The sequence below is a fragment of the Natrialba sp. INN-245 genome, assembly GCF_009807105.1.
Lineage (GTDB): Archaea > Halobacteriota > Halobacteria > Halobacteriales > Natrialbaceae > Natrarchaeobius > Natrarchaeobius swarupiae.
Window position 1 is genome coordinate 407869 of sequence record NZ_WUBV01000017.1, and the last position, 55221, is coordinate 463089.

The 55221-nt window shown below is 63.7% G+C and carries 58 protein-coding genes, 2 tRNA genes and 1 pseudogene (2 of these 61 cut by a window edge); 36 read left to right on the forward strand and 25 right to left on the reverse strand.

The window, feature by feature from the left end:
* On the forward strand, positions 1 to 266 hold the 3' portion of the coding sequence (locus tag GRS80_RS06850) for an MOSC domain-containing protein (RefSeq protein ID WP_160046895.1). Its footprint begins 205 nt before the window's first position; only the last 266 of its 471 coding nucleotides appear in the window; its start codon lies beyond the left edge, outside the window; its stop codon occupies positions 264 to 266.
* A gap of 489 nt (positions 267 to 755) precedes the next feature.
* Here GRS80_RS06850 and GRS80_RS06855 read toward each other — a convergent pair whose 3' ends face one another.
* The 3 genes from GRS80_RS06855 to GRS80_RS20335 form a co-directional block, all read right to left on the reverse strand.
* Positions 756 to 2072, reverse strand: coding sequence for an HNH endonuclease (locus GRS80_RS06855; protein ID WP_160046896.1), 1317 nt, complete (start codon positions 2070 to 2072; stop codon positions 756 to 758).
* Positions 2073 to 2671: 599 nt separating this feature from the next.
* Positions 2672 to 2974, reverse strand: a complete 303-nt coding sequence (locus GRS80_RS06860; RefSeq protein WP_160046897.1) for a winged helix DNA-binding protein — start codon at positions 2972 to 2974, stop codon at positions 2672 to 2674.
* A 407-nt stretch (positions 2975 to 3381) separates the two neighbouring features.
* A complete protein-coding gene (locus GRS80_RS20335; RefSeq protein WP_200840339.1) occupies positions 3382 to 3714 on the reverse strand; it encodes a hypothetical protein in 333 nt (110 codons plus the stop codon).
* Between the two features lie 90 nt (positions 3715 to 3804).
* Here GRS80_RS20335 and GRS80_RS06870 point away from each other — a divergent pair, with 90 nt between their 5' ends.
* The 3 genes and pseudogenes from GRS80_RS06870 to GRS80_RS06880 form a co-directional block, all read left to right on the forward strand.
* Positions 3805 to 4035, forward strand: coding sequence for a hypothetical protein (locus tag GRS80_RS06870; RefSeq protein WP_160046899.1), 231 nt, complete (start codon positions 3805 to 3807; stop codon positions 4033 to 4035).
* A gap of 226 nt (positions 4036 to 4261) precedes the next feature.
* The gene (locus GRS80_RS06875; RefSeq protein ID WP_160046900.1) at positions 4262 to 5233 is read left to right on the forward strand and encodes a hypothetical protein; all 972 of its coding nucleotides are present in this window, start codon (positions 4262 to 4264) and stop codon (positions 5231 to 5233) included.
* Between the two features lie 272 nt (positions 5234 to 5505).
* Positions 5506 to 5826, forward strand: a pseudogene (locus GRS80_RS06880) (hypothetical protein); the annotation flags it as partial.
* 210 nt (positions 5827 to 6036) lie between these two features.
* Here the strand turns inward: GRS80_RS06880 and GRS80_RS06885 are convergent.
* Positions 6037 to 6108: transfer RNA gene (locus GRS80_RS06885), tRNA-Ala, on the reverse strand.
* A 255-nt stretch (positions 6109 to 6363) separates the two neighbouring features.
* Between GRS80_RS06885 and GRS80_RS06890 the strand changes: the two genes are divergently transcribed.
* The 5 genes from GRS80_RS06890 (at position 6364) to GRS80_RS06910 (ending at position 11707) form a co-directional block, all read left to right on the forward strand.
* Positions 6364 to 6834, forward strand: a complete 471-nt coding sequence (locus GRS80_RS06890) for a 30S ribosomal protein S15 (RefSeq protein ID WP_149080427.1) — start codon at positions 6364 to 6366, stop codon at positions 6832 to 6834.
* Complete coding sequence (locus GRS80_RS06895) at positions 6835 to 8058, forward strand: exonuclease (RefSeq protein WP_160046901.1); 1224 nt, start codon at positions 6835 to 6837, stop codon at positions 8056 to 8058.
* Entirely contained in the window at positions 8055 to 8390 is a 336-nt protein-coding gene (locus GRS80_RS06900) for a KEOPS complex subunit Pcc1 (RefSeq protein ID WP_160046902.1), read from the forward strand. Before GRS80_RS06895 ends, GRS80_RS06900 begins: the two co-directional genes overlap by 4 nt.
* On the forward strand, positions 8387 to 9028 hold the full coding sequence (locus tag GRS80_RS06905; protein WP_160046903.1) for a 30S ribosomal protein S3ae: 642 nt from the start codon (positions 8387 to 8389) through the stop codon (positions 9026 to 9028). Before GRS80_RS06900 ends, GRS80_RS06905 begins: the two co-directional genes overlap by 4 nt.
* Before the next feature lie 309 nt (positions 9029 to 9337).
* Complete coding sequence (locus tag GRS80_RS06910; protein ID WP_160046904.1) at positions 9338 to 11707, forward strand: PAS domain-containing sensor histidine kinase; 2370 nt, start codon at positions 9338 to 9340, stop codon at positions 11705 to 11707.
* A gap of 146 nt (positions 11708 to 11853) precedes the next feature.
* Here GRS80_RS06910 and GRS80_RS06915 read toward each other — a convergent pair whose 3' ends face one another.
* Both GRS80_RS06915 and truD read right to left on the reverse strand, forming a co-directional pair.
* Positions 11854 to 13722, reverse strand: coding sequence for a PAS domain S-box protein (locus tag GRS80_RS06915; protein ID WP_160046905.1), 1869 nt, complete (start codon positions 13720 to 13722; stop codon positions 11854 to 11856).
* 383 nt (positions 13723 to 14105) lie between these two features.
* The gene (gene truD, locus GRS80_RS06920) at positions 14106 to 15467 is read right to left on the reverse strand and encodes a tRNA pseudouridine(13) synthase TruD (RefSeq protein ID WP_160046906.1); all 1362 of its coding nucleotides are present in this window, start codon (positions 15465 to 15467) and stop codon (positions 14106 to 14108) included.
* Between the two features lie 227 nt (positions 15468 to 15694).
* Between truD and GRS80_RS06925 the strand changes: the two genes are divergently transcribed.
* Together GRS80_RS06925 and GRS80_RS06930 are read left to right on the forward strand one after the other, a co-directional pair.
* A complete protein-coding gene (locus tag GRS80_RS06925; RefSeq protein ID WP_160046907.1) occupies positions 15695 to 15916 on the forward strand; it encodes a hypothetical protein in 222 nt (73 codons plus the stop codon).
* A gap of 162 nt (positions 15917 to 16078) precedes the next feature.
* Complete coding sequence (locus GRS80_RS06930; protein ID WP_160046908.1) at positions 16079 to 16435, forward strand: hypothetical protein; 357 nt, start codon at positions 16079 to 16081, stop codon at positions 16433 to 16435.
* A gap of 42 nt (positions 16436 to 16477) precedes the next feature.
* Here GRS80_RS06930 and pth2 read toward each other — a convergent pair whose 3' ends face one another.
* Positions 16478 to 16816, reverse strand: a complete 339-nt coding sequence (gene pth2 / locus GRS80_RS06935) for a peptidyl-tRNA hydrolase Pth2 (protein WP_160046909.1) — start codon at positions 16814 to 16816, stop codon at positions 16478 to 16480.
* Between the two features lie 142 nt (positions 16817 to 16958).
* On the opposite strand from pth2, the gene dcd reads away from it, so the two are divergent.
* Complete coding sequence (gene dcd, locus GRS80_RS06940) at positions 16959 to 17561, forward strand: dCTP deaminase (protein ID WP_160046910.1); 603 nt, start codon at positions 16959 to 16961, stop codon at positions 17559 to 17561.
* A gap of 135 nt (positions 17562 to 17696) precedes the next feature.
* Here dcd and GRS80_RS06945 read toward each other — a convergent pair whose 3' ends face one another.
* Positions 17697 to 18260 (reverse strand): OsmC family protein, encoded by a 564-nt coding sequence (locus GRS80_RS06945; RefSeq protein ID WP_160046911.1) that lies wholly within the window; start codon positions 18258 to 18260, stop codon positions 17697 to 17699.
* Between the two features lie 219 nt (positions 18261 to 18479).
* Between GRS80_RS06945 and GRS80_RS06950 the strand changes: the two genes are divergently transcribed.
* Both GRS80_RS06950 and GRS80_RS06955 read left to right on the forward strand, forming a co-directional pair.
* Positions 18480 to 19379: a thiamine-phosphate synthase family protein gene (locus GRS80_RS06950; RefSeq protein ID WP_160046912.1), complete on the forward strand. Its 900-nt coding sequence runs from the start codon at positions 18480 to 18482 to the stop codon at positions 19377 to 19379.
* 17 nt (positions 19380 to 19396) lie between these two features.
* Entirely contained in the window at positions 19397 to 20173 is a 777-nt protein-coding gene (locus GRS80_RS06955) for a methyltransferase domain-containing protein (protein WP_235019659.1), read from the forward strand.
* Positions 20174 to 20230: 57 nt separating this feature from the next.
* On the opposite strand, the gene GRS80_RS06960 is transcribed toward GRS80_RS06955, so the two are convergent.
* Positions 20231 to 20641, reverse strand: coding sequence for a thioesterase family protein (locus GRS80_RS06960; RefSeq protein WP_235019660.1), 411 nt, complete (start codon positions 20639 to 20641; stop codon positions 20231 to 20233).
* A gap of 270 nt (positions 20642 to 20911) precedes the next feature.
* Between GRS80_RS06960 and GRS80_RS06965 the strand changes: the two genes are divergently transcribed.
* A complete protein-coding gene (locus GRS80_RS06965; protein ID WP_160046913.1) occupies positions 20912 to 22393 on the forward strand; it encodes an NCS2 family permease in 1482 nt (493 codons plus the stop codon).
* Positions 22394 to 22462: 69 nt separating this feature from the next.
* Positions 22463 to 22708, forward strand: a complete 246-nt coding sequence (locus GRS80_RS06970; protein WP_160046914.1) for a glutathione S-transferase N-terminal domain-containing protein — start codon at positions 22463 to 22465, stop codon at positions 22706 to 22708.
* A gap of 20 nt (positions 22709 to 22728) precedes the next feature.
* Here the strand turns inward: GRS80_RS06970 and GRS80_RS06975 are convergent, their stop codons facing one another.
* Positions 22729 to 23700 carry a transcriptional regulator gene (locus GRS80_RS06975; protein WP_149080412.1) on the reverse strand — a complete coding sequence of 324 codons (972 nt, stop codon included), beginning with the start codon at positions 23698 to 23700 and terminating at the stop codon, positions 22729 to 22731.
* A 181-nt stretch (positions 23701 to 23881) separates the two neighbouring features.
* Between GRS80_RS06975 and GRS80_RS06980 the strand changes: the two genes are divergently transcribed.
* On the forward strand, positions 23882 to 25222 hold the full coding sequence (locus GRS80_RS06980) for a tRNA(Ile)(2)-agmatinylcytidine synthase (RefSeq protein WP_160046915.1): 1341 nt from the start codon (positions 23882 to 23884) through the stop codon (positions 25220 to 25222).
* A gap of 37 nt (positions 25223 to 25259) precedes the next feature.
* Here GRS80_RS06980 and GRS80_RS06985 read toward each other — a convergent pair whose 3' ends face one another.
* On the reverse strand, positions 25260 to 26579 hold the full coding sequence (locus tag GRS80_RS06985) for a cytochrome P450 (protein ID WP_160046916.1): 1320 nt from the start codon (positions 26577 to 26579) through the stop codon (positions 25260 to 25262).
* An 87-nt stretch (positions 26580 to 26666) separates the two neighbouring features.
* Between GRS80_RS06985 and GRS80_RS06990 the strand changes: the two genes are divergently transcribed.
* Positions 26667 to 27584, forward strand: a complete 918-nt coding sequence (locus GRS80_RS06990; protein ID WP_160046917.1) for a helix-turn-helix domain-containing protein — start codon at positions 26667 to 26669, stop codon at positions 27582 to 27584.
* A 21-nt stretch (positions 27585 to 27605) separates the two neighbouring features.
* Here the strand turns inward: GRS80_RS06990 and GRS80_RS06995 are convergent, their stop codons facing one another.
* From GRS80_RS06995 to lrpA1, 3 genes are all read right to left on the reverse strand, one after another.
* Positions 27606 to 28514 (reverse strand): DMT family transporter, encoded by a 909-nt coding sequence (locus GRS80_RS06995; protein ID WP_343161481.1) that lies wholly within the window; start codon positions 28512 to 28514, stop codon positions 27606 to 27608.
* Positions 28515 to 28690: 176 nt separating this feature from the next.
* Complete coding sequence (locus GRS80_RS07000; RefSeq protein WP_160046918.1) at positions 28691 to 29173, reverse strand: SRPBCC family protein; 483 nt, start codon at positions 29171 to 29173, stop codon at positions 28691 to 28693.
* A 138-nt stretch (positions 29174 to 29311) separates the two neighbouring features.
* Entirely contained in the window at positions 29312 to 29740 is a 429-nt protein-coding gene (gene lrpA1 / locus GRS80_RS07005; protein ID WP_149080407.1) for an HTH-type transcriptional regulator LrpA1, read from the reverse strand.
* A gap of 120 nt (positions 29741 to 29860) precedes the next feature.
* Between lrpA1 and GRS80_RS07010 the strand changes: the two genes are divergently transcribed.
* Positions 29861 to 30175 carry a hypothetical protein gene (locus GRS80_RS07010; RefSeq protein WP_149080406.1) on the forward strand — a complete coding sequence of 105 codons (315 nt, stop codon included), beginning with the start codon at positions 29861 to 29863 and terminating at the stop codon, positions 30173 to 30175.
* 109 nt (positions 30176 to 30284) lie between these two features.
* Entirely contained in the window at positions 30285 to 31478 is a 1194-nt protein-coding gene (locus tag GRS80_RS07015) for an outer membrane lipoprotein carrier protein LolA (protein ID WP_160046919.1), read from the forward strand.
* 61 nt (positions 31479 to 31539) lie between these two features.
* Here GRS80_RS07015 and GRS80_RS07020 read toward each other — a convergent pair whose 3' ends face one another.
* The 3 genes from GRS80_RS07020 to GRS80_RS07030 all read right to left on the reverse strand — a co-directional run bounded on the left by GRS80_RS07020 (position 31540) and on the right by GRS80_RS07030 (position 33380).
* On the reverse strand, positions 31540 to 32322 hold the full coding sequence (locus GRS80_RS07020; RefSeq protein ID WP_160046920.1) for a hypothetical protein: 783 nt from the start codon (positions 32320 to 32322) through the stop codon (positions 31540 to 31542).
* 204 nt (positions 32323 to 32526) lie between these two features.
* Positions 32527 to 33090, reverse strand: coding sequence for a DUF420 domain-containing protein (locus GRS80_RS07025; RefSeq protein ID WP_160046921.1), 564 nt, complete (start codon positions 33088 to 33090; stop codon positions 32527 to 32529).
* A gap of 205 nt (positions 33091 to 33295) precedes the next feature.
* A tRNA-Leu gene (locus tag GRS80_RS07030) sits at positions 33296 to 33380 on the reverse strand.
* Between the two features lie 134 nt (positions 33381 to 33514).
* Between GRS80_RS07030 and GRS80_RS07035 the strand changes: the two genes are divergently transcribed.
* The 5 genes from GRS80_RS07035 to GRS80_RS07055 all read left to right on the forward strand — a co-directional run bounded on the left by GRS80_RS07035 (position 33515) and on the right by GRS80_RS07055 (position 37498).
* Complete coding sequence (locus GRS80_RS07035) at positions 33515 to 34042, forward strand: multiprotein-bridging factor 1 family protein (RefSeq protein ID WP_160046922.1); 528 nt, start codon at positions 33515 to 33517, stop codon at positions 34040 to 34042.
* Between the two features lie 70 nt (positions 34043 to 34112).
* Positions 34113 to 35384, forward strand: coding sequence for an alanyl-tRNA editing protein (locus GRS80_RS07040; RefSeq protein ID WP_160046923.1), 1272 nt, complete (start codon positions 34113 to 34115; stop codon positions 35382 to 35384).
* A 289-nt stretch (positions 35385 to 35673) separates the two neighbouring features.
* A complete protein-coding gene (locus GRS80_RS07045; protein ID WP_160046924.1) occupies positions 35674 to 36753 on the forward strand; it encodes a trypsin-like peptidase domain-containing protein in 1080 nt (359 codons plus the stop codon).
* A gap of 134 nt (positions 36754 to 36887) precedes the next feature.
* Complete coding sequence (locus tag GRS80_RS07050) at positions 36888 to 37061, forward strand: protein translocase SEC61 complex subunit gamma (protein WP_149080399.1); 174 nt, start codon at positions 36888 to 36890, stop codon at positions 37059 to 37061.
* Positions 37061 to 37498, forward strand: a complete 438-nt coding sequence (locus GRS80_RS07055; RefSeq protein ID WP_149080398.1) for a transcription elongation factor Spt5 — start codon at positions 37061 to 37063, stop codon at positions 37496 to 37498. Before GRS80_RS07050 ends, GRS80_RS07055 begins: the two co-directional genes overlap by 1 nt.
* 74 nt (positions 37499 to 37572) lie before the next feature.
* Here GRS80_RS07055 and GRS80_RS07060 read toward each other — a convergent pair whose 3' ends face one another.
* Positions 37573 to 37860: a hypothetical protein gene (locus GRS80_RS07060; RefSeq protein WP_149080397.1), complete on the reverse strand. Its 288-nt coding sequence runs from the start codon at positions 37858 to 37860 to the stop codon at positions 37573 to 37575.
* Between the two features lie 123 nt (positions 37861 to 37983).
* Between GRS80_RS07060 and GRS80_RS07065 the strand changes: the two genes are divergently transcribed.
* Positions 37984 to 38748: a PHP-associated domain-containing protein gene (locus GRS80_RS07065; protein WP_343161482.1), complete on the forward strand. Its 765-nt coding sequence runs from the start codon at positions 37984 to 37986 to the stop codon at positions 38746 to 38748.
* Here GRS80_RS07065 and GRS80_RS20340 read toward each other — a convergent pair.
* The 4 genes from GRS80_RS20340 to GRS80_RS07080 all read right to left on the reverse strand — a co-directional run bounded on the left by GRS80_RS20340 (position 38742) and on the right by GRS80_RS07080 (position 41658).
* A complete protein-coding gene (locus GRS80_RS20340; protein ID WP_200840340.1) occupies positions 38742 to 38894 on the reverse strand; it encodes a hypothetical protein in 153 nt (50 codons plus the stop codon). The two genes, GRS80_RS07065 and GRS80_RS20340, sit on opposite strands and share 7 nt — an antisense overlap.
* 69 nt (positions 38895 to 38963) lie before the next feature.
* Entirely contained in the window at positions 38964 to 39416 is a 453-nt protein-coding gene (locus GRS80_RS07070; RefSeq protein WP_160046926.1) for a Mut7-C RNAse domain-containing protein, read from the reverse strand.
* Positions 39417 to 39448: 32 nt separating this feature from the next.
* Complete coding sequence (gene polX / locus GRS80_RS07075) at positions 39449 to 41218, reverse strand: DNA polymerase/3'-5' exonuclease PolX (protein ID WP_160046927.1); 1770 nt, start codon at positions 41216 to 41218, stop codon at positions 39449 to 39451.
* Positions 41218 to 41658 carry a DUF5788 family protein gene (locus tag GRS80_RS07080; RefSeq protein ID WP_343161483.1) on the reverse strand — a complete coding sequence of 147 codons (441 nt, stop codon included), beginning with the start codon at positions 41656 to 41658 and terminating at the stop codon, positions 41218 to 41220. Before GRS80_RS07080 ends, polX begins: the two co-directional genes overlap by 1 nt.
* A 329-nt stretch (positions 41659 to 41987) precedes the next feature.
* Between GRS80_RS07080 and GRS80_RS20345 the strand changes: the two genes are divergently transcribed.
* The 3 genes from GRS80_RS20345 to GRS80_RS07095 all read left to right on the forward strand — a co-directional run bounded on the left by GRS80_RS20345 (position 41988) and on the right by GRS80_RS07095 (position 44777).
* The gene (locus GRS80_RS20345) at positions 41988 to 42260 is read left to right on the forward strand and encodes an SIS domain-containing protein (protein WP_200840343.1); all 273 of its coding nucleotides are present in this window, start codon (positions 41988 to 41990) and stop codon (positions 42258 to 42260) included.
* Positions 42261 to 42367: 107 nt separating this feature from the next.
* Positions 42368 to 43582: a UbiA family prenyltransferase gene (locus GRS80_RS07090; protein ID WP_160046929.1), complete on the forward strand. Its 1215-nt coding sequence runs from the start codon at positions 42368 to 42370 to the stop codon at positions 43580 to 43582.
* A 124-nt stretch (positions 43583 to 43706) separates the two neighbouring features.
* The gene (locus GRS80_RS07095; RefSeq protein WP_160046930.1) at positions 43707 to 44777 is read left to right on the forward strand and encodes a quinone-dependent dihydroorotate dehydrogenase; all 1071 of its coding nucleotides are present in this window, start codon (positions 43707 to 43709) and stop codon (positions 44775 to 44777) included.
* Positions 44778 to 44807: 30 nt separating this feature from the next.
* On the opposite strand, the gene GRS80_RS07100 is transcribed toward GRS80_RS07095, so the two are convergent.
* Both GRS80_RS07100 and GRS80_RS07105 read right to left on the reverse strand, forming a co-directional pair.
* Complete coding sequence (locus tag GRS80_RS07100; RefSeq protein ID WP_160046931.1) at positions 44808 to 46421, reverse strand: hypothetical protein; 1614 nt, start codon at positions 46419 to 46421, stop codon at positions 44808 to 44810.
* A gap of 2 nt (positions 46422 to 46423) precedes the next feature.
* Complete coding sequence (locus GRS80_RS07105; RefSeq protein WP_160046932.1) at positions 46424 to 47194, reverse strand: ABC transporter ATP-binding protein; 771 nt, start codon at positions 47192 to 47194, stop codon at positions 46424 to 46426.
* A 485-nt stretch (positions 47195 to 47679) separates the two neighbouring features.
* Between GRS80_RS07105 and GRS80_RS07110 the strand changes: the two genes are divergently transcribed.
* From GRS80_RS07110 to GRS80_RS07120, 3 genes are read left to right on the forward strand one after another with little or no spacing between them, the layout of a single operon-like run.
* Positions 47680 to 48279 carry a hypothetical protein gene (locus GRS80_RS07110; RefSeq protein WP_160046933.1) on the forward strand — a complete coding sequence of 200 codons (600 nt, stop codon included), beginning with the start codon at positions 47680 to 47682 and terminating at the stop codon, positions 48277 to 48279.
* Positions 48276 to 48839 (forward strand): signal peptidase I, encoded by a 564-nt coding sequence (locus GRS80_RS07115; RefSeq protein WP_160047000.1) that lies wholly within the window; start codon positions 48276 to 48278, stop codon positions 48837 to 48839. Before GRS80_RS07110 ends, GRS80_RS07115 begins: the two co-directional genes overlap by 4 nt.
* A gap of 37 nt (positions 48840 to 48876) precedes the next feature.
* The gene (locus tag GRS80_RS07120; RefSeq protein WP_160046934.1) at positions 48877 to 49665 is read left to right on the forward strand and encodes a hypothetical protein; all 789 of its coding nucleotides are present in this window, start codon (positions 48877 to 48879) and stop codon (positions 49663 to 49665) included.
* Between the two features lie 122 nt (positions 49666 to 49787).
* Here the strand turns inward: GRS80_RS07120 and GRS80_RS07125 are convergent, their stop codons facing one another.
* Entirely contained in the window at positions 49788 to 51056 is a 1269-nt protein-coding gene (locus GRS80_RS07125; RefSeq protein WP_160046935.1) for a SipW-dependent-type signal peptide-containing protein, read from the reverse strand.
* A 628-nt stretch (positions 51057 to 51684) separates the two neighbouring features.
* On the opposite strand from GRS80_RS07125, the gene GRS80_RS07130 reads away from it, so the two are divergent.
* The 4 genes from GRS80_RS07130 to GRS80_RS07145 all read left to right on the forward strand — a co-directional run.
* A complete protein-coding gene (locus tag GRS80_RS07130; RefSeq protein WP_160046936.1) occupies positions 51685 to 52665 on the forward strand; it encodes an NAD-dependent epimerase/dehydratase family protein in 981 nt (326 codons plus the stop codon).
* 194 nt (positions 52666 to 52859) lie between these two features.
* A complete protein-coding gene (locus GRS80_RS07135; RefSeq protein WP_149080384.1) occupies positions 52860 to 53213 on the forward strand; it encodes a hypothetical protein in 354 nt (117 codons plus the stop codon).
* A gap of 360 nt (positions 53214 to 53573) precedes the next feature.
* Positions 53574 to 54068: a hypothetical protein gene (locus tag GRS80_RS07140; protein ID WP_160046937.1), complete on the forward strand. Its 495-nt coding sequence runs from the start codon at positions 53574 to 53576 to the stop codon at positions 54066 to 54068.
* A 144-nt stretch (positions 54069 to 54212) separates the two neighbouring features.
* On the forward strand, positions 54213 to 55221 hold the 5' end (the start) of the coding sequence (locus tag GRS80_RS07145; RefSeq protein WP_160046938.1) for a hypothetical protein. It continues 1370 nt past the right edge of the window; the window shows 1009 of its 2379 coding nt (coding positions 1-1009); it begins with the start codon at positions 54213 to 54215; its stop codon lies off the right edge, out of view.

Below are 55221 nucleotides of genomic sequence, written 5' to 3' on the forward strand. Positions count from 1 at the left end.
TTCGCGACGAGAACACGGCGATGCAGCCGCGACAAACGCGGCGTAACATCCTGACACGAGGCGTTCCGTTGAACCACCTTGTTGACCGCGAGTTTCGAGTCGGGGAGACGACACTCGTCGGCGTTCGCCTCTGTGAACCGTGCAGTTACATGGAGTCGCTGGCCGAGACCGACGGTGCCGTCAGTGCGCTGGTCCACCGCGGCGGACTCAACGCCAACGTCGTCGACTCGGGGACGATCACAGTCGGCGATTCGATCGAGTACTGACAGTAAACCGTCTCAGGTGTCACTGCGATTCGATGGGAGTGGAAAGAACGGGCGACTGCATCGATCGAACGTGGCCCGATTCACTGAACCGCTTGGAACTGATTCGACCCGCAGGAACATTGCTCGGTTCCGATCGGGCGAATACGTCCGTCCAAGAGTTTCTTTGCTGCATACACTGTGCCACAGCGATCGCACACGCCCACAACACGGTTGTGGTCGCGCAAGGCAATCACCCGGTCGATATTGGGATGACCGTCCCTTCAATCCTCGTGAGCGCATTCGTGTACTTCGTCGAGAACAGATAGTCGTTCGACCAAGAGCGTCACCGTCGTCCACCAGGGGCTCGTTCCCCACCGAGGTATCGGTCCGCTCGACCTGCGTCTCTTCGGTCTGTACACGAGTTCCGGCTCGAGACCGTCCGATAGTAGCCACTGCACGTCATTGCACATCTGATCGCCAGACGGATCGGCGATGGGTATGTGAATCGTTTCAGTTGTTACGATAGCGGTATTTCTCGGTTCGCGCTGCGACTTTTGCTTTCAGTCGACGGTTGAATTCGTCGCCATCACGACCCTCGTGAACCCGTCGGTGACAGTTCGGACACAGCGCGATTACGTTCGCCGGATCGTCCGGGCCGCCATCGCTTCGCCGCGTGAGGTGGTGCACCTCGAGGAAGGGCTCGCCGTTTTTCTTCAGGAAGGGGGCCTCTTCCTCACAGCCCTGGCAGACGCCGTCCGCGACGCGGAGTGCGAATTTGCGGACGATATCGGATCGGGGGTAGGAGCGGCCGGTGGAGGACGTCGACGTGGGTGCGCTTTCTGCTGTCGTCGTGGGTACGCTTTCCTTTGCCTTCTCGAAGAGTTCCTGCTCCGAGAGTGCAGACAGTGTGGTCTCGAGTTCGATATCCGTGCCGCCGACGGGAGCTAATTGGAATCGAAACGCCTCTCGCAGGTCGCCGTTCTCGTCAGGTAGCTCCGTCGTGCGGTGGCCGACGTACTCGTACTCGCCGAGGTAGGTGACGATCCAGGGCAGGGCCGTGTTCTCGAAGAGCTGGAGGTTGTCGCCGTTTGCTTTGTGGGTGCGGATCGCCTCGTTCCCTCCGTCCATCGTCATGTCGCCTTCGGTTCCCTCACCCGTGTAGAGGAAGGTATCGTCCTCGAGGAACTCGTCCTCGTAGCCGTAGTTGTGTCCGGCGTCGCCCGTGAAGATGAGAATCAGCGGCTGGTCGCTCGGCGTCGCGATTCCCTTGTATCTCTCGCCCTTGAGGACGTCGTGGATGAACCACCGGCTGTACGTCTCGCCGACCTCGAACGTGCCGTCCTCGATCGGGATGACATAGGTTCCGTCTCGGTTGGTGACTACGTCGAGGGCCTCGAGCCACTCGAGATGGCGCGAGACGACGCCTTTCGGGAGTTCGTGATCGGGATAGGCTTGCTGGAGTTGGTCCTGGATGGCTTCGATCGTTCGATGGCCGTTCGGGATCGCTCGAGCGATTTCCCGGAAGCCGTCGACAGCCGTTGCGAGCCCCTCGTACATGACCAGGGGCTCGTCGTGTCGCCAGAAAGCCTCGCCCTTGTTCGTGGGCTGGTAGCCGTCGGCGGTGTGCTCGAGGAGGTCGATCGACTCGAGGAAGGAGATGTTTCTCTCGATGGTCAGTTTGGAGTTCGCGGCCGTGTTCTCGAGTATCCAGTCGGTTAGGTCGTGCTCTGTTGGGTTCTGCCTCGAGACGAATCGGAGAGTAGCATGGAGATTGTCAATCCGCTGGTCCGTCCCGCCGAAAAATCGTTCAGCGGTCATTCGAGTCATGACTTACAGCATATTACGTATTGTAGATAAATTTGTTTGAGAAGAACGTATATTATTGGCTATATATCTAATTATCTCTTTAATAATTTATTTATATAAAACATTAATGTGAAAGAGAATACGCTTTCTGATTTACCGTGCAATATAGGCCTGCCAGTAGGAGACTACCCCAGTAGAACCACCTCCGAAGCCCTCGGTGCTCTCGTGACCCCGGGACTCGCTGCGCGCGCTCCCTTCGGTCGCGTGCTTGCGTCGTCCGGGAGCCACCGAGAGCGCCTCGCCCTTCGAGTCCACCAGGAGCATGGATTGGTCAGCCGACACCTGGCGGACTCGAAGGGCGAGCGTCGCTTCGGGAAGCACGACGACGTAAGCACCGCAGCGCAAGCGAGGAGCGCAGCGAGGCGCGCGACTGAAGCGACGCGAGGGCTTCGGAGGTGGTAGTGATTCCAGACCGAACAGGAGAATTGCCCGTTACGTATACACTCATATCCAATAGTTGGTCAGGTCAAGACAGCGGGAACACAATCCCACGAGATCGATTCCATGACATACTCTCATGTACTGTTTTCCTATGAGATCAGATCTCCAGCGTGATTCAGTTATCTCTCCCCATTATTATCCCCGTTCGGTACATCAAGGGACGACTCGGATGCATCTTCACTCGTATCTATTTCTCCATCAAGATATGCTTCACCGCGATCGGTAATCACATATACTCCATTTCCAAGATGCCGTAGCAGATCATGTTCTGCAAGCTTGCGGAGACGACGAGAGATATGAGACTTAGAGACCCGTAGATATCCACTCTCTTCAAGCTCCTTCGGCGATCCAGACTCTTCCTCTCGTATATATTCGAGTATACGATCGTCCCAGATCGTCATCCATGACCCAGATTTTCGCATTCACGTACCCTTTACGCCGTATCGGCCCCTATTTAGCCCGGATAGTGCCTTTTAGACATAGCAGTACATTTATGCAACGTTAGGACATTAGTGATTCGTGAGGAGTTATCAACTCGGCTGAAGATGACTCTTGTCGGTATGTGAGACCGGGCGGCGTTGTAGCGCCGCCCAGAAGGTAGCTCCGTCAATCACCAATGAATTCCGAAGCTTCCGTGGGGTCTACGCCCCACACACGGCAAGAGGCATCACCAGCCAAAAGATCTGACGCTCGCTGCGCCTGCGGCGCGACCCCGGACGGGTACGACGCCCGACGCAACGAGCCCGCCTGCCGCTCGTGTGCGACGACTCGAGCCGATAACCCACCCCAACACACGATACCAGGCACTCGAGAGACCCACGACCACCCACTAGACCACGAGTCCCAGTGCGGGGATCGACACCCGCGACGACACGAGCGCTCGTCTCGCCACGCCGATCACCACCACGATCGAGATTGACGCACACGCTCGAGACGACCGGCAGAGCCCGCGAACGGACACGCACCCTATTCCTGCGACACGCCGGGCTGTCCGAACTGGAAAGCGGTCGTCACGCCCGACGGCTACCACTGCCGAGCGTGTGCCGCCCGCCTCGAGTGCGGTGTCGCTCTCGAGGGCGACGAGGATGACACAGCCGACGGCAACACCGACCACGGGATCGAGACAGCCGACGGGAGCAACACTCACGACGGCAGACTCCACCTGGACGCCCTCGAGCCGCGGCTGACGACCGATGGCGGCCGAGACGCAACCCCCACTCGCGCGTTCGAACTCACCCTCGAGTACACGACGATGGACGGCCGTCGCCAGCGCGTGACCTACGGCGTGACTGGGGCAGACGGTGCCGATGGCGATGGCGGTGGCGCTGCCAACGAGATCAACGACACCGAGCACGCACGCCGGATCACCCACGAACGTCGCGACGGCGACTGGCGAGAAACCGGCCGACAACCCATCTCGAATCTCGCCGTCCGCCTGCACGGCCCCGCCGGACGATCCGGCGGCTACTTCGCAGGGCCGTAGTGGCAACCCTGGGGACCCCTGACGACTGTCGGGGCAGCCGCCTCGAGGACGTCGACGCTCGAAACCAGTCACGCTGCGCTCCTCGTGCTGACGGGCTGCGTTCCTGTCGCTGCCCACGACTGTCTGTCCATGCCCACTGCCACGCTGGCCAGTCTGCCAGCAGGCGGTCCCCGACGGCCACGCGGCCAGTATCGCTCGCCAGCCACGCCTCCCCACCTCCCAATCGATGCCAGCAGACCACCCCACCGAGACGGACGCCTTGCCAGCCAACCAACACCAACAGCAGTCGCCAGCCAACCAGCACGACCAGTCCCAACCCACCCTCGAGCAGCTCCACGACCGCCTCGACCAACTCGAGGCCGAACTCGAGCGCAAAGACGACCGAATCGCACAGCTCGAAGCCAACCGCGACCAGCTTACCGACACCGTTGACGACCTCCAAGGGCGCGTCGCGGAACTCGAGGCCGAAACGTCGCGTCTGGAAGACAACTGCGACCGCCTCGAGAGCCTCGCCGACGCAGCACGCAAGAAATCGAACGCCAACAAGGAACGCATCGCCGAACTCCAATCCAGAGAACTCGAGAAGGGAGCCCACCTCCGTGCCGACACCGTCGACGAACACGCGATCGACGTCGCCGATGGACGCCTCGAGCGGATCACGAAAGACGACGGCAACGCCTACTACCGCCTGCCCGAGAGTGCCGACCCGCTCGAGCGCGGCGGTGACGTCACACTGGCCTACGGCGACCTCCTGCCGATCCAGCAACTCGCGCGCATGGACGAGGATATGCGTCGCTCCGCCGCAAACTCGCTCCCGACACGACTCGCCGCGAAACTCTGGCAAGCCCGCGCCGATCCGAGCGTCGGCGACAATCCCTGGAAACACGGCTGCAAGAACACCAGGGAGTACGTCACCGCGAGCGATCTCAAACACTGGATCCGACGCCAAGAACAGGGCATCAGCGACAGCTACGCCAAAAAGCTCGTCTCCCGCATTATCGACGCGATCCTCGAGCTCTCCAAAAACCGACTCGCGGTCCGCCGAACGACCGAACGCAAGAACGGCCTCGAGTACATCGAGCGACGACTGATCCTGCCTGACGACGCAGCGATTCCGGGCGACTCGAGTCGATCACAGGATCCCTCGACCGACCGGGATTCCGACCGGAACCCGGAGACAACTGACGTCCACAGCTAGGGCTGTCCACACGCTCGAGAACCCCCCCGAGAGAGGTCCCTGATCTCGTTCGGCACGCACTCCCCCCAGCAGACCGCGGCTGTTCGATGGGTTCGGTAGCGATGGGGACGTCTCTCGAGCGGTCGTCGGCGGTCGAACTCGAGGACACTCGAGACGGTCCTATCTGCGGACAACAACTGTCACCGGCGGCAGTGTCAGAACGTCCGTGAAGGGGAATGCGACCGTGCTCAGTACGCGAGCAGTACGGAAACCTGAGTGGCTCACACTGTACTGACATCCACGGTCGCGCCGCCGCTGCCGTCCTCGGGCGAACCGATGCGTCCACCACGCAGTCAGTCACTCTCGATGGAACATTCCCACTCGGCGATGGCGAGAACGCTGCCGTGACGCTGGCCAACGAACGCGAGGCTGCGCTCTTTCTCTGTGACGAATGCAATCAACTGGGCTTGATTCACGCATCACTGGCCGACACCCGGTTCGTCATCGCTGTGATTTTCGTCCCAGAGAGCACACTCGACTGCGTCAAGTCCGTGCCCTTCTGCTATCAATCCCTGACCACGGCGGAGAAATTGGAGTGGACTCGTCGGGATTGAGCGAACCCGACAGGTTTGCGATGTTCGGCGAGTCCGCGACTGAACGAGCGTATCGACGTGAAGAAGTGGACTCGCCGGGATTTGAACCCGAAATTAGACGTTCCTGCTCGTTCGCTTCGCTCACTCCGCGGGCTGCGACTAATAGGGCTTCAAATCCGGGCGTCGCCGACGATTCGCACCGCTCGCGATATTGCTCGCGGTGCAGAATAGTGGACTCGCCGGGATTTGAACCCGGGGCCTCTCCCATGCCAAGGGAGTGATCTACCTCTGATCTACGAGCCCTCGTTCGCACTCACGTCTTTCCCGGGCGAATAAATAAACCCCTCGAAACGCTCGAGCCGCGACACGGAGCCACAGGGCGGCCCACATGACAACGCTTTAGTCCGCGCCGACGGTATCCCACGTTGGGAAGCGCACGGCCGCAAATCTGACTCGCTGTCCACTCTTTCGGGCGGCTTGGGATTGCGGAAGTGCACCGGCAGCCGTGAGTCGGCTGTCGCACAGTCGAGCGGTCAGTGCGATTCCTATCCTCGATATATGGCACGAATGCACACGCGCCGTCGCGGCTCGTCCGGTTCGGACAAGCCGACGGCAGACGAACCACCGGAGTGGAGCGACGTCGACCCAGAGAACGTAGAACAGCGGGTCGTCGAACTGGCGGAGCAAGGTCACGATCCGAGTCAGATCGGGATCAAGCTTCGCGACGAGGGCGTGACGGGAACGCCCGTCCCGGACGTCAAGCTGGCAACTGGGAAGAAGATCACCGAGATTCTCGAGGAAAACGACGCGCGACCGGACGTTCCCGAGGATATTCGGAACCTGATGGAGCGCGCAGTGCGTCTGCGCGAGCACGTCCGAGCGAACCCGCAGGACTATCAGAACAAACGCGCCCTGCAAAACGCCGAGTCGAAGGTTCGACGCCTCGTCGACTACTATCGTGGCGACGAACTCGATCCGGACTTCACGTACTCCTACGAGGTCGCGACGGAGATTCTAGACGAGAACTAGATGTCTACAGACGGTCGTTCCACGGACGCGTCCGACGGTTTCGACGTGAGGAGTGCGAACTTCGTTCGACTCGTCACCCGAGCGGACGGTGACGCGCTGGCGGCGAGTGGCCTCGTCGCGAGAGCGCTCGCTGAGCGTGGAACGCCGTTTCAGCTGACCGTTGGGAGGACCGTCGCGGAACGAACCCATCGATCGCAGGCAGTGGCGGACGAATCCGCCGCCGGTCGCGACCTGACGCTGGTCGTCGGCGCGGTCGATGCGGACGTTCCCCGACTCGACACAACGGATCGTCCCGCGACGCTCGCGGCCGTCGATCTGGTCCGTGGTCTCGACGTCGATCCTGATCCGATCCTGGCGCTCGCCGGACTGGTGGCCGCCGGGGTCGATCCTGGGGCTGGCGAAAGCGAGTGGATCCTCGAGACTGCCCAGGAGCGGGGACTCGTCGAGCGACGGCCGGGGGTCGCAGTTCCAACTCGGGATCCGGTCGACGGAATCACACACTCGACGCGTCTCTGCGCGCCGTGGTCTGGCGATCCGGACGCGGTTCGAGAGACGCTCGAGTCCGCCGACGTACCGGTCGACTCGGTCACGGATCTCGACGGCGACGATCAGCGGGCAATCGGCTCGCTCGTCGCACTCGACGCGGTTGGCACCGACGAGGCGACGGCGACTGCCGCCGAGGCGGTCGAACGAGTCTTACGGCCGTACGCGACGCCCGACGGGCCGTTCGAGACGGTCGGCGGCTACGCCGACGTCCTGGAGGCGAGCGCACGAACGGAACCTGGAACGGGTGCCGCGTTCGCGATGGGACACGGGGCTCGCGAACCGACGCTCGACGCTTGGCGTGAACACGGACGAAACGCCCACGACGCGCTCTCGGCGGCGTCGACTGGCCGGTACGATGGTCTGTTCGTCGTCGGCGTCGACGACGGCCCGGTCGAGACGGTGGCACGGATCGCCGCCGCCTACCGCTCACCGGAGCCGGCCGCTCTCGCGGTCGGCAACGGCGAGGTAGGGCTCGTTACCCGCGCTCGCGATCCGATCGCGGCGACCGTCGAACGCATTGCCCGCGATCTCGCGGACGCGACGCTCGACTCGAGCGAAGCGGGCGACGGGAGCGAGCCGACCGTCGAGTACGACGTCGGACGTCGCCGGGGCTATCTGAGATACGACAGGTCGCTGGACGATTCGACGGTCATCGAGACGGTACGGGGTGTTCTATGAGTCGGCGAGCGACGATCCGGACGAGACACGACGAGCCCGAACTCCTCGCCCGGACACTGCGTCCGGACAACACCGACGAGATGGAGACGAGCGTCGATCGAACGGGCGACGCTGCTGCGGTCGTCACCCGGATCGAGCGCGAGACGATCGGCGGATTGCACTCGACGGTCGACGACTACGTGGTCAACCTCGAGGTGGCGATGGACGTCGTCCAGCACGGACGAGAGACGCGGAACGACCGATCGGAGGACGATCGATTCGAGGGACAGAGCGACCGACCGACGGACACGGGATCTGTGTCCGACAACGAATACGAACACGATACACAATGAGTGAACGATCAGTTTCACGTACGAAACAGGAAAAGCGGTGGTACACCATCCTGGCACCCGAGCAGTTCGACCGCCAGGAACTCGGTGAGACACCCGCTGACGAACCGGAGAAAGTATACGACCGAACGATCGAAACGACGCTCGGCGAGTTGACCAACAACGCCAGCGAGAACAACACGAAGCTCACCTTCAAGGTGACCGATGTCGGCAGCGACTCGGCGTACACCGAGTTCAAATCGCACTCGCTGACTCGCGATTACCTGCGTTCGCTGGTCCGACGCGGCGCTTCGAAGGTCGAGGCCTACGTCACCGTCCTCACGACGGACGACTACCGCGTCCAGATCCAGCCGGTCGCGTTCACGACCAAGAAGGCAGACGCGAGCCAGGAACGAGCCATCCGCGAGCAGATGGTCGAGATGGTCGAAGAGGCCGCCGCGGAGCGAACGTTCGAGGAGCTCATCTCGAGCGTCGTCGAGGGCCGACTCTCCTCGGCGATCTACGGCGAATCGAAGACGATCTACCCGCTTCGACGCGTCGAGATCCAGAAAGCGACGCTCGAGGCTCACCCCGAAGAAGTCGCCGAAGAGGAGGCGACCTCCGTCGACGTCGACGAAGAGGAAGTCGCGACAGACGACTGAACTCGACCAGTGGACCCACACCGATCCTCCGGTACCGATCGAGTGTGGGACCACTCGTCGTGTACTCCGATTTTTCGTGTACCCTTGACCACACGGCGTGTTGAACTGAATGGCCGTGAGTTGGGCGGTCGTCACCCAGTTGGGACGGCGAGACCCGTCGCAGTCGTGGCTCCGGCCAGAACATTCATCGGTGCCGCTCCCTAACCTGTAAGATACAGTAACTAAAGTGAGTTTTGCCGCATTATATGGACATGAGAGCCGATTTACGACCGGAACTGGATGCCGTAATGATGGAGGGAGACTCTACTGATGATTGATAATACTGCCGACATACTCTCGTCGCTTTCGGCGCGTTCCCTTCTCGAGGCGACGGATCAGCCGTGTCTGGTCGCGACGGCGACCGATCGGCGGATCGTCTGGGCGAACGAAGCTGCAGGGGCCTTGTTCGACCGGCCGGCGGCGGAGCTGACCGACCGATCGTTGCTCTCGGTTCACCCGGCCGAGGAGCGTAAAGCGTACCGGCGCGCACTCGCAACTGAGGGGAAAGTCGAGCGACTGCCAGACGGATCATCCCCTTCGGTCGAGTGTGGTGACGGACGCAAGCGGGTGAGTGTCCGAACGACTCGCGTAGATCACGACGAGGGGCTGGTCGTCCGATGGTTCGACGTTCACAGCGACGGCGACGAGCGATACGCGGACAGTGACGAGAGTACCGGCGGAGACGGTCCGAGCCACGCGGATAACGGGCCGCCTGCGGGAGTCGCGTCGGTCGACCGACCGTTGTCGATCGGAGAAACAGGACACACATCCGAGGCTAGCTGGTCGCAACTCGATGCAGTCGAACGGCGATCACACCTGTTCGAGACGCTCCAGGAACTCGTCGACGTCGGCGTTTGGCTGTACGACGTCGAGTCGGAGTCGCTGTGGTGGAGCGACCACGTGTTCGAACTGTTCGGCCGATCGGCCGACGACGAGTCGGTGTCTCACCCCGACCTCGAGGAAGCACTCGAGGGGTTTCACCCGGAGGATCGGTCGACGGTCAGGGAAGCGATCGAAGGGGCGATCGAGGACGGCGAGCCGTACGACGTCGTCGTGCGGATCGTAACCGACGACGGCGAGACTCGCTGGGTTCGTGCCAAAGCCGAGTCTCGGTTGGTGGGCGATATCGACGCCGGCTCCACTTCACTGATCTGTGGGACGATCCACGACGTCACCGACAGGAAGGCTCGCGAGCGCAAGCGAGAGCGAGACCGGGAACGGCTCGAGGTGCTGTTCGACGAATCGCCGAACGTGATCATCGTCCACGACCTCGATGGCAACGTCATCGACGTCAACCAGAAACATCTCGAGAACCTGGGCTACGACCGAGAGGAAGTACTCTCGATGCACGTCACCGAGTTCGAGACGGGGACCTCGAGGGAGGAACTCGAACAGCTGTGGCGGGAGATGGACGTCGGCTCGCATCGGAAGCTGAGAGGTCATCACAGACGAAAGGGCGGATCGACGTTCCCGGTCGAGGTCTGGTTGAACAAGATCGAGATCGACGGCGAGGAACGGATCCTGGCCGTCAGTCGCGACATTTCGGAGCGAAAGCGCAGGGAGCGAAAACTCGAACAGTTCCGCAAGGCGATCGAATCGGCTGGCCACGCGATCTTCCTGACCGATCGAGAGGGAACGATCGAGTACGTCAACCCTGCCTTCGAGGAGATCACGGGCTACGCGGCAAGCGAGGCCGTCGGCGAGACGCCGTCGATTTTGAACTCCGGACGGATGGACGAACGATACTACCGGGAACAGTGGGAGACGATCCTCGCGGGCGAACAGTGGGACGAACAGATAATCAACCGGCGCAGATCGGGGGGGACGTACCACGCCCACCAGACGATCGCCCCGATTACGGACGGGGACGCCGAGGACGAGGATGAGGGGGGTAGTGACGGCACCGACGGTGGCCCCACCGTGACCGGATTCGTTTCGATCCAGACGGACATCACCGAACGGATCGAACAAGAACAGCAGCTGAACACGCTGGATCGCGTCCTCCGACACAACCTCCGGAACGGACTCAACGTGGTCAACGGGCACGCGGAGGTTATTCAGGCAGATGGCTCCGACGACGCCAAATCTCACGCAACGGCCATCCTCGAGAGCACGACCGAACTCCTCGAGACTGCGACCAAGGGGCGGAAGGTGACGACGGTGCTTCTCGAACCGGATCGGAAGAAACCGATCGACGTCGCCGCGGCCGTCGAGAACACGGCCGCGGCCGTCGCCGACGCGGAGCCAGAGGCGGACGTGATCGTCGACGCGCCCAGTCAGGCGGTTGCGACCGCCACGGAACGGATCGCCGACGCCGTCACGGAACTGCTCGAGAACGCGATCCGTCACACCGATCGGGAGCGCCCGAGCGTTACGGTTTCAGTCGACGTCGACGAGACGGTTCGAATTCGCGTCGCGGACGACGGTCCCGGAATCCCCGAGATGGAACGCGAAATTCTCGACGAGGTCAGGTCCGAAGACGACCTCTACCACGGGAGCGGGCTCGGCCTCTGGTTCGTCTACTGGGTCGTCCGCAAATCCGGCGGTCAGCTCGAGTTCGAGGAGAACGACCCGCGCGGGAGCATCGTGACGATCAAACTCGATCGGGCACGCTCGAGCAAGGGGCTCACGTCGGGATAGGGCACGGGACGACTACAGCATTCGTTGTGCCTTCGACGAAGGAAAGAGCACTCGAGCGTATCCCCGAGCGGGCTGTGGTGTCTCCGTAGGACAGACCGGGACGTGGAAACGTGTGTCCCGACGAAACGCCCCCTCGCGGGTCGAACTCAGTGTCGTTGGTGAGCGTCTGCAGGCCGGAACTCGAACCGCGCGCCGCCTGTCGATCCCTCGGTGACCGAGACAGTGAGGCCGTGGGCGTTGGCGATCTGGTCGACGATCGCGAGTCCGAACCCGGTGCCGCTCTCGTCGGTCGTATAGCCGCGTTCGAGGACGGTTTCGCGATCGTCGGGCGCGATTCCCGGCCCGTCGTCTTCGACGTAGAAGCCCGCGACTCGCTCGAGGGGGCCGACCCGGACGTCGACGTCTGCTCCGGCGTGTTCGACGGCGTTGCGAAACAGGTTCGAGAGGAGTTCTCGCAGCCGGGCGGGATCGGCCTCGACGGTCGTCTCTTCGACCGACAGCGAGGCGTCCGCTGCGTCGACCTGTCGCCAGGCGTCCTCGGCCGTGGCCTCGAGTGAGACTGGTTCCGGATCGAGGACGAGTTGTCCCTGTTCGGCCATCGTGAGGAGGTCGTCGATCAGTTCTCGCATCCGATCGACCGTCTCCGAGAGGTTCGAACAGGCCTCGAGGACGGCTGCAGACTCGACGTCGTCGTCAGCCGTCTTCGCGACGTGTGCCAGATTCTCGAGGTCGCCCTCGAGCAGCGTGAGCGGATTTCGCAGGTCGTGTGCGACCGTCTCGCCGTACTGTTCGAGTCGCTCGTTCTGGGCCTCGAGTTCCGCCCGGTAGGCTTTGAGCTGGCTCACGTCACGGTTGATCGCGACGAAGCCGTCGATATCGCCGTCTCTGTCGGTGATTGGCGCGATCGTCTGGTCGACCGCGAAGTGACTCCCGTCTTTGCGCTGGTTTATTACCTCTCCGTGCCAGACGCCACCCTCGAGGATCGTTTCCCACAGTTCCTCGTAGAACGCGTCGTCGTGTTCGCCGGAGTTCAAAATTGCCGGCGTCTCGCCGACGACCTCGCTCGCCGCGTAGCCCGTGATCTCCTCGAAGGCCTCGTTGGCGTACTCGATCGTCGCGTCGACGTCGGTGATGAGGACGCCGTGGCCGGCGTGTTTGACGGCGCTGCGGAATCGCTCGAGTTCCTGTTCGCGTTCCTTGCGTTCGGTGACGTCGCGGTTGATCGCGACGTAGCCGTCGGTCGATCGGCCGTCGGTGATCGGGGAGATCGTCTGGTCGATCACGTACTGAGTGCCGTCTTTGCGCTCGTTGATCACCTCGCCGTGCCAGACGTCGCCGTTGCGGATGGTCTCCCACAGCTCTTCGTAGAACGCGTCGTCGTGTTCGCCGGAGTTCAAAATCGCCGGCGTCTCCCCGAGCAATTCTGACTTCTCGTATCCCGATAGGTCGCTCATCGTCGGGTTAGCGTAGGTGATCTCTCCCGTGTCGTCGGTCACGAAAATCGCGTGCCCGGCGTCCTCGATCGCGTCGTAGAGTTCGTCGAGCTGGCGTCGCTGTCTGGCGATCGTCACGCAGTGACGGATCCGGTTGGCGAGTAGATCGTATCTGGCGTCACCGGTGTCTTTCTGCAGATAGTCGTCCGCCCCCTGCCGGATCGCCCGACTCGCGACCGCTTCCGATCCTTGCCCGGCAAACATGACGAACGGCAGGCTCGGGTACGCGTCCGTGATCATCTCGAGGAACGCGAGCCCGTCGGCCTCGGGCATCTGGTAGTCGCTGACGACACAGTCGACGCTCTCGTCGTCTTCGAGGTGGTCGAGTGCCGCTGTCGGGCGCGTAACGGTTACCGTCTCGAAGCCGTGTTCGTCCTCGAGATAGTCCGCGACGAGCTGGATGAACGCCTCGTCGTCGTCGACGAGCAACACCGTCGGCGTCTCCGCGAACCCCGACGAATCGTGGGGAAGCGAATCGATCGGCGTCGTGGTCCGTCTGACCGAGGAGTGAAACGGTGTCATCGGTTACTCGCCGGCGTGTGAGCGGGTTTGCGATGACTGATACGGTCTGCGATGACTGATTTCCGGTCGATCGCACGCCGGTCTGCGATCGACCGGTAACGACTCATCGCGGTCCGTATGACTCCCAGTCGACCGCCCGCCGGTCTGCGACCGACCGGGACTGAGACATAGCGGTCCGAACGGCAGGGTGGTCGGCGACTCGGGCGATGGCTGGTGTCACAGGTCGGCTGGCAGAGTCCTCCCATCTATTTATACCGGCCTTTGTACCGGCCTCGTATGAAGACACCGGCTACGAACCCAACCAGCCGCGACGGCGCGTCTCGCTCGAGCCGATCGCCGAGCCGAACTCTTCGATTCGAGAGGTCGAGGACGCGAGCGCGAGATCAGCCGAGCGAAACGGGGTCGACCTTCAGATACTCCCGGGCAACCACGGTCGCGTACGACCCCTTCGGGAGCGCAAAGGACAGCGACAGCGGCTCGACCTCGAGATCGAGGTCGGTCCGAACCAGGATCGCCCGACGGGTCCCACTGGAGTAGAACTCGCCAGGGAGATCGAAATCGGCGGGCCCGAGGTCGAGGTCCGCGAGCACATTCCGTTCGATTTTGCCTTGCTCGCCGTCGGCGAGTTCAGTCTCGGTCCCCACGAGCGGCGCGGTGACGAACGCCCGGCCGCGCTCGCAGTGGCGCGTGACTGAACGCAGGCGACGCTCGTCGACTCGCTGGAGACGGTCCGTATCGGGCAACTCGAGCTCGTCGGGGGCGTTGGTGTCGGCGAAGCAAACGACGTCCCCCGCGACGGGTTCGTCGAACGAGAGCCCGCGCTCGAGGCGTTCGGAGAGCATCAGGTTGAACGCGTAGGACTGGGCGGCGTGGACGAACAGCCGCTGGAGGTTCGAGGGGACGCGCTCGAGTGCGGCTCGAAAGTCGTCGGGACCGGGTTCACCGTCGCACTCGGCGAGTTCGTGCAGCATCGAGCGTTCGTACCGCAGACGGTTGGGAAACCGCTCGAGGGCCTCTTGCCAGTCACGCGTTTCCTCGACGAACGTTCTGGCCTCCTGTGTTCCCTCGGGTTCGGCCTCTGTCGGACGGCCCAGATACGCCATCACTGCGCCCTCCCAGTCGCCGCGGACGATCTCGAGGCCGACCTCGTGGGTGATGGGGCGGCGGCTGCCGAAGCGCTGCTGGCCGAAGAAGTTGGGGACGCCGACGGACGTTCCCGCTGTGTCCTCGGAACCTGGAGCGTCCTCGAGGCCGCCGAACGCTGCTAGTTCCTCAGTAATTTGTGCGGCGTTATCGGGACGGTCGGGATCGGTGACGACGAGCGTGAAGGCGTTGCCCGCGAGGTCGCCGAACTCGAGGTTCCGGCCGGCGCGTCCGAGCACCTCGAGGTCGGCGCCATCGACGTCGGGCAGGTCCTCGGGGTCTGCGCCGTAGACCGAGAACAGCTGTGTCGTCACGGCGTACTTGTCCTTCGTGCCGGCCCAGTTGACCCGCTCACGGGAGATGCCCAGCGCGTCGGAGAGGCGGGCGGCGAAGTCGTTCGTATCCCAGCCGCGAAGGGTCGCCCGGAAGACGAGGTGGGGGTAGGCGTCGGTCGGGGCGTCGATCGGTTCCGTTTCGAATCGCTCGAGTTCACGCACACAAAACTGTTCGTCGTCCTCGCGCAAGCGGCCGCCGACGCCGTCGGCGTCACTGACGTAGTAGTGCATGCCGACGGCCTGCTCTGTGGGATGTGCCGGGCGCATTCGTGGGACACTCCGGGCCGCCGGCGCAAAGAGTCGGCGGTTCGGGCCGACCGGCGCGCTCTGGCGCGTCGTGGCTTATCCACAGGTCGATCGGGGTCAGATCGGAGATGGAGTCGACGGGCCGTATCAGCCGCCGACAGTCGAGTTCGGCGCGCCGACACGGTTATTATCGCTGCTGACTTCCGGACGTCACGAGATCGAACCGGTCTCGATCGACTCGTGCTATCATGGATTCGAACCCCACTCGGACGAACCGAACTGAAGCGACGACCATCTTCGAAACGGAACTGGAACAGCTCGTCACCACGGCGTTCGCTCGAGGCGCCAGCATCGAGGCGACCTGGGAGATCGCGACTCCCGTCTCGGACGCTCCCGACTGGCTCGTCACGGTCGAAAAGCGACCGACGAAAACGAACGGGGAGTTCGAACCACAGTTTCTCGAAGAATAACACGAACGGATGTCACTCAGAACAACTGATGTGTATATTCCGGCCAGTAAAGCGGGGAAAAGATTATGAGCGTTGCGGACTAGCCAGAACTGTACTCTGCTGAAGTCGGAACGCGAGAGTTGTCGGTATCCGGGTGCCGTGTAGGTGAAGTACGGAGAGACCATGAAGCCACAGACACGCAATCCCAACGGCGGAGAGACAGACACACCGCAGATTGATGCCACGGATATGTTCGACATCTTCTCTGCAAAGCGCCGTCAGTACGCCCTCGCGTATCTCACCCAGAAGCCAGCGGCGATTCCGATCGGTGACCTCGCCGAGTATATCGCACTCACGGAGGGAGAACCCTCCTACGATCGATACGAGCGGATTCTGACCGATCTCTACCACAATCACCTGCCACGGCTGACCGGACTCGGAGTCGTACGCTACGACGAGGCCGAGGAACTCGTCGAGCTCGCGGTCGATCGGTGTGTGATCACACCGTATCTCCGGCTTACAGATCACGCAGACGCGTAATCGAGTGTTTTCGGACCGGGAATCGGCTTCGGTTTCCAGAACTCAGAACAGGGAGAGATCGCCTGTAACCCGATCGATCCGGTCGTCCGCCGCCGGGCCGACGGCCAGCGCGGTCACGGTGCCGGGCTCGAGTTGGGTGTGTCCGGCGTCGCGGACGACGGCGTGTGGAATGCCCTCGCTGTCGGCGATCGCCGCGAGTTCGTGGAGCTGGCGCTCGCTTTCGCCTTTGAGGACGACTTTCTTCTGTCCGCCGCGTTTCCACTGATCTCGAAGCTGGCTGTCGGCGTTCTCGTATGCGGACAGCGACGCGTGAGCGACCTGTGCGGCGAGTTTCCCCTGACCCATGCCGATATCGGTTCGGGCGACGATGGCCTGTTTCATGACCGAACGGACGCGGCCGTCGAGTATAATCCCGGTGATCCGACTCGCGGGCTACCCCGCCGGGGACTGTCGATTGGGACGCCGGTCGCGGGCCACAACGTTTGGTGGGGTTTTACGACGGCCCGATTCCACTGACCGCCTAATGATCCTCTCCGACGCGGACATCCTGAAGCGCCTCGAGGACGGCGATCTCGTCGTCGATCCCATAGACGACCTCGAGTTACAGATCCAGCCGGCGAGCGTCGACCTCCGACTGGGACGGGAGTTCCTCGAGTTCCAGCGGACGAACATCCCCTGTATCCATCCGAACTCGGAACGGGAAGTCGACGAGTACGTGACCGAGACGGTCGTCGAGGAGGGCGACGATTTCATCCTGCATCCGGGCGATTTCGTCCTCGGGACGACGTACGAACGGGTCGAGATTCCACCGGACCTGATCGCCCACGTCGAGGGACGGTCGTCGCTGGGACGACTCGCCGTCGTCGTGCACGCAACTGCGGGGCTCTGCGATCCGGGGTATCGGGGTCAGATCACCCTCGAGCTGTCGAATCTCGGAACTGCACCAGTCGCCCTGACGCCGGGCATGCGCATCTCACAGCTCACCTTTACCGAGCTCAAAACCGAAGCCGAACGCCCCTACGGGAGCGAGCGCGGATCGAAGTACCAGGACCAGGACGGTCCACAGGCCTCGCGCATCCAGAGCGACGACGAGTTCGGCGGCGACCAACTCGAGCGCGAGGAGTGAGACGGTTTACTGTCGATCAGTTCCGGTGAGACCACGACCCCGACAGCGGTCTCACCGGTACATCGCGACCGTAATCCGTATGAGACGGACCCGTCGAATCGAGCCATCGGTAAATAGTCGAGGTGATCCGTCGTCTCACTCCGCGACGAGCCGCGTTTCGAGCGGGACTTCGTTGGTGATGATGTCCATCAGCGGCGAGGTGGCTTCGACGCGGTCACGTAGCTCTGCCAGCTCCTCGTCCGTCGCATCCGCGTCGAGGTACACCGTGCAGTCGATCGATTCGTATCCGGGACGAACGTCCTCGGAGATTCCGAGGAAGCCGCGCAGATCGACGTCACCTTCCATTTCGAAGCGAAGACTCTCGAGTTGGATATCCATCGCTGCGGCGTTCGCTGCGTACCCGACGCTAAGACAGGATCCGAGTGCGCCCAGCAGCAGTTCGACGGCGTTCGGGCCCGTCCGTTCACCGAGAATCTCCTCGGGTTCGTCGCCGTCGAGTGTGAACTCCCGGGTAGAGATCGTTTCTCCCGCCTGATCGAACTCGTCGATCGTCGTTGTGGCCTTGAGAGCATCTTTCCACTCGCTCTCGGCCCGGAAGCTGAACGCCCCGGCAGACGAATCGTCGCTGATCGCTTCGATTGCCCCTTCGAGAGCCGGAACGTCGACGCCGTTGACTTCGGTCTTTTCGGTGGTTGCCATGTGGATCACCACACTGCTGTTCGTCGTGCGAGGAGATAACCTAGCTAGTTACTGACTAGCAATGCTGGTAGTCCGGTGGTCCGATAGATCGTCCACCGAAACCGATCCGAGATACCAAATCGGAGTCTCCGTGCCGGCTGATCCCGTCCGGTGCCAGCGGAAGCGGTCACCGGCGGACCCACAAGTTATTCCCGGTGAGGCCGTAGGAACCGGTAAGAGATGCAATTCGTCGAAGAGATCGTCGTCGACGAGTTCCTGCCGACGGTGCGCTCGATGCTGGCCGCAGCGCTCCGCGAGCGGGGACTCACCCAGAGCGAAGTCGCGGAGATGCTCGGGATCAGCCAGAGCGCCGTCTCGAAATACGCCCACGGCGACGTGACGACCAACGACCGCGTGGTCTCGGACGAACGAGTCGAAGCCCTCGTCGAGGAACTCGCAGACGGGCTGGCGGCCGGTGACGTGACACCCGTTCGAGCGTTGATCGAGATCGAAATTCTCATTCGAGAACTCGAGGGGGGTGGAGACCTCCTCGCACAGCTCCACGAAGAGGCCGTCCCCCAGCTCGCGGAACACGACTCGAGCTTTCGCGTCCACGACCCGGAAAACGAGCTCCGAACGAGCGAGCGCGTGCTCTCGTCGCTCCGGCGGGGGCTGCGCATTCTGGAGAACGCGAGCGGCTTTACGACGTTGATCCCCGCGGTCGGCTCGAACCTGGTCGCCTGCACGCCGGGCGCGGAGGACGTCGACGACGTCGCCGGCGTGCCGGGCCGAATCTTCGACGTCAAAGGGCAGACGACGGTACCGGCGAGCCCGGAGTTCGGCGTCTCCGAGCACGTCGCGACCGTGTTGCTCGCAGCGAGATCCCGCGGCGCGGAGGTCTCGGCGGCGATCAACGTCACCTACGACCGCGAACTGCTCGGGGCACTCGAGGAACGCGGCCACGTCGCCGCCGAGTTCGACGAGTCTGAGGACATCGCCTCGAGCGTCGCCGTCGCGATCGGCGACGAGCCAGACGCGACGGTGCTCTACCAGACCGGCGGGATGGGGATCGAGCCGCTGATCTACGTGCTCGGTTCCGACGCCGAGTCGGTCGCAGACGACGTCCGGTCGCTCTCCTGAGACGGATCGAGTAACACATGACCCTCGAATCGATGACTACGGAAGGCACACAGGAGTTCTACGGTCGCTGGGCAACCCCCTACGACGTGATCGCCCGCCGGACGCCGGGGATCCCCCGTCTCCGTCGGCGGGTGGCTGCTGCCTGTCAACTCGAGCCCGGCGACACCGTCGTCGAGATGGGGTGTGGGACGGGCGCGAACCTGCCGTACCTGCGCGAGCGGGTCGGTCCCGAGGGGACGGTGGTTGGGATCGACTTCACCGGCCCCGTCCTCGAGCGGGCGCGGGAGGCGACCGCTGCGTACGACAACGTACACGTCCTTCGCGCCGACGCGACGACGCCGCCGCTTCCCTCGAGCGACCGTTCGGCGGCAAGCGACGACGAGGCTTCGGTGGACGATACCGGGCGGAGCGACGTGGAGGCCGCTGGGGTCGATCCAGGCCCGATCGACGCGGTTCTGGCGACGTTCGTCGTCGGCATGCTCGAGGACCCCGCCGGCGCGGTCGACAACTGGTGTGAGTTCGTCCGACCGGGCGGGCACGTCGTCCTCGCGAACGCCGCCCGAAGCGACGAGTGGTACGCGCCGCCGGTCAACGCCGTCTTCAGGGCGATCGTCGTCCTCTCGACGCCGCCGACGGCGAAGCTCCGGTACGAAGACGATCCCCACCTCCGTCTCGACGAGCGGATCGACGCCGCACACGCTCGCCTCCGTGAACGATCGGTCGCCGTCGCCGACGAAACGCACGTCTTCGGAGTCGTTCGGCTTACCGGCGGACGACTACCGGACTCGGAGTAGCGGATCCGGTGGGATCGGTGTGGAAGCGACGCGAATCGTCTCGTACAGCAGACCGTCTCAGACGTCTGACTCGAGACCCTCGTACTCGGCGATCCGCGTTCGAACGTCGTCGGGGTATGGCACCGACCGGTTCGTCTCGGGATCGACGTAAACCATCACCGTCTGGGCGGTCGAGACGACGTCCCCGTCGACGCGGATCTCGTAGTCCATCGTACAGCTCGTCTTCCCCAGTTCGGAAACTCGGAGGGCGACGACCGGCTCGTCCCCGAGCGTGATCGGCTGCTCGTAGGAGATCTCGAGGTTCGCGACGACGAACGGGAGGTCGTCCTCGGCGAGGTCGAACAACTCGCCCATGTATGCGACGCGGGCTGCCTCAAGGTAACTCACGTAGACGGCGTGATTGACGTGATCGAACGGGTCGAGGTCGCGGTATCTGAGCGGAACCTCGACGGTGAACTTCTCGGTCATCGTCTCGTCGAACGGAACTGCGGGAAAAGTACGCTCCGGTTCCGAGGGAAGTTTCTCACGATCGAACTCCTGTGGCAGTTCGGTCCGAAGAGCGAACTACCCTGTCAGTATCATCCATCCTCGGACCGGTCGTGACGACCGACACGGTCGGGTCACGGCCACCGGCCAAGGTGTTCACACACCCGCATATATTCACGTGCTTGTATACCGAAACCGGAGCCAGGACAAAAACTTTTAAACCGTCGCTCTATCTATGCTCGAGCATCCAACATGGGGGCATCCGATCCGATCGCGAACTACTTCGGGTTCGACGAGTACAGCACAGATTACGGGCGGGAGACGCTCGCGGGCGTGACGACGTTTCTGGCGATGGCGTACATCATCGTCGTCAATCCGGCGATTCTGAGCGATGCGATCCTCTTCAACCACGAGACCGGTGAGTTCGAGTCAGAGACGGTGATAAACGGGACGGCTTACACCGGTGCCGAGGTCGTCCAGATGCTCACCGTCGTCACCATCCTCGCGTCGATCGTCGCGATACTGGTGATGGCGCTGTACGCCAACCGGCCGTTCGGACTAGCCCCGGGAATGGGGTTGAACGCCTTCTTTACGTTCACCGTGGTCGTCATCCTCGGCGTTCCGTGGCAACTCGCACTCGCCGCCGTCTTCGTCGAGGGGATCATCTTCATCGCGCTGACCGCGGTCGGTGCCCGAAAGTACATCATCGAACTGTTTCCCGAACCCGTGAAGTTCGCCGTCGGGGCCGGTATCGGTGTCTTCCTGCTGTTTCTCGGGCTACAGGAGATGCAGGTCGTCGTCCCCTACGACGCGACCCTCGTTACGCTCGGTAACGTCCTCGAGAGCCCCGTCGCGGCGCTCTCGCTGGCCGGTCTGTTTCTGACACTGCTGTTGTACGCACGCGGCGTTCGCGGATCGATCGTGATCGGTATCGTGACGACCGCGATTGCGGGCTGGGGGCTCACGCTCGCCGGAATCGTCACGCCGGGCGTTCTCACGCCCCCCGGATCCTACGAACAGGCGACGAACGACGGGATCCTCTCGATGCTCCTCTCCGTCCAGTACGACTTCACGCCGCTGTTCTGGGGCTTCGTCGAGGGGCTCGGCATGATCACCGACGATCCGATCATCTTCGTTCTGGTCGTCTTCACGTTCTTCTTCGTCGACTTCTTCGACACCGCGGGGACGCTCATCGGCGTCTCCCAGATCGCCGGCTTCTTAGACGAGGAGGGTGACCTCCCCGACATCGAGAAGCCACTGATGGCCGACGCAGTCGGCACCACCGTCGGTGCGATGATCGGAACCTCGACCGTCACGACGTACATCGAATCCTCGACCGGGATCGAAGAGGGCGGTCGGACCGGGTTTACCGCACTCGTCGTGGGCGTGCTGTTCTTCCTCGCGTTGCTGATCGTTCCGATCGTCCAGGCGATCCCGCAGTACGCGACCTACCTCGCGCTGGTCGTCGTCGGCATCATCATGTTACAGGGTGTCGCCGACATCGACTGGCAGGACCCCGCGTGGGCGATCAGCGCCGGGCTGACGATCACGGTGATGCCGCTGACCACGTCGATCGCAAACGGCCTCGCGGCGGGGATCATCAGCTATCCGCTGGTCAAAGCCGCGATCGGCGACGCCCGTGACGTCTCGCTCGGCCAGTGGGTACTCGCGGTCGCGTTCGTCGTCTACTTCGTCGTCTACTTCGCCGTCGAGGCCGGAATGGTCGTCTTCTGATCGAGACACGACCACCGGCGTTCGACACCGACCGATGCGCTCTTAGGTTTCAACCGGCTACCACGTCGTATGTCAGATATCACGATGTACGATCTCCCCGGCTGTCCGTTCTGTGCGAAAGTCCGCTCGAAACTCGAGGAACTCGACCTCGAGTACGACGTGATCGAAGTTCCACGCTCACACGGCGATCGGACGGAAGTCGAGCAGGTCAGCGGACAGACCGGCGTCCCGGTCATCACTGACGAAGCGAACGGCGTCGAAGGAATGGCCGAGAGCGACGATATCGTCGAGTACCTCGAGGAGACGTACGCCTAAAAACCGTACACTGTGGGGCGTCAGACCGCTTCTTCGCGCTCGGCGCGCTCCCGGATGACGTCCCGGAGGTCGTCGGCGTCGCGGAACTGCTCGAGTTCCTCGCGCTCGATGAGTGCGGTGCCGTCGACGGCGTCGCGTTTCGCGCGGTCGACGACGTACACCGACCGCGTTCGGGTGACCCGACTGATCGAACTCATGATGCGGGCGCGTTTTTCGGCGGTCTTGGTAAACTCCGAGTGGCCGGTGAGGACGACCGACTCGTCGACGTCTTCCTCGTCCCGGCTGATTGCCTTGAACGGCGACCTGACGGTCGGGTGAACGCTGTAGCCGGCCCGGGTAAGCACGGTGACGACCTGTTCGTCGTCCGGGTCCGCTTCCGGATCGTCGGGAGTCGCCTCGGTCTCGTGGACGTCGTCGGCTCCCTCGAGGACGTCGACGGGATTGGTCAGCGGCGCGTTGAACAGTTCCTGCAGCGCCATCGCGATCTCGACGGAGGCGTTCATTCCGTCTTCGTACTTCGAGACGGTCCGTCGAGAGACGCCGAGTTCGTTCGCGAGTCGACCGAGACTCCAATCGCGACCCTCGCGCTCGTCGGCGAGTAGGTCGCCGTCGATGTTGACGTAGAGCCCGCCCGGGGCGGCGTAGATCAGCGGCGGGACGTCCTCGATGAACAGGTTGTACGCCGTATCGGGGCTGAAAACGGGAACGCCGTGGCGGAAGTACACCACGTCCGGTTTGAGATCCTCGTCGCGACTGCGCAGGCCGATGACCAGTGGCGTCGCCTGGAGGTACGTGCCGAGCCGGCGCATCTCGTGGCCGGTCGCCTCGTTGAACGCGTCGATGTTCCCCAGGATTTTCACGAGGATGAGATCCTCGCCGCGGCGTGCGGCGACGTCGAAACTCTTCGGACGGATCGCACACCGGTCGCTCACCACGAAGCCCGCATCCTCTAACATCGCGGTTACGTTTCCGACCAGTGCGGAACGAGACATAGAGAAACGTAAGCGATTCCTCCTATATCAGTGTTTCCCCAGGAGAATCGGATGCTGTATCGCAATTTCGGCCTCGAGGCACGGATACAGTTATATACTTCTTTCGGCTGGACCGTTCGGGTCGCGGGCACCGTCGTCTCGGTGCGAAAGGCGTTACGTCTTCGCGACCGAACCACCGACGATGACCGTCGTCGCGCTGGACGATACGGACTCGCGGGAGCGCGGGATGTGTACGACGTACGTCGCTTCGCGGATCGCCGAGCGGTTGTGCCGTCCGGCGACCGGTGAAGGGGCCGAAGGCGGGGCCGCATGCGTTCGCCGGATCCTCCTCGTGAGGCTGAACCCGGCAGTCGAGTACAAAACCCGCGGAAACGCCGCACTCGCGATCCATGTCGACTGCGACCCCGGCCGGGCGTTCGAGATAGCGCGTGCCGAACTCGAGTCGCTGGCCGAAACTGCCGACGAACGAACGAATCCGGGGCTCGTCGTCGCCGACCACCCTGCCGATGCGATCCCCGAGAGCGTCGCCCGGTTCGCTCGCCGTGCGATCCGCGAACACCTCGATATCGACGACGCCGCCGCGCTCGTCGACCGTCACGGCTACCGCTCGTGGCACGCCGGCGACGGCCGCGGTCGGATCGGCGCGCTGGCCGCGCTCGGAAGCTGGCGCGAACTCGAGGGATGGACCTACGAACAGATCGCCTACCGGGAGCCCCAACGGTGGGGAACGACGCGGGACGTCGACGCCGAGAGCGTCTTCGCCGCCGCCGACCGCGGCTATCCGGAGGCCTGGGACACCGTCGACCGCGGCGAAAGCGAGACCGTCTGCGTGCCCCACACGCCGGGTCCGATCCTCTACGGCATCCGTGGCGACGACCCCGAGACCGTCCGGCGGGTCGCCGCGGGGATCGAGAGCGAACCCGTCGCCTCGAGTCGCCTGTTCGTCACGAACCAGGGGACCGACGTCCACCTCCGGGAGGGATCGATCGCCGACGTTCGCGACGGTCGCGCGTACCGACTCGACGGCCGAGTTGCAAGCGAGCCCGAAACCCGTCGCGGCGGACACGTCTTCTTCACGCTCGAGGGCGAGTCCTCGAGCGACGGAGAGGGTAATCAAGAGCGCGGTGATGTCGACGGCCTCTCCATCGAGTGTGCCGCCTTCGAGCCGACCAAGCGCTTTCGGGACCGCGTTCGCGCCCTTCGAGTCGGCGATCGAATCACCGCCTGCGGCGAGGTGTCGGACGGGACGCTCAAACTCGAGAAGTTCGCCGTCCGCGACCTCGTCCGGATCGAGCGGGTGACGCCCACGTGCTCCGATTGCGGGCGGACGATGGAGAGCGCCGGCCGAAATCAGGGCTACCGGTGTCGCGAATGTGACACCGACGCACCGGGGAAAGCGGAGATTCCACTCGAGCGCGACCTCGAAGAAGGGTGGTACGAGGTGCCGCCGTGTGCCCGCCGACATATCGCGAAACCGCTCGTTCGCGGCGGATTCGACGCACAGACACACGTCGAACGGTGAGTCCGGGTTCGATTACACCCCACTCGGGAGCGGCCGCTCACCGCCGAACCCGCACCCAGACGGGGCCCTCGGGACGCGACGTCAACGCCGGCGTCGGCGACAGTTCCGTCTCGGGCGTCGCCTCGAGTCGAACCGAGCGAAGGATTCGCGCGAGGACGAGCCGAAGCTCGAGCAGGGCGAATCGCCGGCCAATACACTGGCGCGCGCCGCCGCCGAACGGGAAGTACGCGTACTCGGGGAGCGACTCGCGCATTTCGGAGGTCCACCGACCGGGCCGAAACGCGAGCGGATCGTCGTAGTATCGGTCGCTGCGGTGGATCGCCCACTGGGAGAGGACGACTCGCGTCCCCGCTGGCACCTCGTATCCGGAAACGGTATCGGGTTTCGTGGTCTGGCGAAAGAGCATGTACGTCGGCGGGTAGAGCCGGAGACTCTCACGAACGACGCGATCCGTGCGGGGAAGGTTCGTCTGGGGCGTGAGTTCGTCGACCGCGCGGACCTCTTCGAGGACGCGCTCACGCTCGTCCGGATGCGTCGCCAGCAACCCGAGCGCGTACGTCAACGCGATGGCCGTCGTCTCGTGGCCCGCGAGCAACATGGTGACGAGATGATCCCGGATCTCGTCGTCGGAGAGCGTCCCCGACTCGCCGGCCGACAGCAGTGCCGAACAGAGGTCGGAGCTGTCGCCACCGTTCAGTTCGTCACCCGAGGTCCGTCGTCGCCGCAGTATCGACCCGATGACGTCGTCGAGTTCGTCGGTCGCGTTTCGATACCGTCGATTCGCCGGCGTCGGCACCCACAATGGGATCTCCATCGGCACGCGCGAAGGCTCGAACCGGCTCGTGATCGCGTCGGCGGCGGCCGCGATCGCGTCGGTCTCCGCGACGTCGTCGACGCCGAACATCGTCGTCGCGACGATCGACAACGTCAGTCGCGTCGCCGCCCCGTGGGCGTCGATCACCTCGCCGTCATCCCATCGCTCGAGTTCTTCGGCGGTTCGATCGAGCATGTCCTCGCCGTACTCGCGGAGCCGACCCGGATAGAACGCGGGCTGGACGTGCTCGCGGCCGCGCTCCCAGTCGTCGCCGCGGGCGGTGAGCAGGCCGTCACCGAGCAAGTCGCCGAGGAGATCGATCTCCCGCGGATCCTTGCGGTACCGGTCCGACTTTCCGGCCAGCACCCGCTCTACGAGCTCGGCGTCCGTATAGCAGACGAACGAAAGTCCGGGGATCGAGACGCGAAACACCGGACCGTACTCCTCGGGAGCCCCCTCCAGAAATCGAAAGGGGTCCCGACCGATCTCGAGGGCGCTTCCAAGCACGGGAACGCGGCCGACAGTCGGAATCGTCTCGCTCATACCCGTTCGTTTCCCGCGAACTCGAGTGGCGTTACTGCCGGTCCGGACCGGTGATTTATAAGTAATGGGAGATACTGCCGAGCGTGTATGAAGTACGTTCGTACCCGACTGCGGCCATCCACGCCCGAGCCGGCCGAGCGTACTGCGGAAGACGAGTCCGGCGAGAGGAGAAACGGACCGGACGATTGGGGTGACGAGTCCGGCGGCGGGGACGAGTCCGGTCGTAGGGGAAACGAACACGACGGCAGCGACGGGTCCGATGGTGGAGGAGACGAGCCCGGAGATACCGACGATCGCTCCGGTGGCGGCCGCTTCGCTTCCGGAGTCGAGGACGAACGGCAAGCCCCCACAATCGGTACCGAACAGTACGACACGCCGATCGCGGATCTCGCGGGGAGCGAGGGAGTCGACACGGTACACCTCCTGGCTGGCGGGGTTGCGGATACCGACACGCCGACGTACACGCTCTCGATCGAAGCCGACGAGGCGACGGTTCACCGGGTTCTCGAGTCGGATCCGGACGTCCTCGAGTGGGAGATCGCAAGCGCCGAGACGGGCGTCGTCTACGCGTACGTCCGGTTTCGAGCGCCGCCGGGGGTCGGCGAGATCCGCGAACGATTCACCAGCGATAGCCTCGTCGTCTTGCTCCCGGTAACGTTTCACCCCGATAGCGTCGAACTCACCGTCGTCGGAACGCAGTCGGACCTCTCGAATGCCTTCGAGACACTCCCGTCGGCGCTCGAGGCGACGGTGCTCGAGGTCGGCACCTACCGGGAGAGCCTTCATCGGGGACGATCGCTAACCGAACGCCAGCGCGAGGTGCTCGCGGTGGCCTACGAACTTGGCTACTACGACCAGCCGAGCGAGACGAGCCACGAGCAGATCGCCGATCGACTCGAGTGCGCACCGAGTACGGTCGGCGAACATCTCCGCAAGGCGGAGAGGCGGCTCGTGAGCGAACTCTTCGAGGATTCGGCCGAGGGTATGAAGACCGGGTCACGTTGACGTCGGGCAACGACGCGACGTTCACCCATCGACACGACGCCGTTCGCGTTCGATCGTCGTCACGTAGATTCCCCCGAGGACGACGAGGCCGCCGACCACGGTGACGGCGTCGGGAATCTCGGTGAGCAACGCGAGCGCGAGCAGCGTCGCGCCGACGGGTTCGCCGAGCCAGGCGACGCTGACCACGACCGACTCGAGGTGTTTCAGGACCCAGTTGACGACGGTGTGACCGAAGACGCCGGGACCGACGGCCATGCCGAGAAAGAGCAGCCACTCGCGGGCCGGGTACGCGACGTAGTCGTGGCCCTGTGCCCCGACGAGGACGAACAGCGTCGCCGCGCAGGCGGTGTAGACGACGGTGACGTAGGGGAACAATGAGACCCGCTGGCGGATCGACCGGCCCGCCAGCACGTAGCCAGCGACGGTGACCGCGCCGAGGAGGGCGAGCGCGTTGCCGAACGTCGTCGCGTCGGAAATCGGTGCCTCGCCGGCGTCGCCAAGGGACATGATCGCTGCGCCGACGATCGCGATCACGATGCCGAGGACGGTCTCCCGGGAGACTCGCTCCCCGAGAACGAGCGCGGCCCCGAGGGCGACGAAGATCGGTTGGGTCTGGACGAGCGTGACGCTCGCGGCGACGCTCGTGTGATTCAGGCTCTCGAACCAGGCCGCGAAGTGGACGGCGAGCGCGACGCCGGCGACGGCCGCGAAGCCACCGTCGCGCCAGGAGAGGCGACGAAACTCCTCGCGGTACCACACCAGCGCGATCGGAGCGAGCAGCGCCGTGGTGAACAGGATCCGGTAGAAGGCCGCGACCGACGACGGTGCGTGGCTCCAGCGAACCAAAATGGCGCTCGTACTCGCCGCGAACACCGCAGCGGCGAGTGCGACGTACGGCGTCGTCGATCCCTCGAGGTCCCAGCCGTTCACGTCCGAGCGCACTCGCTCATGTGAGGAACCGTTTTCGAAACGGAACTTGCCGTCAGCACAGCCCGGTTAGCGCAGGTCCGCGAACCCGGTCGCGGCGAGCCGCCGGTGTCGTCGAATCCAACCACGTCCGCCTTGTGTTCTTCACACAGATCGCCGATCGACTCCTGTGTACGACGTTATCGTTCGAGTTCGGCGTTCGTCGCCCGATGGCGTTCCCGGAACATCGCCTCGAAGCCGACGTGCGAGACCGGCGATACCGCTCCGGAGAGAGGTCCGAGCGGAAGGTCGTAGGCGACGTGATCTCGAAGGACGGTCCGATCGCCGTCGGCGAAAAACGAGTGCGTGTGCACCCACCGATCGAAGGGGCCACGGACCATCTCGTCGCGAAAGTACGCGACACCGTCGCGACGATCGACCTCGGTAATGAGGGACGTCCAGTACTGGCGTGGGCCGACACCGAACGGGCGCATCGACAGCGAAATCTCCGTTCCGACCTCGAGTCCGTTCCGACCGAGCGTTCCGTCGGGACCGATCACCGACTCGACGCGAAGACCCAGCCAGTCGGGAGTCACCGCCTCGAGTCCGGAGACGTCGGCGGAAAAGGCCCAGACGTCCTCGATCGGGGCGTCGATCGTCGTCCGTCGTTCGTAGGTGGGCATACTCAACCGTACGGTGGGGACGGTCAAAACACCGGCGCTGACGCGGGTGAGAACACGGCGACGGCCGGGCGAATGGACCTGAAACCGTCGGTCCGAACGTCCGGAATGAGAATCGACGCGTTCGAAGACGAGAGGCGGTTACTTCAGTCGCTCCTGGAGAAACGAGGGATGTGCCGCGGTCACACCGTCGATCTCGAGGAGTTCGTCGGAAATAAACTCGCCCAGGGCGTCGCCGTCCTCGGCACGGACCTCCGCCATCAGCATGTGGTCGCCACTCGAACTGTACAGTGCCTCGATCTCGTCGAACCCTTTCAGCGCCTTCGTCGCTTCGACGTAGCGTTCGCTCGCGACGTCGAAACCGACGAGGGCGATGGTCTGACTCGCGAGTTTCTTCGGGTCGACGTCTGCCGAATAGCCGACGATGACTCCGTCCTCTTCGAGTTGTTTGATGTACTTTCGAACCGTGGGTTTCGAGACGTCCGCCCGATCAGCGATCTCGGTGTAGGATGCCTGGGCGTCCTCCTCGAGAACCTGGAGGATCCGATCTTCCGTCGCCTGCGTACTCATACTACTCCGTTTTGCTCCGACGGGAAAATATCTTTTGTATACGAAAACGTTGGGTTCACCGACGGGAGCGGCGTCGATCGCCGGACTTATTCGAACGCTTTCCCCACGTCCGCCAGGAGGATGGTCGATTTCAACGTCGTCAGCGGTCTGGTCTGGCTCGGCTGTGGACTCCTCATTCTGTATCTCGGCTATCTGATCGCGTTTCGTGGGCGGGCAGAGCTCCACGGTAACTACGACGAGTCGGTCGATCCAGCGTACGTCTCGCGATGGGCAGGTGGCACCGCGTTGCTGATGGGCGTCCTCGTCGTGCTCTACGGTATCCAGGAGATCTACTACGGGTTTCGGCCGTACGCCTTGGTCGGACTCGTCGTCGCGTTGCTCGTACTGAGCTACGTCTCCAAGCTCTTCGCCGGCGGCTTCGGCTACCAGGAGTAGTCCTCGAGGTGACAGACGACTGTTCCCCCGTGTACTGTTCCAGACCATCGAGTCGACACGTGCGAACGATTCGTCGATTATTTGGTCGTTCACGTCAGTCACCCGAGTGATGCCCTCGAGTCCCCGCTACCGACGGTCGCTTCCGATCGTCGTCCTCGTCGTCGCCCTCCTGACAGCCGGCTGTCTCGCAGTCCCCGGCGATAGCGTCACCGGCGAGGAGATCGCAGACCGCCTCGAGAACGACGAAGTCCCGAGCGAGGTTAGCGCTACGCTCGAGGTCCGGACGGTCGTCGACGGCGAGACGACGCAGTACGAGGAGGACGTCTGGCTCCGCGAGGAGGGAACGACACGGATCGAGACCGGCGATGGCGACCTGATCGTTTCCGACGGCGACCGACGCTGGCACCACGACCCCGAAACCGATTCGGTACAGTACATCGAGGTCGACCCCGACTCGCAGTCGATGCTCGAGGGGCTGTACGGACAGCAAGAACGGTATCTCACAGACGACTCGTACGCCCTCTCCGACGTTGAGGAAACCACGCTCGACGGCCGCGAGACGTATCGGCTCGCGTTCGATCCGCCGGAAGACGAGACGATAGAGCGGTCGATCGACGTTCTCGTCGGGGACACCGAGTACACCGTTCCACTCGAGACGAGCGAGCACGACGTCGAGAATCGACACGCCGAACGGGTGGAGGTCTGGCTCGATCGGGAAACGCTGTTCCCGGTCAGTCACCGCGTCGTCGGCGACAGCGCGGAACTCGAGACGACGTACACCGACCTCGAGGTCGAACCCGGTCTCGAGGACGACCTGTTCGAGTTCGATCCGTCGTCGGAATCGGACGAGGCGAACGGCGAAATCGACGATGGTGGCGACGGTGACGAGTTCGAAGCGATCGTTCTCCCCACTATCGAGCAGTTCGAGACGGTCGACGAGGCGAACGAGAGCGTCCCCTTCACCGTCGGGGAGCCCATGCCCGACACACTTCCTGACGGGGTCGAACTCGACGGCGTGAGCCGCTACGAATTCCTCGACGAGAACCGGACGCAGGTGTCGGTGTTCTACCGCGGTGTGGATGGGACAGTGTCGGTGACCACGAGCGACGGCCCACGGACGTTCGCGACCGGGGGCGAGTCGGTCGAGATCGGAACCGCGGCGGGGACGATCGCAACGACTGACGAGGGAACGGAACTCCAGTGGTCGTGTGAGGATCGATACTACTCCGTCTTCGCCGACGACGTGTTCGGGGACGACGTGGCGGTCGACCTGTCAGAATCGATCGCGGACGGCTGCCCGTAGAGCAATCGCGTCGACCGGTTTCTGCTCGCACTCGAGTGAGCGGGGCCGAACGGTTCGCGGCTTACGAACCGGTTTCGCTCGATTCGCTCCCATCCTCACCGGTCTCATCGTCCTCGGGCGCTTTCTCGTCGGTCTCGCTACCGCGGTCGCTCGAGTCGTCGTCCTCATGGGATTCGACCGCCGGCTCTGGGGCGTCCTCCGTCGGAGTCGTCTCGGGTTCGGTCGCTTCGGTCTGTGCCGGCTGAGCCTGCTCCGGATCCGGCCCCGTCGCTTCACCCACCTCGTCGGCCATCGCCGACTCCGAGACGTCGATCTCGACCGGATCGTCGTCCACGGTCCGCCGCGGATCGCGGGACTCCTCACCGTCGGTTGCCGGCCTCGAGCGTGGCTCCGAGACGCCCTCCTCGTCGACGAACTCGACCCGAGACTCCTCGGAGCCGTCGGCGTCGCCGTCGCTCGGCTCGAGTCGACCCTCGCGTCCCGAGTCGGGTCGATCCGAAGCGGCCGCCGCCTCGGCCGACGGCTCGGATTCCCCACGTCGGTCAGGTCCAGCGTCCGAGGCCGCCGATTCCTCGGTCCGCTCGCTCGAGCGACGCTTCCGAACGCCGTACCGGACCAGTGTGGCACCGACGATTCCTTTCGGGATCGCACGAAGCTGTCCGCGGATCGCCGATCGGAGTGCCGACAGGAGCAACACACCGCCGCTGGCCAGCGGAATCACCCCTGTTTCTACACCCTCCGTCACCGTCGACCGGACGGTCCCCGTGGCTCGATCGGCCGTGACCGGTGGTTCGTCGTCGGACGAAACATCTACTGCTACGTCGTGATCGTGTTCTTCAGTCATCGTATACACCGAGCGATCGTGCCCGCGGAGAACGTCCACGTCCAGACGGTTCAAGCTTCGACCGGCAGACGAACGCCGAGGGGAGTCCTCACCGAACCGAACTCATAGGGATTATCGTAGGAGTTCATCGTTTCCCAGTGAAGAACCGAGAGACAGTGCCGAAAGAGAGGATTCGAAACCGGTGGTTGGCTACGATAATCCCTATCAGTACGCGACGTGCAACAGGCCGTAAACGCCGATCCCGAGCGAAAACGAGATCAGCCACAGACCGGCGGCGAGACGTCCCACTCGAGCGTGATTCGTTCGGCGGAGTTCATCGATCGGGTACGCAAACGCGAGCAACAGCGCGTAATAGAGGAGGGGGATACAGACGACCGCGAGGAGAATGTGGACCGCGAGCACGGGGAGATAGACGAACTGGTAGATCGACTCGGGACCGGGAAACGGCTGTGGACCGCCGGTCGCGACGAGTCGGTAGAGATAGAGCGTGAGAAACGTCACAAACAGTGCGAACGAGGCCAGCATTGTGGCCCGGTGTCTCGCGACGTCGCCCCGGCGGATCGCTCGCCACCCGACCGTGATCGTGACGATCGCCGTCGCACTGATGGCCACGTTCGCGTGCGGAATCGCCGTCAGCACCCACTCCGGTGCCGCCGGAACCGCCGACTGAGGGAGCCGACCGCCGGCTGCCGCGAAGACGACAGCCAACGAGACGACGCTCAACACCGCCGCGATCGGACGGACTCGCTCTCGAGAGACGTACTCCATACGTGGTCGTTCGCTCGAGGCGGGAAAGTGGTTTCTGTCGGTCCGCGGCTAGGGTCGGCGGTTTCACCGTTTCCGAGGAGAGCCGTCGGTATCGAAGTAGTTTCCGGAAGGATTATGCGTGGGTGATGTCCACGAAGGGAGATCACCTGCATCGTGATTTCGCGGCAAAGCCGCGATTTTCGGTGGACATTGTCCACCCATGCGATGCGTGGGACCGGATTCGAACCGGCGGACCCCTACGGGACAGCGCCCTCAACGCTGCGCCGTTGGCCTGGCTTGGCTACCCACGCTCGCGTTCTCTGTCTGCACTCGAAGGTATCCAGCGTGATTATAAAAGCCCTTTCCTTTGGGTCCGTGCCTGCGGCGAGGTCACATGGAATCGCCCGAGCGGTGATTTGAAATGCGACAGTTGCCAAAAGGTACCATGGCTAAGTACTCGACCGGTTCGTCCTCCGGCGGCGGCGGGACGAACTGCGAACTCTGCGGAGCGGAGAGCGACTCGCTTCGGCTCGCGTCGGTCGCCGGCGCTGAACTCGAGGTCTGTCCGGACTGTGCGCCCCACGACGATACGCCGACCAAAGGACAGGGTCGGGACTCGAGCGGGTCGTCAGGCTCGAGTGGCTCCTCGAGTGACGGTCCGAGTCGAAAGCAAAAGGCCGCACAGAACGTCGCGAAGGCCAACCCGGTCTGGGATGGCGACTCCGAACACTGGGAGAAAGAGGGGACGAACTACGACGACGACCCGCTCCCGTATCTCGTCTCCGAGTACGGCGAGACCGTCGTCGACGCCCGCCAGGACGCGGGTCTCCAGCGCGAGGAACTCGCGGACGAACTGGGTATCCGCGAGCAGGATCTGCTCGCGGTCGAGCAAGGCCGGGCGACCCAGGCCGGAATCGGTGGCGGCGTCATCGCCGCACTCGAGGAACGTCTCGACGTGACGCTCTCGGAGTGAGGGAATTGTCGACGGTTAGTTCGAACCAGCGGCGAGCAGACTTTTAGTTCCGGACCGTGGAGTGAAACCGATGAGTGGGCAACTGGCGGCGGCGGAACCGTACGCCACGCGATTCGAAACAGAGGTGACGGCGGTCGACGGCCGACAGGTCTGGCTCGAGCGAAGCTACTTCTATGCCGAGAGCGGGGGCCAACCAGCCGACCGTGGGGTGATCGGCGACGTCGACGTCGTCGACGTCCAACTCGTCGACGGCGAGCAAGTACACGTCCTCGAGACCGAGCCGACGTTCAAGGCGGGACACCGCGTCCTGTGTTCGGTCGACTGGTCGTTTCGAATGTACTGTATGCGTGCCCACACGGCAAGCCACGTTCTCTATGGGGCCGGCCGACGGCTACTCGACGAGCTCGGCTACGGCGGGTTCGACATCGGCGAGCGAGCGGTTCGAGTCGACCTCGAGACGAGTACGACGATCGACGACGACGTTCTGATCGAACTCGACGAACTGGTCAACCGAGCGGTCTGGAAATCGCGCCCGGTCTCCTGGGAGGACGTCCCGGTCGCCGACGCCCGCGAACGCGAGAACGTCGCGTTCAACGAAGCGACCGAAGACGGGGCGCTCCGGAGGGGGCGCGTCCGACTCGTCACGATCGGCGAAGACGACGGGGGCGGTGGAAACGGCACCGCGATCAGAACCACGAGAACCGGCTCCCGAGCGGAGCCGTGGGACGTCGCGGCCTGTGGCGGAACGCACGTCAGAAACACCCGCGAGATCGGACCCGTCACCGTCCTCGGTCGGTCGAATCCCGGCGAAGGGCTGACCCGGATCGAACTCGCGGTCGGCCCGCGAGCGATCGACCGCCGAACTGTGGAGAAACGAGCCGTCTTCGACGCCAAACGGAGGCTCGGTACGGGAGCCAAAGAGGTCTCGACCGAACTCGAGCGGCTGATCGAAGACCGTGACGACCTCGAGGATCGACTCCGGCGTACGGAGTCCGAACTCGTCTCCGCTCGACTCGATCGCGGCGAGTCGTTCGAACGCGACGGCGAACGATGGCACGTCGCGACGGTCGGCGACGTGGAGACCGAACTCGTCAGTGACGTCGTCCGGAGCCGAATCGACGTTCGAGCGGAGACCGCCGTGGGAGACGACGTGATCGTCGCCATCGGCGAAGCCGGCAGGCCATTTGCCGTCGTCGGACGGGCCGACTCGAGGTCGGCGACCGGGATCCTCGACGACCTGACGGATGCGTTCGGCGGCGGCGGCGGGGGCTCGGAGACGATCGCACAGGGTGGCGGATTCGACGCGACGATCGACGACCTCCGGGATTCACTGATGGAGTAACTCTGAGAGGACGGTTCGACGGGTTCGGCGGCTCGTCGACCGGCGGGACGGCGACTCGGGTATCTCGAGTCGAGAGACGAATGCGGGGACGAAGAGGCATGACCCGCACGCACGACCATCGCCGACGGAAATGACTAAGTGTTTTAGTTTCGGAGGCGTTCCCGGCGACCGACCGAGAACCACCACGATGCGGTGCCGTCCGCCCCAGAACGTCGTGGGGACACGCGGCCTGGTCGTCGCGTCTCGCCGGAGTGGATGTTTTATGGTTCTCGTCGGGGTGGATCTCGGCATGTCGCCAGACCGATCCCCGTGCGGTCGTCGTCGATTTCTCGAAGTGGGGTCCGGAATCGCCGCGCTGGTCGCCACGGGCCACTCCGCAGTCGCGAGCAACGCGACACAGGACGAAGACCAGCCCGACGAAGCGGACTACGCGAGCATCTACGAGGAGAGCATCGGCGACGTCGTACTCGTCACCGTCCCCGGAGACGAGGGGACCCCCGGCGGCCTCGGTTCGGGGTTCGTCCTCGAGGAGGGGGACGTCGTCACGAACCACCACGTCGTCGCCGGGACCGACGAGGTCGAGTTACAGTTCACCGACGAGGCGTGGCGAACTGGGGAAGTCGTCGGCTCAGACGTCCACAGCGACCTCGCCGTCGTGTCCGTCGACGACGTTCCCGACGTCGCCACGGGACTCACGCTCTCCGACGACGACCCGGTAGTCGGCCAGGAGGTGCTCGCGCTCGGAAATCCCCTCGGACTCGACGCCTCGATCTCACAGGGGATCGTCAGCGGCATCGACCGGTCGCTGCCGAGCCCGACCGGATTCGCGATCCCCGCGGCGATCCAGACCGATGCGCCGGTCAATCCAGGTAACAGCGGCGGCCCGCTGATCTCCCTCGAGGGCGACGTGCTGGGGGTCGTCTTCGCGGGTGCCGGCCAGACGATCGGCTTCGCCATCGCCGCCCGTCTCGCGAACCGTGTGGTCCCCGCCCTGGCGAGCGAGGGAGAGTACGAACACCCGTACATAGGTGTCGGCGTCGATCCCGTCGGCCCGCAGGTCGCCGAGGCGAACGACCTCGAGGAGGCAGGCGGCGTGCAGGTAACCGAGGTCGTTCCGAACGCGCCCGCCGACGGCGTCCTCGAGCCGGCGGCCGAGACGACGACCATAGACGGCGAACTCGTTCGTACCGGTGGCGACGTGATCTTGGCCATCGGCGATCGGGAGATTCCGAACCAGGATCTGCTCTCGTCGACGCTCGCACTCGAGACGTCGCCCGGTGAAACGATCGAGATAGAGATCGTCCGCGACGGCGAACCGGGAACGGTCGAGTTGACACTCGCTTCGCGACCGGACGTCGACGCCCCCTGAAATTCCAGATGGGAGAGTCCGTTGTGGGCGTTCGGTGGCCTCGATCTGCGTTTCCCCTTCAGCCGACTGTGACCAACGGCGCTCGGCAGGACACGAAAGACAGATAAAAGGTGCCGGGCTGTGAATAGACATATATGGACGTTCCGTACGACCTCACCTCGTACGTTCGGGTGTTGAAAATGGCGACGACACCCACGACTGAGGAGTTCCTTCAGGTATCGAAAATAGCCGGTGCAGGCATCCTACTCGTCGGATTTATTGGTTTCGTCATCGGCGGAATCATGCTCCTGTTGACCGGTGGTCTCTGATGGGGATCTACGCGGTCAAGACGACAGCGAGTCAGGAACAAACCGTCGCGGACATGATCATCAACCGTGAGGAGGCCGAGATCCACGCCGCGCTCGCGCCCGACTCGCTGACGTCGTACGTGATGGTCGAAGCCGACGACAACGCCGTCTTGGAGCGCGTACTCGAGGAGATTCCCCACGCACGAAGCATCGTTCCCGGCGAGTCCGACATCTCGGAGGTCGAACACTTCCTCTCGCCGAAGCCGGACGTCGAGGGGATCGCCGAGGGTGACATCGTCGAGCTCATCGCCGGACCGTTCAAAGGTGAGAAGGCCCAGGTCCAGCGCATCGACGAGGGCAAAGATCAGGTGACGGTCGAACTGTACGAGGCGACGGTGCCGATTCCGGTGACGGTGCGAGGCGATCAGATTCGAGTCCTCGACAGCGACGAACGGTAGTTCCTCGACTCGAGTGGGCGACACACCGTGGTCGCAACCGATTCCGACGAGCGGTAGCGAGTTCCAACCCGCCGTTATCGGGTTAGTTCGTTCGCGATTAGCTCCATATCTGCGACCTCCTCGATCTCCTCGAGGAGTTCCTCGCGTTTGCGGACGTCCTCGGAATCAGCGCCGTAAGCGCGGACGTACTCCGCGCGGCTGTGTTCGTTGAACGTGTGGCGAAGCGCGAGGTAGCCGTCCGGAACGATCGTTCCACACACTTTACACTCCGGACGCTCGTGCTCGGTCGCCTGATGGATCACTGCCGATTCGACGTCCTCGAACACCGCACCACAGCCGTCGATTCCGCATTCCCAGGCCATTGAATGTTCGTAATCGATTGTCAGACCTCTTGGTTTTTTCGCAGTATCCCGTCGCTGGTTTGGGTTCCGAACGACCGTCGTCGAATCAGAATTCATAACTCGACCGTCCCGAAAGGGGCTCTCGTGAACGACGGCGGAGTCACTCGCGTGGACTGTCACGTCAAGGTACTCGACGACGCGATCGTCGAGCGAGCCACGCGCGTCGGTCTCGACGTCGTCGTCTACGCGCCACACTTCACCCGTCTTCCCGACATCAGAGAGCGTGCCGCCGCCTACTCGAGCGACGAGTTGTTGGTCGTCCCCGGCCGCGAGGTGTTTACCGGCCCCTGGCACGATCGCAAACACGTCCTCGCGCTCGGCCTCGAGGAGCCTGTTCCGGATTTCATCCCGCTGGAGACGGCGATGGCGGAGTTCGAACGCCAGGACGCGACGGTACTCGTCCCCCATCCGGAGTTCGCGACGGTAAGTCTCACGGGTGCGGACGTCAGACACTACGCCGAGACGATCGACGCGGTGGAGGTGTTCAACCCGAAACACCTCCCGTGGCACAACCGTCGGGCACGCGAACTCGCGGACGAACTCGCCCACCCGCCGTTTACGTCGTCGTACGCCCACCTCCCAGACACCGTCGGGGTCGCCCACACCGTCTTCGAGTCGGCGATCGACACCGAGGCGGACCTGCTCGAGGCGTTCGAGGCGGAGATCGCTCGGCGGATCGTCTACAAAAACGGCCTACAGCGCGTACGAACGACGGCGCGCGAACTCACACACCTCTGTTACGAAAACACCTGGAAGAAGGCCGATCGGCTCTTTCTGTCGGGGCTCGAGCCGACTCACCCGAGACACATCGCCTACGACGGTCGGTTCGACGACGTCGCGATCTACTGATCCTCGAGGGCATCGGCGATCCGCTCGAGTTGGATGCCGACGTAACACAGCGCCTGCGTCTGCATGATCGCGGGGTCGTCGCTCCACTCGTTCGTGATGTACGCCGCCTGTTTTCCGGCTCGGTCGAGATGGTCGTCGTCGGACATCGGTCCTGCTTCCACGTCGAAACGTGAAACGATTCGGGGTCGCTCGGAAACGGGCCCGCGACCGTCCCACTACCGAGTGTCGACGGTCGAGAGCGTTTCCCCGACCCGGTCCCAGTGGCTCCCGCGCCAGAAGTGTTGACCGCAGGCTCGACACCGCCAAACTGCCGTCTCCGCGGGATCGGGAGCGTACGTCGGTGTCGACGCCGATTCGTCGATCGGCTCGAGCGACCCGTTGCACCGACCACACCGTTCGGGCTCGTCGGGAAGCGTGAGATCGACGCCGACGGCCGCGAGTTCGGCGAGTTGGCCCTCGAGGTCGCGGGACTCGAGGAGAATCGACCGCTCGGCGCGGTTCGAACACGCAACGTCACGCGTGACAACCGTCCGGCCCTCCTCGCGGGCGACTGCGAGCAGGTCGTCGTCGGCCTCGAGGCCGCGGTCACCGGCGTAGGCCGTATCGTGGGTACACATCCGCAGGTACGAGACGAGGCCACCGCACATGACGTCGAGGAGGAGTTGCATGGGTTCGGAATCGAATCGGTATGCGGGAGGTATTACTCGAGGAACGCCCGAAGCTCCTCGAGTTCCCAGGTGTTGATCACGTCAGCGGGCTCGGCCCAGCCCCGTCGTGCCGTGTGGACTCCCCAGCGGAGGTACTCAAGCGTTGAGGGGTGGTGGGCGTCGGTGTTGACGGCGATCGGTGCACCTTCCTCGATTGCGGCCTGGACGGCGCTGCCCCAGAGATCGAGCCGTCGTGGGTTGCTGTTGATCTCCAGGGCGGTGTCGTGGTCGGCCGCGGCCCGTGCGATGGCCGTCGCGTCGAACTCGAGGCCCGACCGTTCGTTGAGCAGTCGGCCGCTCGGGTGGCCGAGGATATCGACGGCCGGGTTCTCGATGGCGCGGACGAGTCGCTGGGTGGCCGTCTCGGCGTCCTGGTCGAGGGCGCTGTGAGGCGAGGCGACGACGAGGTCGAGGGCGTCGATCACCGCACTCGAGAGTCCGATCTCCCCCTCCGCGTCGACGTTTGCCTCGATTCCCGCGAACACCGCGATCTCGCTCGCCGCGTCGACCTCACGGATCGCTTCGACCTGCTCTAAGATCTCGGTGTCGGAGAGACCCATCCCCCCGACGACGCCGGGGCCCTCGGCGTGGTCGGCGACGGCGTAGTACTCGTACCCTCGGCGCTTGGCTTCGGCGACCATCGCCTCGACCGTGGTGTTGCCGTCGGACCACTCGGTGTGGGTGTGGAGGTCGCCGCGGACGTCCTCGCGGGTGAGGAGATCCGGGAGTTCGCCGGCTTCGGCAGCGTCGATCTCGCCGCGGTCCTCTCGGAGTTCCGGCGGAATCCACGGCAATCCGAGCGCCTCGTACATCCCCGCTTCCGTCGGGCCGGCGACCCGCTCCCCGACGCGCTGTCTTCCGTCGGTTTCCTCGTCAGCTTCCTCGTCGCCGACCGCGCTCACGTCGAAGGCACCGTACTCGTTTAGCTTCATCTCGCGGTCGATCGCGTAGTTTCGAAGGCCGACGTTGTGGTCTTTGCTCCCCGTAAAGTACTGGAGCGCGGAGCCGAACTCCTCGGGGACGACGACGCGAAGGTCGACGCGGATCTCGCCGACGCGGACGCTGGCCTTCGTGGGACCCGACTCGATCTCGCCGTCGACAGAATCCCAGTCGACGAACGCGTCGACGACCTCCTCGCCGGCTTCGGTTCCCACCAGCACGTCGACGTCGCCGATCGTCTCGCGCCACCGACGGATCGACCCCGCAACCTCACACCGGTCGACCGCCTCGATCGAGTCGAGGTACGCGAGGACGTCGTCGGCGAGGGGCCGGCCCTCCCCGAGGAGGTAGCGCTGGCCGATCTGGCGGGCGAACTCGAGGTTGTCGCGGATGTTCTCCTCCGTTTTGGGGCCGAAGCCTTTGACCGCCTGGATCTCGCCGGCGTCGGCCGCCGTCTCGAGGTCGTCGAGGGTCTCGACGCCAAGTTCGCGATAGAGTTTGCCGGCGGTCTTCGGGCCGACGCCCTCGACGCGGGTGATGTCGGCGATGTCGATCGGGAGGTCGGCACGGAGCTCCTCGAGTTCCTCGATGGTGCCGGTCTCGACGTACTCGACGATCTTCGAGGCGATTGCGTCGCCGACGCCGTCGATCTCCTCGAGCGTCTCGCGGTCGCCGTCGGCGACGTAGTCGGCTACCGGCGAGGGATGGGCGCGGACGTTCTCCGCCGCGCGGCGGTACGCTCGGGGTTTGTACTCGACGTCGTCGGCCTCGAGGAGGTCGGCGAACTCCTCGAAGCGGCCGGCGATCTCCGCGTTCGTCGCCATCAGCGTCCCCTCCGGGCGCTGGCGTCGTCCTCGCGGCCCAGCGCCTTCTTGAGAAAGGACATCCAGCGTTTCGTGTCGGCGGCCTGCTTGGCCTGCTGTTCGCGCTCTAGGTCGGTCGGGCCGAGGCTCTCTAAGGCGTTCAGCGCGCGGTCGATCCCGATGACGCTCCGGGCGAGTTCCTCGCCTTCCTCGCGGCTGATGTCGCCGTTCTCGATCCGCTCGAGCCGGTCGGTCCGCTCGCGTCGGAGGTTGCGTTTGGCCTGCTCGACGCGCTCGCGTTCGCCCGCAGGAACCGTCTCGCGACGTTTGATCTCGAAGACGAACGTCCGGAGATCGATCTCCTCACCCTGGACTGCGATCGTCTCCGGGATCTCCGCGCCGACGGTCGCCCCGTCGCGCTCGACGCGCTCGAGCAGTTGTTTGCGCTCGTACTCTTGCACGGGCGTTCGTTGGAGCCAATCGGGCAAAAGTGTGGTCGTGAAGTTCGCCCATGTTTGCGACGATCGCCCCGATCACGTCCCGTTGGTCCGGTATCAATGGGCCATACGATTCCTCGAGCGGGTGCTGGACGCGCTGGTCGAGGCGAGGATTACGTCTATCGTCCTCGTCATGGGATACAAACGAACGGACGTCCAGTCGTGTTCGGACACCGTTACTGGGACATTCCGATTACGTACGCCGCCGAGGAAACCAGCTCGGAACCGGCCACGCCGTACCGGCGGCAGAGTCGTCCGTCGGCATCGGCTTTCTCGCCGTCAACGGCGATCAGATGATCGATCGCCGGCAGGTTCGCGACGTTCTCGAGACATACGACGCGCACGATTCGGTCGCACTCGAGGGAGCGCTCGAGATGAAGGAGATCACGTACGCACACACCGAGGGCTTCCCGGCGGGCAAACTGAAACACGGTCCGCTCGCGCTGGTGACCGATCGACAAGCCGCGGAATCTGGCCAAGAGCGTTACCGTCGAGTGAGACGGTCTGCTATCGGTCAACTCCGGCACAACTACGGCGATTGGTCCGACCGCCCCGATCCGCAATAGCTATCCGTCGACCGGGGGATACGGACGACTGTACAGCAGTTCCGAAGCGCCGAGAGATCGATTCCGGCCGCTTCAGCGGACGGAAACAGGACGTTCAGGCCGATCCGATGAGTTCGTTCGAGACGATTACCCCCGCCGCCAGCACGCCCTCGATCCCAGTCGAGCAGTGGTTTCTGTTCGCTATCACGCTCGCGATCCTCGGAACGTTGCTGGTTCGATTGCTCCGCGCGACGACGTTTACAACCGACACCGACCGCTACCAGTACGTCATCGTCGGTGCAGTCTGGCTCGTCGCCACCGGGGCCTACGTCCTCATCGACGTTCCCGGCGCGATCGCCGAACTCTCCGCCCTCGAGGCGCTTCCAGACGTCGCGGTGACGATCGTCGCCTGGCTTCCGTTCCCCGTCGGACTGTGGATCGCAACCGTCGGGACCGACCTCGGTAACGTCGCAGTCCACGAGGACCGGTCGGCACACCCGATCCGAACCAGAGTCTACAGACGGGCGCGGTACCTCGCACTCGGCATCGCCCTTCTGTCGGCCGTCGTCGCGACCATCTACGTGCTCGTCGCCACGCTCGGCGTTCTCGGCGGCGCACTCGTCGGCATCGCCGTCTTCGTCCTCGGTTCGGAGTGGGTCGAACCACACTCGCTCGCCCAGTCCGGAACCCTCCGGGAGCCGACCGAGAACGAGCGACGGCGCCTCGAGACCCTGCTCGCGGACGCGCCGGAGGTCGAAGTTCCGATTCTCGTCTACGAGAACCCCGATTGGACAGGCCTGGGGGTGCTCTCGGTCGGACTGCCTCGCCGGCGTCGGCTGGTCGTCGCCGCTGAACTGCTCGCGGACGAGCCCCTCGCCGAAGGGCTTCTCGCGATACAGGCAGCCCGTCTTGAGTCGGGCGTCCACGATCGACGCCTCCTCGCGGAGATCCTCCGCCTGCAAGCGCTCGTGGGTGGCGTCGTGGTCGCGGTTCCGCTCGCCTCCCCGACCGTAGAACTCGAGCCGCTGGTCGCCGTGGTCGTCGGCATCGTCGGCGTGTTGTGGGGTCTCGACCGGTGGGTTCGGGCAGGGCTGTACGACGCGGACGAGCGCTCGGCACGGGCACTCGAACCCGAGAAGATCGCTGACGCCGTCGAGCGCACCGCGAACCGACTCGAACTCCCACGCCGACGCACCCGGATCGGCGAACACGTCCACCTGGCACCGTCGATCAACGACCGCCTCGAGCGGCTTCGCGGGCTCGAGGCCGGAGATGACTCGAACCAGTTCGGGAGTGACGACGAGCCCCCGGTCGGGAACGCGGGCGACCGCCACGAGCCGTAGACGGGAGATTGGACGCCTCGAGAGTTCCCGCTTCGGCGCGACGATGATGCGGTTCGCGGAGGCGTGAGGGCGGCGCCGACGCGCTCCGGGACGTTTACCTTCGGCGCGTTCACATCTTCCCGCAATGACGCTGTACTCGCGGGTCCGTCCGCTCGCGTTCACGCTCCCACCCGAGCGAGCCCACGCGCTCGGGAAGCAAGCGCTCAGGGCGGTCCAGTCGACGTATCCGACCCGTGCCGCGGTTTCCTACGCCTACCAGTACGACCACCCGGCACTCGAGGTCGACGCCTTCGGAACCCGGTTTCCAAACCCAGTTGGCGTCGCGGCCGGCTTCGACAAGAACGCCGAGGTGACTCACGCGCTCGAGTCGCTCGGGTTCGGATTCGTCGAGATCGGAACGGTGACGCCGTACGCCCAGACGGGCAACGACCGACCACGGCTGTTCCGGCTCAGGGAGGACCGAGGAATGATCAACCGCCTGGGCTTTAACGGTCACGGGATGGAAGCCATCAAGTCCCGCCTCGAGCGCGACGGCGTCCCCGACGTTCCCCTCGGCGTCAACGTCGGCAAGATGAACACCTCGAGCGAGGCAGAAGCGATCGAGGACTACCGGCGGGTCTTCGATCGTCTCTCACCCTTCGCCGACTACGTCGTCGTGAACGTCTCCTGTCCGAACACGCCCGAGACGTTCGACGAATCTTCGCCCGAACAGCTACGGACGATCCTCGAGACGCTCGAGGCTGATAACGAGGCGGAGAAACCGATTCTGGTGAAAGTTGGACCGGACTCGCCCGACGAGTCGGTCCGCGAACTCGTCGACATCGTCCGCGAATTCGACGTCGACGGCATCGTCGCGACGAACACGACGACCGAACGCGAGGGTCTCGAGTCGCCGAATCGCGAGGAGCAGGGCGGGCTGAGCGGCGAACCGCTCGCAGATCGATCGACCGAACTCGTCCGAACGCTCGCGGAGTACACCGACGGCGAACTCCCGATCGTCGGTGTCGGCGGCGTCGACTCCGCCGAGCGCGCCTACGAGAAGGTCCGCGCCGGCGCGTCGCTCGTCCAGCTCTACACCGGCTTCGTCTACGAAGGACCCTCGACCGCGAAACGAATCAACCGGGGGTTGGTCGAGTTGCTCCAGCGCGACGGTTTCTCGTCGGTCGAAGAGGCCGTCGGTGCCGGCCTCGAGTGAGCACGGAGACTCGAGAACGGTCCAGTGCGATCAGTTTACGTGATACGATTCGACGGTACGGATCGCGTACCGAGCCGAGAGCGCGCCGACCGGGAGCGCGATTGCGGCGGTCACCACCGTTCCGGCCGCCGCCACGAGCGCGTGTGACGTGCCCAGGAGTGACGCGATTCCGCCACCGAAAAGCACGCTGTGGCCGGCGAGCATCGGAACGGCGACCACGCAGAGAACGACAGAGAACACACCGAACGCGACGACGCTCGGAACGACCGCACGAGTACTCCGGGAGACGTTGACCGCCTCGAACTTGGGGAAGATCGCCCCGATCCCCGTCGCGATCGGCCCGGCACAGGCGACGAGTACAGCGGTACCGAGCGTCAGCGAGACGGCCGTTCCGATTGCGTGCGGACTGAGCAGGGACAGGACGAGCGTCGCGGGGACGGCGACCGGCGCGACGAGCGCTGCCCCGGCAAACGCGTGTCCGATCACGACCGCCCGGCCGGGCTCTCCGCTCAACAGCGTCGTCGGAAGGACCGCACCCTCGTTACCGACGACGTTCAGCGAGAAGAGCGCCCCGGTGATCCAGGCGCTACAGAGTGCGACCCACAGCGGAAACGAACTCCCGACCGTCCCGGTTCGAAAGACAGTCAGAACCGGGTTAACCAGGAATATCAACGGATAGAGCACGAACGAGAGGGTTATCGGCGCCCGCCTCGCCCGTTTCCAGTCGACCCAGACGACGCCAACGGCCGGCCGTGGAACGACCGCCGCGAGACGCGATTCCGCCGTCGATGAATCCGCCGTCGACTCCACCTCGTGTTCGACGTGGACCCCATCCGCGTACCAGAGCAACTCCGCGAGTCGCGGGAGGGCAAACGCACAGACCAGCAAGAAGACGCCACTCGAGACGACGGCACCCGCCGCCCGACCCAGTGAGACGTCAGACGCCGTCCCGACGAGTGCCAGCTCGCCGTACCAGCCGACAGGCGTCGGCTCGAGCAGCCAGAACAGCGGGTCGAGGACGGCCGCGAAGTTCTGCGTGAAGATGAGCGCGAAGTACACGAGACCGATCAGGATGAACACGACTGTTCGGAGCCGAGTGAGCAGTCTCGATCGGACGCCAGCGTTCCGAACGGCGAGGGCGACGAGGTGTCCGGCCGCGAGCGCGGTCGAGAGCGCGATGACGAGTGCGCCGAACGAAAACGGGAGCGCCACCACGGAACGGGCTCCGGCGGCGAACGCGATCGACGCGAGGGCGCTGTAGACGACCGCCGGAATCCCCCAGAGGAGTACCTCGGAGTAGACAAGCCCGCCGAGAAACTCCCGGTGGGAGACGGTCGTCAGCATGCCGTCGAGTCGGTCGGGTCGAAGCGCCGTCGAGTAGGCTCGATAGCCGCCGAAGCCGACGGCGAACAGCCAGGTGTAGACGAGGACGAGCCGCCCCCACGACCCTGGCGACTCGAGCGAGCCCGACGCGATGCTGTCGCCGAAGAAGAACGCGCCAGCCAGGCCGGCGAGTGCCATCGGGACGAAGAAGATCCCAACGAACAGGAGTGCAACGAGCTGGGTGGGGTTCTCCTGTACTGCACGCCACTGGCGCCGGAGTTCGGTTCGGCCGATCGCGTGGATGTGACTCGACGACACCATGGTCACTCGGCCGGCCGCGCCTGGTGGGTGCCGTGGTCGGTCGTCACCGTCAGGAAGACGTCCTCGAGCGTCGAGTCGGCCTCACTTTCGACCTGGTCCGTCAACGCCTCCGGACTCCCTTCGGTGACGATCTCGCCGTCGAAGAGAACGCCGACGGTGTCGGCGAGTTCCTCGACGACGGGAAGGATGTGCGTCGAGAGGAAGATCGTGTGACCATCCTCGGCCATCTCCGCGATCGCATCGATGACCGTCCGGGCCGCACGCGGATCGAGCCCACTCGTCGGTTCGTCCAGAAAGACGACCTCCGGTTCGTGCAACAGCGCCTGGACGAGCCCGACCTTCTGTCGCATCCCCTTCGAGTAGTCGTCGATCCGCTTGCCGGCGTCCTCGGCCAGCCCAAAGCGCTCGAGCCAGGCCTCGATCCGGGCGTTCGCCCGTTCGGCGGGAATGTCACGAAGCCGCGCGACGTACTCGAGTTGTTCCCAGCCGGTGAGTTCCTCGAAGACGGGGGGGTCCTCGGGAAGGTAGCCGATCGATCCGCGGACGGCGTCGCGGTCAGTGATGGGATTGCCGACGATCCACGCCTCGCCGGAAGTCGGCCGCGTCAGCGTCGTTAGCATCCGCATCGTCGTCGTCTTTCCGGCCCCGTTCGGGCCGAGAAAGCCGTAGACCGTTCCGCGGTCGACGGCAAGGTCGACGCCGTCGACGGCGACGTCGCTCCCGAAGCGTTTGGTCAGTCCGTCTGCCTCGATCGCGAACGGAGAGGAGGGCATTCGTCCCCCGATTCGTGACCGATACACACTAATGTTTGGTTATCCGACACGGGTCGAAGACGCCGACCCGCGAGTCCGACCGGGCCACGGACCCCGTCGAGTGGGGAGGCGGCAGGGAAATTGCTCGAACGCGACTACGACGCCCACGATCGTCGAACGCGACGCCTCCAATGCGCTGGCGTCGTTGGCTTCGTTCTACTCGCTCAGCAGGTTCGACTCTGAACCGAATTGCCCCCAGTCTCGAACCCAACTGGACCGATACCGGTCGCGTTAGGCGTATCCTTCCGTGAATCAGCGAGCTCTATACACTCCTCAAGCGATTCGTGTCGTGAGCGATGAGTTACCACGTCGACCATAACTAACAACAGCTAATGTATCGTATCGGACATGGGCGGTACACCGAGATCGATCAGCGGCACAGACGTCAGTGTGATCGTGTGCGAACATCCTCGAGGGGAGGGTAATTCTAACGGGGGAGCGAGGGTATGACGGCGACGAACTCGCCACCCGAGTCCGAGGTGCCAGAACGGACACCGAAGCTGTCACAGGACGTTGCCTTCGAGTTGCTGAGCTGTCGCAGACGCCGGTACGTGATTCACTGTCTCAAGCAACGATCCGGACCCGTCGAATTCCGCGAACTCGTCACTCGAGTTGCAGCGTGGGAGAACGACGTTCCACCGTCGGCGGTGACGTACGAAGAGCGCATGCGCGTCTATACGGCACTGCGCCAGTCGCACCTACCCAAACTCGACGACGGTGGCGTCGTTTCCTACGATTCCGATCGGGGTACGGTCGCCCTAACCGAGGCTGCGTCCGAACTCGAGGTCTACCTCGAGGTCGTACCGCACGACGACATCCGGTGGAGTACGTACTACGCCGGATTGGGCTGTCTCTGTACGGGTTTCGTGCTGGCGTTGTGGGCGGGAATTCCACTGTTTTCCGCAATTCCGCCACTGGCCGGCACCACGCTCGTGACGGCGGTGTTTACGGTGTCCGCGGTGTTTCACACCCGTCACGACAGTCGGATCCGACTCGATTCGGATGGGCCGACGACGGACGCAGACGGAGGGGTACCGTGGCGATGAGGGCGTCGGTCAGATACGGACTCACGATCGGTACCGTCACCGTGCTGGTGGTCTTCCTGGCGCTCGTCGGGATGGTCGCCGCGCCCGGACTCGTCGGCGGTGACGACGCGTTCATCGTCACCTCCGACAGCATGAGCCCGACGCTCGAGGCAGGCGACGTCGTCGTGACACGGGCAGTCCCCGCCGACCAAATCGAGTCCGGCGACATCGTGACGGTCCACGATGGGAGTGATGACGACACCGGGTACGTCACCCATCGGGTCGTCGACGTCCGCGAGGTAGAGGGCGAGCGCGCCCTCGAGTTACAGGGGGATGCCAACGAGGAACCCGACGAGGGGCTCGTTCCGGACGAGTACGTCACTGGAACCCTCCACCTCCACGTTCCGTATCTGGGACACGTACTGTTGTTCGCACGCTCTGGACCCGGGCTGTTTACGCTCGTGATCGCGCCTGGTCTGTTGTTGCTCGCCTCCGGAAGCCTGCAGTTACTTCGCGAGTTCAGGGGCGTCTCGAGTAGCGAACGATCGGGGGCTGCCGACGACCGGCGTGGTGAGACGTGATCGGACCAGTCCCGGATCGCCGTCGTGGTGGTGAGTCGTGACGCGAGACACAGCCGTTCGAGTGACGTTCGTACTCGGGGTGGCGATCGCCCTCGCGTCGTTCGGAACGGTCGCCGGGAGCCTCTCTACGGCCCCGACCGCCAGCTACGCGTCGAGTCACGGCACGTTCGAGGACAACCGGATCGAAGCCGGCGCGTGGGGGATCGAACTCGACGTCGACGACGATCGGATCGTCGTGACTGACGCCGGGCCAAACGGCACGCTCTCGGTCGCGCCGACGGTGACGAACGACGGCAGACAGTCCCAGTCCGTGACGGTATCGCTCGAAGTCGCCAAGAGCACCGTAGAGGAGACGATCGAACTCGAGGGCGGCGAGCGCGCTCGAATCACACTCGTGATCGAGGGGATCGATCTCGATCCAGGCGAACACGCGTACGTGGTCGCTGCCGAGAACCAGGCCGTCGAGGGAACAGTAGTCGTCGACGACGCCGGGGCAGATGCGGAGGAGGATGAAGAGAAGGATGGAGATGCAGACGGGGAGGATGAAGAGGAGAATGGAGATGCAGACGGGGAGGATGAAGAGGAGAATGGAGATGCAGACGGGGAGGATGAAGAGGAGAATGGAGATGCGAACGGGAACGAGGACGGGGACGGGCTCGACGAGACGGCAGCCGAGAGCGATGGACGCGAAGAAACTGCCGGCGAGAACGGGGCTGACGCGTCCGCGGAAGATGCCGACGTCGGCGCGGACACCCGTGAGGCTGCGGACGGTTCCGCCGGACACGGCGACGGTGAATCAGACAACACTCACCTTGATCGTGACTGACAACGGTGAAAAATCGCAACGAGAGACGGTACGGCTGAGCCGCATTGTCGTCCGTTCACATCCTGGCTCGACGTTCTACCATCGACGAACGGTTGATACGGCTTGCTCTCCGTATGAGCGGATCAACTATTGGATCCGTTTGCCCACGGAGAGGTCGGATCGTCGTTGTGGCGGCGCTGTTCGGTGTGAAACTGCAGGTCAAAACCCAGTGACTGTCCCTGGATTCCGTTTCCTGCCTCCATCGGCAGACACCACTTGAACGCGACGAACTGGGTTGGCGAAGGCGGGAAATAGTCCGGCTTGGAGGTCTTATTAGACGCCCGACAGTACGAGAAGGTGAAGTTACTGAGACCCGCTTGCTGACCACCAGGGTTGGTCGGTGCCGTCGTCGTATCGGTGTGAGCGCACCCGTCGTAGTTCCGGACGGTCCGTCTCGAGCCACCCCCCATCTCGAGTCGGCAGATTCCGTAGTCGCTTCGTTCGTCCCACTCGAAGCCGATTACCTCGTCGTCAGACTTCCGAAGCACCTCCTCGAGTTGGATCTCGATCGTTCGGTCGCCGTCCTCGAACGTCAGAATGTCGCCGTCCTGAAGATCGTCAAGACTGGATCGGTCGCTTACCTCGTCGACGTTCCCGTCGTCGATCTTCTCGAGCGCGACGCAGGTTCCCTCGTCATTTTCACCGTGATTTCCGTTGTGGCCGTACTTGGTCCCCTCCAGGCTGCCGTCGAGCAGGATGCCGTCATCGAGCGCCTCGAGAACGTCCCTAAGAGAGCCCGAGACGATGATCTGGTCACCGTCAGAGAGTTCGTTGTCACCGTCCAGATCGTACCACAGAGTGGCGTCGGCCGCGTCGACGAAGTGGTCTTCCTCGCCCGCCGGCACGTCTTCGACGTCGGCACCCATCCAGATCCAGCCCGGATTGTCACAGAGGTGGAGGCTGAACGTCGTTTCCCAGCAGTCCCCGGGTTTGATGTCGTCGAGATCGATCAGCGTGTTCTGATCGCCGAAGTCGTAGTCGTCGTCGAGCGCGCAGTACTCGAGGACGTCGTCGTCGAAGTTCCGCGATCCGTTCTGCGTATAGGTGTAGAACGGTCCGTCGACTTCGATATCGTCGTCGAGAACTCGCTTTTCACCGATCGATTGCTCGCCGTCGCCCTCGTCGTCCGGGTGGGCGTTGACGAACTCCCACTCGTCGGTCGGGCCGAGGTAGTGTTGTTGCCAGTCGAGTTTGAGGTCGAGTTCACCGGTTACCAGCTGGTTGTCCTCGAACTCGACGTCGTCGCTGAACATCGCGTTCGTACCGGCACCGACGAGTGCGGCGCCGATGCCGACGGTACCGAGTCCTGCGAGTACGTTGCGTCTGGAGATCGAATTGCGTTCGTCAGACATGATCGGTCACCTCCCGCGCGGAGGGTCACTCGACGGAGTCGAAACGCCCGCCGCGACGCGAGTCATCACAACCGATCCCCCGAACAGGAGTATATATACACAGCCAGGGGAGATCCTAGAACGAGCCTCGTTCCAGGGGCCACACTCCTAGACGGAGCCTGGTCTCGCGTACTGACTACCCATCCCGTGGTTTGTGGTCGGTAACCGTCGACTGATACGGATTGCTGTAACGATTTACCGGCGAAACCGCGACCAGTCTGCGGTTTCGCCGGTGATGACTGACAGTAAACCGTATGATACGGACCGCTACGAGTCGGTGGCGGTCGAGCGCAGACCGGCGAGCGATCGACAGCAACCAGTCGTCGGAAACCGTATCTGTTTACTGCAGTGTTGGAACGCCACTGTGGCAAACCGGCAGCTCCCGTCGGTCGACGACCGCCGCCGTGACATTCCCGAGGGACATCGATACCGCTTCTATTGGATTTCGAAGAGGACTGCCGAAAACCCGAATCGCACCGTCGAGTGCTCCTGGGACGCTCGCTTCGTCTCCCCGCTGACGTGGAGTAGGAGCCGGTTACGACGCGCTAAGGATTCCATACTAAACGGATTCCGGATACTCGAGCCAACAATGGGATCGCCAGCGATTCGCGACAGCACGGTACTCGTAACCGGCGGTGCAGGGTTCGTCGGCAGTCACCTCGTCGACGCCCTCCTCCCGCACAACGAGGTTCGCGTCCTCGACGACTTCTCGAACGGTCGCCGGGAGTACGTCCCCGACGACGCGACGGTGATCGAAGGCGACGTCGGCGACGAGGACGTCCTCGCGCGAGCGATGGACGACGTCGATCTCGTCTTCCACCAGGCGGCGATCGTCAGTGTCACCGAGAGCGTCGACGATCCACAGCGGAGTCACGAGACGAACCTCGAAGCGAGTCTCGAACTCCTCGAGCGAGCACGTCGGGAGGATGCCCGGGTCGTCGTCGCCTCGAGCGCTGCGATCTACGGCCATCCGGACGAATTACCGGTAACTGAGTCTGCGTCGACGGATCCGACCTCACCCTACGGCGTCCAGAAACTCGCAGTCGACCAGTACGCGCGACTCTACGCCGATCTGTACGATCTGGCGACGGTGACGTTGCGCTACTTCAACGTCTACGGACCCCGACAACAGGGCCCATACAGCGGGGTCATCTCCATGTTTCTCGATCAGGCGCGCGCGGGAGAGCCGATAACCGTCGAGGGCGACGGATCACAGACACGTGATTTCGTCCACGTCAGCGACGTCGTCCGGGCGAACCTCCGTGCGGCGACGACGGAGACGGTGGGCAGAGCGTACAACGTCGGAACTGGTGAACGAACGGCGATCCGGACGCTCGCCGAGACGGTTCGAAACGTCGTCGACTCGTCCTCGCCGATCGTCCACCGTGATCCGCGTCCCGGCGACGTCAGACACAGTCGTGCCGACATCTCGAAGGCGCGACGCGAACTCGACTTCGAGGCACGTGTCGGGCTCGAGACGGGGCTTCGAGCGCTCGCAAACGAAACGGAACTGGCGGCTTCGACCGACTCCACCGGACCGGTTGCCGACCACGCACCGGATGGCTCCTGATCGTGCTTGGGTTCGGGTTGCTCCGACGCGTAACTGGGCATAAGTTCCGGCAACCGTTACGGAAGCACTGACGCATTTCGCTCGACGCAGTCGGCTTCGACTCACGGCCGGATCGACGTTCGACGCGTTGAAATACCGTACTGGTTCCTGTAGGTGAGAGATAACTATCGGTATCAGGCGGCCTACCCAAGAGTATGATCGACAGCCTCATTGTGTTCGTCGTCAGCCTCCTGATTGGCGCACTCGGAATATTCGTCGGAGCGAAAGTGATCGTCGACGCGGAGGACTACACCTACGCGGCCATCACCGCGTTGATCGGTGCAATCGTCTGGGGCCTCGTCGGGTTCTTCTTCGGATGGATCCCGTTGCTTGGGCCACTTCTCGTGTTCGTTGCCTACCTCGCAGTGGTCAACGCACGATACCCAGGCGGCTGGGTCGACGCCGCTGCGATCACGATCGTCGCCTGGCTCTCGGTACTCGTCGTCCTGTACGTTCTCGCGCTCGTCGGCGTAACGGGCTTCGATGCAGTCGGCGTCCCCGGGGTGTGAATTGAGCTCGTCCAGACACTTATGCCGTCCCGAACGGATCGCGGTTACGACGGAACTGGGACAGAGTCCGTATCGACAGCAGCTGACACTATCGGACAACAGTCAGTGACGATTTACGATCCTCCGTTCGGTCGAAAACCTGCGACTCGTTTTGTCCGACAATGTGAGAATGCGCTCGAGAACCGAGTGATAAGACGACGAGAGCGCAGTCTCCACGGCGTTACTCATTGAATTCCCGGACTGTTCATTAGGTATGATATATAGATAAAACAAAAGAGCAGATGGTCAATAATAACTACTTAGGAGGTGGCCACCGATCGTACCGTATCGAGTGACTGCATTCGAACACGTGTAGACGATATGACTGTTCATTCCAGTGGACGGATAGCTTCGAACCCGTTCACCACGACACTGGCCGATTCGGTTCTCTACGTGCTCGAGACCGGGCAGTGGTTCGCGATCGGGACCCTCGCCCCGCTCGTGGCCGGAGGGGAATCACATCTCGCGGCGATAGTCGGGATCGTGGCACTCGCAGTGTTCGGCGGCGCACTCGTTGTTCGGAACCGTCTCGAGAGTCGCCAGTCCGTGACGGGAGTCGGTGACTCCAACCGTGAGGAGTTCATGACCGATCGGGAGAGAGTTCAGCAACTCGTCAGTGAAAACGGTGGTCGGATGAAGCAGTCGAAGATCGTCGACTCGGTCGACTGGTCTAAAGCGAAGGTTAGTCGGCTGCTGGCGGAGCTCGAAGAGGACGGTCGGATAACGAAACTCCGTCTGGGTCGGGAGAACCTCGTCTGTTTGCCGGACAACGAGCCGACCGCTTCGAAGTCGCCGGAACAGCCAAAAAACGAGTGATCGGTCACACGCCTAACCACACATTTCCCGGTATCCCTCTCACGCGGAATCGACCGCCTGATGCATAGTGATCTGTTTCTCGGCGAAATTGATGTGCCGGTTTATGCGGTGATAGAGCGTTGATCCGCTGCCTTCACGGCAACTATGAACGCACGCAAAAAGCTACTCGTAGTACTCACTGTGCTAATGATGGTCGGCTCGACGGGGGCGATGGCCGTGGGAGCGCCCGCGGCGCTCGACGAGCACGACACTGACGCCAGTGACGAAGAACTCGCGGATGGCGAATCGTGGACAGTAACGATCGAACACGCGGACATATACGTCGTACACGACGTCGATGATATTCCGGACGAGGATGAACTCGACGACGATAACGACGTCGATGACGACGCCGTCGACGACAACGACGATGGTGTCGACGATAACGGCGTCAATGATAACGACGCTGATGACGACGCCGTCGACGACAACAACGATGGTGTCGACGACAACGCCGTCGACATCGGCGAGTACGCAGAGTACACCGCAGTCGGAATGAGTGACGTCAGCCTCGACGTCACAATCGAGCAGGCCACTGTTACGACGATTGGAGACGACGTCGATCACGACGAGAACGATCTCGATGACGATGACAATGGCGTCGACGACGAGAACAACGACATCGATGACGACACTGTCGACGAAAACGACATCGATGATCACACGGACGTTTCGATCGATCAGGCGACCGCGTTCGTCGTGCTCGAGGACGGCCTCATGCAGGACGAGCACGCCGACGACGAAGCCGACGATAACGGCGTCGACGACGAGAACGACCTCGAGGACGACGACGAGATGGACGTCACTGCCGAGCAGGCTACGATCTTCGTCGTCGCAGATGGCCTCGAGGACGACGAACTCGACGACGATGACGACCTCGCAAACGATGACAACGGCGTCGACGACGATGCCGATGACAACGATGTCGACGACGCCGATGACAACGATGTCGACGATGCCGAGGACAACGAGAACGACCTCGAGGACGACGAGCGTCAGGTGACGATCAATCAGGCGACGATTTTCGTCGTCCAGCATCTCGACGACGTGCCGGACGAGGAAATGCCGGCTGACGACGAGAACGACCTCGAAGACGACAACGGTGTCGACGATA

Bases quoted from the DNA above. Each gene is read 5' to 3' on its own strand.
- GRS80_RS07045 (WP_160046924.1), top strand. From the start codon at position 35,674: ATGTCGCCAGACCGATCCCCGTGCGGTCGTCGTCGATTTCTCGAAGTG.
- GRS80_RS07060 (WP_149080397.1), bottom strand. From the start codon at position 37,860: ATGGCCTGGGAATGCGGAATCGACGGCTGTGGTGCGGTGTTCGAGGAC.
- GRS80_RS07050 (WP_149080399.1), top strand. From the start codon at position 36,888: ATGGACGTTCCGTACGACCTCACCTCGTACGTTCGGGTGTTGAAAATG.
- truD (WP_160046906.1), bottom strand. From the start codon at position 15,467: ATGCGCCCGGCACATCCCACAGAGCAGGCCGTCGGCATGCACTACTAC.
- GRS80_RS06945 (WP_160046911.1), bottom strand. From the start codon at position 18,260: ATGGCAACCACCGAAAAGACCGAAGTCAACGGCGTCGACGTTCCGGCT.
- GRS80_RS06930 (WP_160046908.1), top strand. From the start codon at position 16,079: ATGAAGCCACAGACACGCAATCCCAACGGCGGAGAGACAGACACACCG.
- GRS80_RS07130 (WP_160046936.1), top strand. From the start codon at position 51,685: ATGGGATCGCCAGCGATTCGCGACAGCACGGTACTCGTAACCGGCGGT.
- GRS80_RS20340 (WP_200840340.1), bottom strand. From the start codon at position 38,894: ATGTCCGACGACGACCATCTCGACCGAGCCGGAAAACAGGCGGCGTAC.
- GRS80_RS06960 (WP_235019660.1), bottom strand. From the start codon at position 20,641: ATGACCGAGAAGTTCACCGTCGAGGTTCCGCTCAGATACCGCGACCTC.
- GRS80_RS06955 (WP_235019659.1), top strand. From the start codon at position 19,397: ATGACCCTCGAATCGATGACTACGGAAGGCACACAGGAGTTCTACGGT.
- GRS80_RS06910 (WP_160046904.1), top strand. From the start codon at position 9,338: ATGATTGATAATACTGCCGACATACTCTCGTCGCTTTCGGCGCGTTCC.
- GRS80_RS07020 (WP_160046920.1), bottom strand. From the start codon at position 32,322: ATGACTGAAGAACACGATCACGACGTAGCAGTAGATGTTTCGTCCGAC.
- polX (WP_160046927.1), bottom strand. From the start codon at position 41,218: ATGGCGACGAACGCGGAGATCGCCGGCCGCTTCGAGGAGTTCGCCGAC.
- GRS80_RS07015 (WP_160046919.1), top strand. From the start codon at position 30,285: ATGCCCTCGAGTCCCCGCTACCGACGGTCGCTTCCGATCGTCGTCCTC.
- GRS80_RS06915 (WP_160046905.1), bottom strand. From the start codon at position 13,722: ATGACACCGTTTCACTCCTCGGTCAGACGGACCACGACGCCGATCGAT.
- GRS80_RS07125 (WP_160046935.1), bottom strand. From the start codon at position 51,056: ATGTCTGACGAACGCAATTCGATCTCCAGACGCAACGTACTCGCAGGA.
- GRS80_RS07010 (WP_149080406.1), top strand. From the start codon at position 29,861: ATGGTCGATTTCAACGTCGTCAGCGGTCTGGTCTGGCTCGGCTGTGGA.
- GRS80_RS07055 (WP_149080398.1), top strand. From the start codon at position 37,061: ATGGGGATCTACGCGGTCAAGACGACAGCGAGTCAGGAACAAACCGTC.
- GRS80_RS06875 (WP_160046900.1), top strand. From the start codon at position 4,262: ATGCCAGCAGACCACCCCACCGAGACGGACGCCTTGCCAGCCAACCAA.
- GRS80_RS07025 (WP_160046921.1), bottom strand. From the start codon at position 33,090: ATGGAGTACGTCTCTCGAGAGCGAGTCCGTCCGATCGCGGCGGTGTTG.
- GRS80_RS06965 (WP_160046913.1), top strand. From the start codon at position 20,912: ATGGGGGCATCCGATCCGATCGCGAACTACTTCGGGTTCGACGAGTAC.
- GRS80_RS07110 (WP_160046933.1), top strand. From the start codon at position 47,680: ATGACGGCGACGAACTCGCCACCCGAGTCCGAGGTGCCAGAACGGACA.
- GRS80_RS06975 (WP_149080412.1), bottom strand. From the start codon at position 23,700: ATGTCTCGTTCCGCACTGGTCGGAAACGTAACCGCGATGTTAGAGGAT.
- GRS80_RS06970 (WP_160046914.1), top strand. From the start codon at position 22,463: ATGTCAGATATCACGATGTACGATCTCCCCGGCTGTCCGTTCTGTGCG.
- GRS80_RS07105 (WP_160046932.1), bottom strand. From the start codon at position 47,194: ATGCCCTCCTCTCCGTTCGCGATCGAGGCAGACGGACTGACCAAACGC.
- GRS80_RS06950 (WP_160046912.1), top strand. From the start codon at position 18,480: ATGCAATTCGTCGAAGAGATCGTCGTCGACGAGTTCCTGCCGACGGTG.
- GRS80_RS07035 (WP_160046922.1), top strand. From the start codon at position 33,515: ATGGCTAAGTACTCGACCGGTTCGTCCTCCGGCGGCGGCGGGACGAAC.
- GRS80_RS06900 (WP_160046902.1), top strand. From the start codon at position 8,055: ATGAGTCGGCGAGCGACGATCCGGACGAGACACGACGAGCCCGAACTC.
- GRS80_RS07135 (WP_149080384.1), top strand. From the start codon at position 52,860: ATGATCGACAGCCTCATTGTGTTCGTCGTCAGCCTCCTGATTGGCGCA.
- GRS80_RS06860 (WP_160046897.1), bottom strand. From the start codon at position 2,974: ATGCGAAAATCTGGGTCATGGATGACGATCTGGGACGATCGTATACTC.
- GRS80_RS06905 (WP_160046903.1), top strand. From the start codon at position 8,387: ATGAGTGAACGATCAGTTTCACGTACGAAACAGGAAAAGCGGTGGTAC.
- GRS80_RS20345 (WP_200840343.1), top strand. From the start codon at position 41,988: ATGATCGATCGCCGGCAGGTTCGCGACGTTCTCGAGACATACGACGCG.
- GRS80_RS07100 (WP_160046931.1), bottom strand. From the start codon at position 46,421: ATGGTGTCGTCGAGTCACATCCACGCGATCGGCCGAACCGAACTCCGG.
- GRS80_RS07090 (WP_160046929.1), top strand. From the start codon at position 42,368: ATGAGTTCGTTCGAGACGATTACCCCCGCCGCCAGCACGCCCTCGATC.
- pth2 (WP_160046909.1), bottom strand. From the start codon at position 16,816: ATGAAACAGGCCATCGTCGCCCGAACCGATATCGGCATGGGTCAGGGG.
- GRS80_RS07115 (WP_160047000.1), top strand. From the start codon at position 48,276: ATGAGGGCGTCGGTCAGATACGGACTCACGATCGGTACCGTCACCGTG.
- GRS80_RS07040 (WP_160046923.1), top strand. From the start codon at position 34,113: ATGAGTGGGCAACTGGCGGCGGCGGAACCGTACGCCACGCGATTCGAA.
- GRS80_RS06890 (WP_149080427.1), top strand. From the start codon at position 6,364: ATGGCACGAATGCACACGCGCCGTCGCGGCTCGTCCGGTTCGGACAAG.
- GRS80_RS07070 (WP_160046926.1), bottom strand. From the start codon at position 39,416: ATGCAACTCCTCCTCGACGTCATGTGCGGTGGCCTCGTCTCGTACCTG.
- GRS80_RS06895 (WP_160046901.1), top strand. From the start codon at position 6,835: ATGTCTACAGACGGTCGTTCCACGGACGCGTCCGACGGTTTCGACGTG.
- GRS80_RS06985 (WP_160046916.1), bottom strand. From the start codon at position 26,579: ATGAGCGAGACGATTCCGACTGTCGGCCGCGTTCCCGTGCTTGGAAGC.
- GRS80_RS06990 (WP_160046917.1), top strand. From the start codon at position 26,667: ATGAAGTACGTTCGTACCCGACTGCGGCCATCCACGCCCGAGCCGGCC.
- lrpA1 (WP_149080407.1), bottom strand. From the start codon at position 29,740: ATGAGTACGCAGGCGACGGAAGATCGGATCCTCCAGGTTCTCGAGGAG.
- GRS80_RS06980 (WP_160046915.1), top strand. From the start codon at position 23,882: ATGACCGTCGTCGCGCTGGACGATACGGACTCGCGGGAGCGCGGGATG.
- GRS80_RS07140 (WP_160046937.1), top strand. From the start codon at position 53,574: ATGACTGTTCATTCCAGTGGACGGATAGCTTCGAACCCGTTCACCACG.
- GRS80_RS07095 (WP_160046930.1), top strand. From the start codon at position 43,707: ATGACGCTGTACTCGCGGGTCCGTCCGCTCGCGTTCACGCTCCCACCC.
- GRS80_RS06925 (WP_160046907.1), top strand. From the start codon at position 15,695: ATGGATTCGAACCCCACTCGGACGAACCGAACTGAAGCGACGACCATC.
- GRS80_RS07000 (WP_160046918.1), bottom strand. From the start codon at position 29,173: ATGCCCACCTACGAACGACGGACGACGATCGACGCCCCGATCGAGGAC.
- GRS80_RS06870 (WP_160046899.1), top strand. From the start codon at position 3,805: ATGGACGGCCGTCGCCAGCGCGTGACCTACGGCGTGACTGGGGCAGAC.
- GRS80_RS06855 (WP_160046896.1), bottom strand. From the start codon at position 2,072: ATGACTCGAATGACCGCTGAACGATTTTTCGGCGGGACGGACCAGCGG.
- dcd (WP_160046910.1), top strand. From the start codon at position 16,959: ATGATCCTCTCCGACGCGGACATCCTGAAGCGCCTCGAGGACGGCGAT.